Below are 51803 nucleotides of genomic sequence, written 5' to 3'. Positions count from 1 at the left end.
CGGCGGTCATGATGTCCAGGTTGCCCGCATAGGGGGGCAGGTAATCGCCGGCGCCCTCGACCTCGACGAACGTGGTGACCACCGCCTGACCGCCGGAGTTGAGCGACGGCTCGTCGAACTGCGGCTCGTTGAGCAGCCGGTATCCGGGCACATAGGTCTGCACCTCGGCCACCACGTCGTGAATGGACTGGGCGATGGCGTCGCGGTCGGCGTCCTCGGGGATGGCGCAGAAGATGGTGTCGCGCATGATCATCGGCGGATCGGCCGGATTCAGGATGATGATCGCCTTACCGCGCGTGGCGCCACCGATCGTCTCCACACCGCGGCTGGTGGTCTTGGTGAACTCATCGATGTTCGCCCGCGTCCCAGGCCCCGCCGACACCGAGGACACCGACGCCACGATCTCGGCATACGGCACCTCCACCACCCGGCTGACGGCGTAGACGATGGGGATGGTGGCCTGCCCCCCGCAGGTGATCATGTTGACGTTCGGCGCGTCCAAATGCTGGCGCAAATTCGCCGGCGGGATCACCGCCGGGCCCACTGCCGCCGGGGTCAAATCGATCGCCCGAATACCGGCGGCCGCATACTTCGGTGCGGCGCCGCGGTGCACATAGGCGCTGGTTGCCTCGAACACCAGATCGGGCTTCTCCGACTGGGCCAACAACCAGTCCACCCCCTCGTGGGTGGTCTCCAAGCCCAGCTTGCGAGCCCGGGCCAGCCCCTCGCTTTCGGGGTCGATACCCACCATCCACCGCGGCTCCAGCCAGTCCGATCGCAGCAGCTTGTACAGCAGGTCAGTACTGATGTTCCCCGACCCGACAATGGCCACACTCGCCTTAGCCGGCATGACGCTCCCCTTCGCGAAGCTCTCGATATTTAAGTCCGACGATTTAATTCGAGACTATTCGAACGACAAATGAACAGAGCCAAGGCCGGTGAACTCGGCGACGAACTCGTCTCCGGCGTGCGCGTCGATGGCCCGCGTGCAGGACCCGGGCAGCACCAGGTCGCCCTTGCGCAACCGCACGCCGAAGGCCTCCACCTTGCGGGCCAGCCAGGCCACCGCGGTGACCGGGTTACCCAACACCGCGTCGGTGCGGCCCTTGGCGACCACCTCACCGTTGCAGCGCAGCACCGCATCGATGCCCTTGACGTCGATGTCGCGCGGCGCAACGCGACCCTTGCCCAGCACGAAGCCGGCCGACGACGCGTTGTCGGCGATGGTGTCGCACAACTCGATCTTCCAATCGGTGATCCGGGTATCGATCAACTCGATCGAGGGCACCAACGCCTCGGTGCCGGCCAGCACATCCTCCTCGGTGCACTCGGCTCCCGGCAGGTCGGCGTTCAGCAGGAAACCCACCTCCACCTCCACCCGCGGCCACAGATACCGGTTCGCCTTCACCGGGATGTCCTCGAACAACTGCATCTCGTCCAGCAAATGCCCATAATCCGGCTCGTCGACCCCCATCATCTGCTGGATCGCCTTGGACGACAGCCCCACCTTGTGCCCCAGCACCCGCGCCCCCTCGGCCACCCGCTGACGGATGTTGATCAGCTGAATCTCATACGCGTCGACCACGTCGATGTCCGGGTGGACGGCGGTCAGCGGGGCGATCGGCTCGCGGCTTCGCTCGGCCTGCGCCAGTTCGGCAGCAAGCTCGTCGCGCGTTGCAACACTGAGCATCTGCGGAAGTCTCCTCGTTCGTGTGACCGGCCCAGTAGCGCCCGGCCCGGGCAATTCTATAACGTGTTCTACATGACAGCACAGGAGCTCGACGTCGTCGTGGTCGGGAGCGGCGGAGCCGGCATGGTAGCTGCCCTTACCGCCGCTCACCGGGGCCTTTCCACAGTGGTCATCGAGAAGGCTGCGCATTTCGGTGGCTCGACCGCGCGATCGGGTGGAGGTGTCTGGATCCCCAACAACGAGATCCTCAAGCGTGACGGCGTCCGGGACAGCCGCGAGGCGGCCCGGACCTATCTGCACGGCATCGTCGGCAACGTCGTCGAGCCGGAACGCATCGACACCTACCTCAACCGCGGGCCCGAGATGCTGTCCTTCGTGCTGGAGCACACCCCGCTGAAAATGTGCTGGGTTCCGCGCTACTCGGACTATTACCCCGAGGCCCCGGGCGGCCGCGCCGAGGGCCGCTCGATCGAGCCGAAGCCGTTCGACGCCCGCAAGCTGGGCGCCGATATGCCCGGATTGGAGCCCGCGTACGGCAAGGTTCCGCTCAATGTCGTTGTGATGCAGCAGGACTATGTGCGGCTGAACCAGCTGAAGCGCCACCCGCGGGGCGTGCTGCGAAGCCTGAAGGTCGGCGCCCGAACCATGTGGGCGAAGGCGACCGGCAAGAACCTGGTGGGCATGGGCCGGGCGTTGATCGGTCCGCTGCGCATCGGGCTGCAGCGGGCCGGCGTTCCGGTATTGCTGAACACCGCGCTCACCGACCTCTACGTCGAGGACGGTGTGGTGCGCGGCGTCTACGTTCGGGACACGGGCGCATCGGAGTCCGCGGAGCCGCGGCTGATCCGGGCCCGCCGCGGTGTGATCCTCGCCTCCGGCGGGTTCGAGCACAACGAGCAGATGCGGGTGAAGTACCAGCGCGCGCCGATCACGACGGAGTGGACCGTGGGCGCCAAGGCCAACACCGGCGACGGCATCGTCGCCGCCGAAAAGCTTGGCGCCGCACTGGAACTGATGGAAGACGCCTGGTGGGGCCCGACCGTGCCGCTGGTGGGCGCGCCGTGGTTCGCGTTGTCGGAACGCAATTCGCCGGGATCGATCATCGTCAACATGTCGGGCAAGCGGTTCATGAACGAGTCCATGCCCTATGTCGAGGCCTGCCACCACATGTACGGCGGGGAATACGGCCAGGGTCCGGGCCCGGGCGAGAACATCCCGGCGTGGCTGGTGTTCGACCAGCAGTACCGCGACCGCTACATCTTTGCGGGATTGCAACCGGGGCAACGCATTCCACGCAAATGGCTGGAGTCCGGGGTCATCATCCAGGCCGACACTCTCGATGAGCTGGCCCAGAAGGCGGGCCTTCCGGTCGCCGAGTTCACCGCGACGGTGGCGCGCTTCAACGGCTTCGCCAGGTCGGGCGTCGACGAGGACTACCACCGCGGTGAGAGCGCCTACGACCGCTACTACGGTGACCCGACCAACAAGCCGAACCCCAACCTCGGCGAGCTCACGCACGCGCCGTACTACGCCGCCAAGATGGTGCCGGGCGACCTGGGCACCAAAGGCGGTATCCGCACCGACGTCCATGGCCGCGCGCTGCGCGACGACGGCTCCATCATCGAGGGCCTTTACGCCGCAGGCAATGTCAGTGCCCCGGTGATGGGACACACCTACCCCGGTCCGGGCGGCACGATTGGCCCGGCCATGACCTTCGGCTACCTGGCCGCACTGCACATAGCGGGGGAAAGCTGACATGCCCATTGATGTAGGCGTCGCACTGGCGGCCGAGCTGGACCCCATCGACTTCGCTTGGACGAGCAGCGATGTGCAGCTCTACCACTTGGCTCTGGGTGCCGGCAGGGATCCGATGGACCCGCGCGAACTGCGCTACCTCGTCGACGACACACCGCAGGTCCTGCCGACGTTCGGCAACGTCGCGGCCTCCTTCCACATGACCAAGCCGCCTACCGTGCAGTTCCCCGGTATCGACATCGAGCTGGGCAGGGTGCTGCACGCCAGCGAGCGAGTGGAGGTGCCCGGGCCGCTGCCGCCCTCGGGATCCGCCCGCGCCGTCACCCGCTTCACCGACATCTGGGACAAGGGCAAGGCCGCGGTGATCTGGAGCGAGACGACGGTCAGCGCGCCCGACGGCACGCTGCTGTGGACGCAGCGGCGGTCCATCTTCGCCCGCGGCGAGGGCGGATTCGGCGGCGAACGCGGGCCGTCCTCATCGGACGCCGCGCCCGACCGCGCCCCCGACGTGGAGGTCGCGGTGCCGATCCTGCCGCAGCAGGCGCTGCTGTACCGGCTCTGCGGCGATCGCAACCCGCTGCATTCCGACCCGGAATTCGCTGCGGCGAACGGCTTTCCGCGGCCCATCCTGCACGGCCTGTGCACGTACGGCATGGCGTGCAAGGCCATCGTGGACACGATGCTGGACGGCGACGCCGGGGCGGTGGCCGCCTACGGCGCGCGCTTCGCCGGTGTGGCGTTCCCCGGTGAGACCCTCAACGTCGGGATCTGGAAGGAAGACGGGCGACTGCTGGCCACCGTCGTCGCGCCCTCGCGCGACAACGCGGTGGTGCTCTCCGGCGTCGAGTTGGTGCCCGCCTAGGGCTAGCTTTTCACCCCCTCCACGCCGAGCGTGAAGTTAGTCTCACGTTCGGCGTCGAGCGTGAAACTAATTTCACGCTCGACGGGCACGAGCCGCGCGGACTCGGCGGATGATGTCGGCCGGCCGATCACCCGCGACCACCCGGATGACGATCCACCCGAGGCGCTCGAGCGTCTCCAGCCTCCGGACGTCCCAGGTATATTGCCGGCGATCGCTGCGGTGCTGCTCGCCGTCATACTCAACCGCGACTTTCAACTCGTCCCAGCCCATGTCCAAATATGCGACTGCGCTTCCGAATTCATTGAGTACTGGAATTTGGGTTTGCGGCCTCGGTAATCCTGCCTGGATCAGGACGACGCGCAGCCAAGACTCCTTCGGAGACTGTGCTCCGCCGTCGAAGAGAGCTATCGCCTCCCTTGCCTGCACGATGCCCCGGCGGCCCGAGTACCTTTCCGCGAGCAGCTCGACATCCGCCGCCTTGATTCGCGTTGCACGTGCCAACGCATCGATGCCGGCCACTGCGGAGGTGGTCGGGTACCAGCAGCCGAGGTCGAGAGCCGTCCGGGCTGCCGACGTCACCGAGATCCCGGCTATGACAACAATCTCGTCATCATCGATGCGATCTGCATGAGCCCTGATCCCGGCCTGACGGTGGCGGTTGTCGTGAATGAGGTCCACCACCGTCGCGCCATCCACCCACTTGCTCCCGTGTAGCGCCGCCGCAGAGAAGCCGGCGACCACACCCTGGCGCCCGCTCCACAACCAACCGGCCCTCGCTCGCAGCTCGGCAGTGACTTCTGAATCCCGGCCGACATACACATCTCGGAAAAGTCGGATACAGGCGGTGCTCAGCTGACTTCGGCTCAATACGCCTCGAGCGACGGCCTCACTGCCAAGGAACGGCTCCCCCACGACGGCAGCGTCGCACGAGCCGCTCTCAGCGTCACTTCACTCGTCGAGTGTGAAGTTAGTTTCACGCTCGACCGCGACCGTGAAACTAACTTCACACTCGCGGATGCCGGGCCCCGGGCGCTCGGCCGCGCAGGCCTAGCCCAGGATCAAGCCCGACGTGGGGACACCGGTGCCCGCCGTCACCAGAACGTGCTCGACGTCGGGCACCGGGTTCACCGAGGTGCCACGCAGCTGCCGTACACCCTCGGCGATCCCGTTCATCCCGTGGATGTAGGCCTCGCCGAGTTGGCCGCCGTGCGTGTTGATGGGAAGCCGCCCACCGATCTCGATCGCACCGTCGGCGATGAAGTCCTTCGCCTCCCCCTTGCCGCAGAATCCCAACTCCTCCAACTGAATCAGCGTGAAGGGAGTGAAGTGGTCGTAGAGGATGGCGGTCTGAATGTCGGATGGCTTCAGGCCGGACTGTTGCCACAGCTGCTGTCCCACCACGCCCATCTCGGGCAGACCCAGTTCCGGTCGGTAGTAGCTGACCATCGTGTACTGGTCGGGGCTCGAGCCCTGCGACGCCGCCTCGATGACGGCCGACCGCTGCTTGAGGTCCCGCGCGCGCTCGACGGATGTCACCACGATCGCGACCGCGCCGTCGGTCTCCTGGCAGCAGTCCAGCAGCCGCAGCGGCTCGGCGATCCATCGCGAATTCTGATGATCATCAATGGTTATCGGCTTCTCGTAGAAGTAAGCCTTGGGGTTCTTGGCGGCGTGTTTGCGGTCGGCCACCGAGATCACACCGAAGTCGCGGCTGGTGGCACCGGACAGGTGCATGTAGCGCCGCGCGATCATGGCGACCTGCGCGGCCGGCGTCGAGAGCCCGTGCGGGTAGGAGAAGGAGTTGTCCGCAGCGGTCGAATCCGCCTGTGCGCGAGCGTCGCCCGCCAGCCGGGTCTGCACCTGACCGAACCGCATGCCCGACCGCTCGTTGAACGCCCGGTACGCCACCACGACGTCGGCCACCCCGGTGGCGACGGCGATCGCGGCCTGCTGAACGGTCGCGCACGCGGCGCCGCCACCGTAGCCGATCTGCGAGAAGAACTTCAGGTCACCGATGCCGACCGCCCGCGCCACCGCCGTCTCGTTGTTGGTGTCCATCGTGAAGGTGGTCAGCCCGTCGACGTCCGCCGGGGTCAGCCCGGCGTCGTCCAACGCGTCCAAAACCGCCTCGGCCGCGAGCCGCAACTCGCTGCGGCCGGAGTCCTTCGAGAAGTCGGTGGCACCGATGCCGACGATCGCGGCTTTACCCGACAACATCAGGAGTCCCCCATCGTCAGCGTCACCGTCGCGATCACGTGGTCACCAAGGCTGTTGCGCCCGAACACCTTCACCGTGATCAGGCCGTCGTCCACGGCGGTCACCTCGCCGGAGAAGGTGACCGTGTCGTAGGCGTACCACGGCACCCCGAGCCGCAGCCCGATCGACTTGATCAGCGCAGACGGGCCCGCCCAGTCGGTGACGTAGCGCTGCACCAGCCCGGTGTCGGTCAAGATGTTGACGAAGATGTCCTTCGACCCTTTGGCCTGCGCCAGATCCCGGTCGTGGTGCACGTCCTGGAAGTCGCGGGTGGCCAGGGCCGTCGAGATGATGAAGGTCGGATCGCCGTGCAGCTTGAGCTCGGGCAGCGTCGTGCCGACTTCGATGGCCGGTGCGCTCATGCCTCGGGCTCCCAGGCATACAGTGTCCACTCGGGGCCGGTGTCGCCCGCCGGAAAGTCGATATAGGTTGCGCGCACCGGCATTCCAATCTCCACGTCGGCGGGGTCCACCCCGCGCAGCTCGCCCAGCATTCGCACGCCCTCGTCGAGCTCGACCAACGCGATCACGAACGGCAGCGTGCGGCCCGGCACCTTCGGCGCATGATGCACGACGAAACTGAACACCGTGCCCTTGCCGGAGGCCACCACGTAGTCGATCGGGGCGGCTTTGTCCTGCCATACCGCCGGCACCGGCGGGTGCTGCAGGCTCCCGTCGGGCCGGCGCTGGATCCTTAGCTCGTGCGCCTTTACGCCCTCCCAGAAGAAGGCCGTATCGCGCGACGACGCGGGGCGCATCATCGCTTCGGGATCCAGGTCCGCGGGCACCGAGGACGGCGTGGCATCCGACTCGCGGGGCTTGAATTTGAGTATGCGCCAATTCATCTCGGCGACGTCCTCGTCGCCCACCCGCCAGATGATGTGCTGGTTGATGAAGTAGCCCTCACCCAGGCCGGTCTGCTTGGGGCCCACCACGTCGCCCATCTCGGAGGTGATGCTGACGTGCTCGCCGGGCTGCAGGTAGCGGTGGTAGGTCTGTTCGCAGTTGGTGGCGACGACGCCGATGTAGCCCGCGTCGTCGAACAGCTGCATGATCGGGCCCATCGGGTCGTCCTTCGGACGTTCCCCGCCCAGGCCGAACATGGTCCACACCTGAATCATGGCCGGCGGGGCCACGATTCCCGGGTGCCCGACGGCGCGGGCCGCGGCCTCGTCGACGTAGATGGGGTTCTTGTCGCCGATGGCCTCCACCCAGTTGTTGATCATCGGCTGGTTGACCGGGTCGCGGCCGGCGCGCGGCTTCGGGCCGCCGGCCGCCTTGATCTCCGCGACGGCGTCCTGGATGTCGGTCACCGGGGAACCCTCGGCACTTTGAGACCGGCGGCCGCGATCATCTCTCGCATGACTTCGTTCACGCCTCCACCGAAGGTGATCACCAGGTTCCGCTTGGTTTGCGAGTCCAACCATTTGAGCAGCTCGGCGGTGTCCGCCTCGGCGGGGTTGCCATACTTGCCGACGATTTCCTCGGCGAGCCGGCCGATGCGCTGGATGCGCTCGGTGCCAAAGACTTTGGTCGACGCGGCGTCGGCCACGTTGATGTCCTCACCCGCGGCGGCCACCTGCCAGTTCAGCAGCTCGTTGATCCGCCACGTCGCGTGGATCTCGCCGAGCGCGCACTTGACGTCGGCGTGGTCGATCGGCGTGACCCCGTCCGCACCCGGCTTCGACGCCCAGGCATGCACTCGGTCGTAGATGCCGGCGATGCGACCGGCGGGGCCCAGCATGACCCGTTCGTTGTTGAGCTGGGTGGTGATGAGTTTCCACCCGCCGTTCTCCTCGCCGACCAGCATGTCGGCGGGCACGCGCACGTCGTTGTAATAAGTGGCGTTGGTGTGGTGGGCGCCGTCGGACAGGATGACGGGCGTCCACGAGTAGCCCGGATCCTTGGTGTCGACGATCAGTATCGAGATGCCCTTGTGTTTCACCGCTTCCGGGTCCGTGCGGCAGGCCAGCCAGATGTAGTCCGCGTCGTGTCCGCCGGTGGTCCACATCTTCTGGCCGTTGACGATGTACTCATCACCGTGGCGCACGGCGGTGGTGCGCAGCGAAGCCAGGTCGGTCCCCGCCTCGGGCTCGCTGTAACCGATCGCGAAGTGAACCTCACCCGCCAGGATCGCCGGCAGGAACTTCTTCTTCTGCATCTCGCTGCCGAACTGCTGCAGAGTCGGGCCGACGGTCTGCAACGTCACGGCGGGCAGGGGCACGTCGGCCCGATGCGCCTCGTTGACGAAGATCGACTGCTCGATCGGTCCGAAGCCCAAGCCGCCGAACTCCTTTGGCCACCCAACCCCGAGCTTGCCGTCCTTGCCCATCCGCCGGATCACGGCGCGGTAGGCCTCGTTGTGACGGTCCTGCTCCATCGCCTTCATCTCGTCGGACGAGATGAGGTTCGAGAAGTATTCGCGTAGTTCCGCCTGCAGCTGGCGCTGCTCTGGAGTCAGGTCTATGAACATTGCGCTCCCACCAGGTCGAGACGATGAGAAGGCCCACCCAGCAGCCGGGTCAGGTCTTTGATCGTGGAATAGTACCGGTGCATCGGATAGGTGATGTCCATTCCCATGCCGCCGTGCAGGTGGTGGCAGAGCTGCATCACCGGCGCAGCCTGCGAGGCGATCCAGTACCCGAGGACATCCAGATCATCGTCGGCGTCCCGGCCCTCCGACAGCCGCCACGCGACCGACTTCGCCGCCAAATCGATGGTGCGCGAGGCGATGTACACCTCGGCGAGCTGGGCCGCGACGGTCTGAAACGTCGACAGTGGTTTGCCGAACTGCTTGCGGTTGGCCACGTAGTCCGCGGTGAGGCGCAGTGCCCCGGCCACCAGCCCGTCGGCGTAGGCGCCGACGGCCACCAGCGCCAGCTGGTTGACTCGAGACGCCGTCGCGCCCGCCAGGACGTCGGAGTCGCCGACGGCCACGTCGGCGAACGTCACCGTGTATTCCTCGGCGCCGCTCGACGTCGGGGTCTGGACCAACTGCACACCGTCGGCCTTGGGCGACACGACGACGACCGCGCTGTCCGCGGTGACGATCATCCAATCCGCTTGTGCGGCATAGCCGACGCCGACCTTGGTACCCGACAGCCGCCCGCCGGCGAAGGTGGTCGACGGTCGGTCGGGCAGCGCGGTGCCGGGCTCGTTCAGGGCGGCCGTCAGCACGCCGCCCTTGGTGACGCCGGCCAGGAAACGGTCCTGCTGCTCCTCGGATGCGAGGTCGAGCAGTGGCACCACGCCGAAGCCGAGCGTGGCCAGCGCGGGCGTGATGGCGCCGTGGCGGCCCGCCTCGGTCAGCACCGTGGCGACCTCGGGCAGCCCCACGCCGTCGCCGCCGAGCCGCTCGGGCACCGGCAGCGCGGTCACGCCCCCACTGACCAACGCGTCCCAGCTCAGGTCCCGGCCCAGCACCGAGGTCACCACGTCGGCGACGGCCTGTTGCGTCGCGGTCAGATTGAAGTCCATCAGGACGTCACCGCGCGGTTCCGGCGTAGTCGACCTGCCAGTGCTTGATGCCGTTGAGCCAGCCCGACCGCAGCCGCTCGGGCTCGCCGATCGGCTTGAGGTCCGGCATGTGGTCGGCGACCGCGTTGAAGATCAGGTTGATGGTCATGCGGGCCAGGTTCGCGCCGATGCAGTAGTGCGCGCCCGTACCGCCGAAACCGACGTGGGGATTCGGGTCGCGCAGGATGTTGAAGGTGTGCGGGTCCTCGAAGACCTCTTCGTCGAAGTTGGCCGACCGGTAGGACATCACCACCCGCTGACCCTTCTTGATCTGCACGCCGGCCAGCTCGGTGTCCTCGCTGGCGGTGCGCTGGAAGGCCGATACCGGGGTGGCCCACCGGATGATCTCGTCGGCGGTGGTCGACGGGCGCTCCTTCTTGAACAGCTCCCATTGATCGGGGTTGTTCGCCATGGCGATCATGCCGTGGGTGATCGAGTTCCGCGTGGTCTCGTTGCCCGCCACGGCGAGCATGACGACGAAGAAACCGAACTCGTCATCGGAGAGCTTTTCACCCTCGATGTCGGCCTGGACGAGGGTGGTGACGATGTCGTCGGTGGGGTTCTTGCCCCGCTCCTCGGCCATGGCCATCGCGTACGTGATCAGCTCCATGGACGACTGGGCGGGATCGACGTGGGCGTACTCGGGGTCGGTGCCACCGGTCATCTCGTTGGACCAGCGGAACAGCTTGTCGCGGTCCTCCTGCGGGACGCCGAGCAGGCCGGCGATGGCCTGCAACGGCAGCTCGCATGAGACCTGCTCGACGAAGTCGCCGCTGCCCTCGGCCGCGGCGGTCTTGGCGATGTTCTGGGCGCGCTGGGCCAGTTCGGCTTCCAGCCGCCCGATGGCCCGCGGCGTGAATCCGCGGGAGATGATCTTGCGCAGCCGGGTGTGGTGCGGCGCGTCCATGTTGAGCATGACGCTGCGCTGCAGCTCGACCTGCTCGCGCTTCATCTCCGGCGGCCAGGTCGGGATGGCGCCGTTCATCCAGCTGGAGAAGATGTCGCTGCGTTTCGACACCTCCTTGACGTCGGCGTGCTTGGTGACGATCCAATAGCCGTGGTCCTCGAACCCGCCCGCGCCGTTGGGGATGTCGACCCAGTGGATCGGCTCCGCCTTGCGGAGCAAGGCGAGTTCCTCCACGGGCAACCCCGCGAGGTTGACGTCGGGGTCCAGGAAGTCGAAATCGGCGGGAATGTTGGGGGGTGCCATGATGTGTGCGCTCCTCAATTGCAACGTGTTCTAGTGCCAGTAAAACACGGCTCCTAGGCAGATAAAAGGCAGGTCATCATCCTCGCTTGTCAGAGTAATGAAACGTGTTCTAGCCTGACGGAATGGGTAACCCGGTAATCGTCGAAGCCACCCGCAGCCCGATCGGCAAGCGGAACGGCTGGCTGTCAGGACTGCACGCCACCGAGCTCCTCGGTGCGGTGCAGAAGGCACTGGTGGAGAAGGCCGGCATCGATCCGGCCGATGTCGAACAGGTGATCGGCGGCTGCGTGACGCAGTTCGGCGAGCAGTCCAACAACATCACCAGGGTCAGCTGGCTGGTCGCCGGGCTGCCGGAGCACGTCGGCGCCACGACCGTGGACTGCCAGTGCGGCAGCAGCCAGCAGGCCAACGGCCTGATCGCCGGCCTGATCGCGGCGGGTGCCATCGACGTCGGCATCGCGTGCGGCATCGAGGCCATGAGCCGCGTCGGCCTCGGCGCCAACGCCGGTCCCGACCGCAGCATCCTGCGGCCCGCGTCGTGGGACATCGACCTGCCCGACCAGTTCACCGCGGCCGAGCGGATCGCCAAGCGGCGTGGCATCACCCGCGACGACCTCGACGAGTTCGGGTACCAGTCCCAGGCCAAGGCCAAGCTGGCGTGGGAGGAAGGCCGTTTCGACCGCGAGATCTCCCCGATCGAGGCGCCGGCGCTGGACGAGAACAAGCAACCGACCTCGGAGCGGGTGACCATCTCCCGCGACCAGGGCCTGCGCGAAACCACGCTGTCCGGGCTTTCCGCGCTGAAGCCGGTCATCGACGGTGGCTTTCACACCGCGGGAACGTCCTCGCAGATTTCCGACGGGGCCGCGGCCGTGCTGTGGATGGACGAGGACAAGGCCAAGGCTCTCGGGCTGCGTCCGCGGGCGCGCATCGTCAGCCAGGCGCTGGTCGGCGCCGAGCCCTACTACCACCTGGACGGCCCGGTGCAGTCGACGGCCAAGGTGTTGGAGAAGGCCGGCATGAAGATGGGTGACATCGACATCACCGAAATCAACGAGGCGTTCGCCTCCGTCGTGCTGTCCTGGGCCCGGGTGCACAATCCGGACATGGACAAGGTGAACGTCAACGGCGGCGCCATCGCGCTGGGCCACCCGGTGGGCAGCACCGGCAGCCGGCTGATCACCACCGCGCTGCACGAGCTGGAGCGCACCGACCAGAGCACCGCGCTGATCACCATGTGCGCGGGCGGCGCCCTGTCCACCGGCACCATCATCGAGCGCATCTAGCCCGTCTTGATCGTCTCCGAAGCGGGCCGCATCGCCGCGGCGCAGTCCTACATCGACGCGCTCGTCAGCCATGACGGTGACTCCGTTCCATTCGCCGCCCGGTGCACCCGCGTCGAGCAGGGGTTCAAGAACGGGTTCTCCGGAAACCACTTGCGCCGCAGTCTCAATCGCGGGGCGCAGTACCGATTGCTCGCCGACACCACGCCGCCCGACTACCGGATCGAGGGCGACGCGGTGCACGCGGCCTACACCGTGCTGACCAAGGCGGCGTTCGGCGGACGGCGGCTGGCCGCGCGGGTCGACGAGATGTTCGTGATTCCCGCCGAAAGCCCAAGCGGGAAAGCCGAAATCCACCACATCAAGGTTCGCTTCCAACCGTTTATTCAGCGCTGAGGACTCTCATGCCCAAACCGAAGCCACGCTCTTTGAATGCGCCTTGGGTCAGTTTCATCATCAAGTGGATGGCCAAGAGCAACGCGTGGATCTACAAGCGCAGCAACGGAAGATTCGGCGCCACCTTCCAGAACGCTCCGGTCGCGCTGCTCACCACGACGGGCCGCAAATCGGGTGAACCCCGGGTGAGCCCGCTGCTCTACCTGCGCGAAGGGGACCGCGTGGTATTGGTCGCATCGAAGGGCGGCAGCGACAAGCACCCGCTGTGGTACCTCAATCTCAAGGCCAATCCCAAAGTCTCCGTGCAGATCAAGGACGAGGTGCTGCAACTGCAGGCCCGCGACGCCACCGAGGCCGAACGCGCGGAGTACTGGCCGAAGCTGGATGCCATGTACCCGTCGTTCGGCGACTACCGGTCCTGGACCGATCGGGTGATCCCGGTGGTGATCTGCGACCCCGTGGGCTAGACGGGCCCGGCCGCCGCGCCGAGCGTGCACTCAGCGCGAAAAAACGACCAACATCCCGCGCTGAATGCACGTTCGGCGCAAGGGGTCAGGCGCCGTACACGGGGACCGGCGGGCGCGCCTTGGCGAGCAGATCAGCGACGACGGGCCCCAATTCCGCCGGGTCCCACTTCGCGCCCTTGTCGATCTGCGGCCCGTGCGCCCAGCCCTCGGCGACCCGGATCTTGCCGCCCTCGACCTCGAACACCTTCCCCGTGACGTCGCGGGATTCGGCGCTGCCCAGCCACACCACCAGCGGCGAGACGTTCTCGGGCGCCATGGCATCGAAATCCTGGTCCTGCGTTGCCATCATCTCGGCGAAGACTGTCTCGGTCATGCGGGTGCGGGCGGACGGCGCGATGGCGTTGACGGTGACGCCGTAGCGACCCATTTCGGCGGCACCGACCAGCGTCATCGCGGCGATGCCCGCCTTGGCGGCGCTGTAGTTGCCCTGTCCGACGCTGCCCTGCAGGCCGGCGCCCGAACTGGTGTTGACGATCCGCGCGTCGACGGCCTTGCCCTCTTTGGACAGCCCGCGCCAGTACGACGCGGCGTGCCGCATGGTGGCGAAGTGCCCCTTGAGATGCACGGCGATGACGGCGTCGAACTCCTCCTCGCTGGTGTTGGCCATCATCCGGTCGCGCACGATGCCCGCGTTGTTGACCAGAACGTCGAGCCCGCCAAAGGTGTCGATGGCCGTCCGGATCAGGCCGGCCGCCTGGTTCCAGTCGGCGACGTTGGAGCCGTCGGCGACGGCTTCGCCACCGGCCGCGGTGATTTCGTCGACCACGCCCTGGGCGGCGCTGCCGCCGCCGGCCGGTGAACCGTCGAGGCCCACGCCGATGTCGTTGACCACCACGCGCGCGCCCTCGGCCGCGAAGGCCAGCGCATGCGCACGACCGATACCGCCGCCCGCTCCGGTGACGATGACGACGCGGCCGTCAACCACTCCCATTGTTCGTGTCTCCTCTACTTGATCGCGCTGGCGTTCGTGGTGGCCAGATAGTGCGGCGGCTCGCCGCCGCCGTGCACCTCCAGCGAGGCACCGCTGATGTAGGACGCGGCGTCTGATGCCAAAAATGCCGCGGCCCAACCGATATCGTCGGGCTTGGCCAACCGGCCCAGGGGCACGTTCTTCGAGATCGCGGCGATGGACTCGGCGTCACCGTAGAACAGTTCGGACTGCTCGGTCTCCACCATGCCGACCACGCAGGCGTTCACCCGGACCTTCGGCCCCCATTCCACCGCCAGCGTCTGGGTCAGGCTCTCCAGGCCGGCCTTGGCCGCCCCGTACGCACCGGTGCCGGGCGACGGCCGGCGGCCACTGAGACTGCAGATGTTGACGATCGACCCGCCACGGTCCTGCTGTTGCATCTTGTCGTTGGCGTGTTGCGAAACCGACAGCGCGCCAATCAGATTGAGCTCGATAATCTTGCGGTTGAACTTCGCGCTGGATTCCGCGGTCAGCACGTACGGCGAACCGCCGGCGTTGTTGACCACCACGTCGAGCCGGCCGTGCTTGTCGACGACGGCGTCGATCAGCGCCTTGACGGCATCGTCGTCGCGGACGTCGCAGGAATGGAACTCGTAGGGCAATCCCTCGACGGCCCGCCGCGCACAGGTGACGACGGTCGCGCCCTGCCCGGCGAAGACCGAGCTGATGCCGGCGCCCACCCCGCGGACCCCGCCGGTGACCAGGACCACCCGGCCGGCGAGCCCCAAGTCGATGGCGTCGGGTACTTCGGCGCGAGTCACTGTGCTAGCGTACCAAGCAAGTGCTTGCTTAGGTAGTTACCCCACAAGGAAGTGGCACCTTGCCCATCACATCCAAAACCACCGAGCCGGGCATCGTCGCGGTCACCGTCGACTTCCCCCCGGTCAACGCCATCCCGTCGCGCGGTTGGTTCGAACTGGCCGACGTCATCACGGCCGCCGGCGACGATCCCGAGACCCACGTCGTCATCCTGCGGGCCGAGGGCCGCGGCTTCAACGCCGGGGTCGACATCAAGGAGATGCAGCGCACCGAGGGATTCACCGCGCTGATCGACGCCAACCGCGGCTGTTTCGCCGCCTTCCGCGCGGTCTATGAGTGCGCGGTGCCCGTCGTCGCCGCGGTCAACGGGTTCTGCGTCGGCGGCGGCATCGGCCTGGTCGGCAACTCCGACGTCATCGTGGCCTCCGAGGACGCCACCTTCGGGCTGCCCGAGGTGGAGCGCGGCGCCCTGGGCGCGGCCACCCACCTGTCCCGGCTGGTGCCCCAGCACATGATGCGGCGGCTGTTCTTCACCGCCGCCACCGTCGACGCCGCCACCCTGCACCACTTCGGTTCGGTGCACGAGGTGGTGCCGCGCGACCAGCTGGACGAGGCCGCGTTGCGGGTCGCCCGGGACATCGCCGCCAAGGACACCCGCGTCATCCGCGCGGCCAAAGAGGCGCTCAACCTCATCGACGTGCAGCGGGTCAACTCGAGTTACCGCATGGAGCAAGGCTTTACGTTCGAGCTCAACCTGGCCGGCGTCGCCGACGAGCACCGCGACGCCTTCGCCGGTACGGCGAAGGGCAAAAAAGAATGACCGACAAGAGAACCACGTTGGACGAGGCCGTCGCCCAACTGCGCAGCGGCATGACGATCGGCATCGGCGGCTGGGGCTCGCGGCGCAAGCCGATGGCATTCGTGCGGGCCATGCTGCGCACCGACATCAAAGACCTGACCATAGTCACCTACGGTGGCCCGGATTTGGGCCTGCTGTGCTCGGCCGGCAAGGTGAAGCGCGCCTACTACGGCTTCGTCTCGCTCGACTCCCCGCCCTTCTACGACCCCTGGTTCGCCAAGGCCCGCACCAGCGGCGCGATCGAGGCCCGGGAGATGGACGAGGGCATGCTGCGGTGCGGCCTGCAGGCGGCCGCGCAGCGCCTGCCGTTCCTGCCGATCCGGGCCGGCCTGGGCAGCTCGGTGCCCGACTTCTGGGAGGGCGAGCTGCGGACCGTGACCAGCCCGTACGCCGCGCCGGAGGGCGGCCACGAGACGCTGATCGCGATGCCGGCGCTGCGCCTGGACGCGGCGTTCGTCCACCTCAATCTCGGCGACTGCCGGGGCAACGCGGCCTACACCGGGATCGATCCCTACTTCGACGACCTGTTCCTGATGGCCGCCGACAAGCGCTTCCTGTCGGTGGAGCGCGTCGTCTCCACCGAGGAGCTGGTCAAGGCCGTTCCCCCGCAGGCCCTGCTGGTGAACCGGATGATGGTCGACTCCGTGGTGGAGGCGCCGGGCGGCGCCCACTTCACCACCGCCGCACCGGATTACGGCCGCGATGAGAAATTCCAGCGTCATTACGCCGAAGCCGCCTCGACCGAGGAGGGCTGGCAGAAGTTCGTCCAGACCTACCTGTCCGGTGGCGAGGACGACTACCAGGCGGCGGTTCGCGCATTCGCAGAGGAGGCCGCCAAGTGAGCAGCACCCGCGCCGAAGTCTGCGCAGCGGCCTGCGCCGATTTGTTCGCCGGAGCAGGCGAGATCATGGTCAGCCCGATGACCAACATGGCGTCCGTCGGGGCCCGGCTGGCGCGGTTGACCTTTTCACCGGACATCCTGCTGACCGACGGCGAGGCGCAGTTGCTCGCGGATACCCCGGCCCTGGGCAAGACCGGACCCGTCGAGGGCTGGATGCCGTTCGGCCGGGTCTTCGAAACGCTGGCCTGGGGTCGCCGGCACGTGGTCATGGGCGCCAATCAGGTTGACCGCTTTGGCAACCAGAACATTTCCGCGTTCGGTCCACTGCAACACCCGACCCGGCAGATGTTCGGCCTGCGGGGCGCGCCGGGGAACGCGATCAACCACGCCACCAGCTATTGGGTGGGCAATCACTCCAAGCGGGTGTTCTGTGAGGCCGTCGACGTGGTCTGCGGCATCGGCTGGGACAAGGTGGACCCGGACAATCCGGCGTTCCGCTTCGCCAACACCTACCGGGTGGTGTCCAACCTCGGGGTGTTCGACTTCGGCGGCCCGGACCACACCATGCGGGCGCTGACGCTGCACCCGGGGGTGTCGCCCGACGACGTTCGTGAGGCCACGTCGTTCGAGGTGCACGGCGTGGACGAGGCGGGCGAGACCAGGCTGCCGACGGACGAAGAGCTCCGCCTGATCCGCGAGGTGATCGATCCGAAATCCCTGCGCGACAGGGAGATCCGTTGATGAGGTTACGCACGCCGCTGACCGAACTGGTCGGCGTCGAGCACCCGGTGGTGCAAACCGGGATGGGCTGGGTGGCCGGTGCCCGGCTGGTGTCCGCGACGGCCAACGCGGGCGGGCTGGGCATCCTGGCATCGGCCACCATGACGCTGGACGAGTTGGCGACGGCGATCGGCAAGGTCAAGGCCGCCACCGACAAGCCGTTCGGCGTGAACATCCGCGCCGACGCCGCCGACGCCGGCGACCGCGTCGACCTGATGATCCGCGAGGGCGTCAAGGTGGCGTCGTTCGCGCTGGCACCCAAGCAGGAGCTCATCGCCCGGCTGAAAGAGGCCGGTGCCGTGGTGATTCCATCGATCGGTGCGGCCAAGCACGCAAAGAAGGTGGCGGCCTGGGGTGCCGACGCGATGATCGTGCAGGGCGGCGAGGGGGGCGGCCACACCGGACCAGTCGCCACCACGCTGTTGCTGCCGTCGGTGCTGGATGCCGTGCAGGGCAGCGGAATCCCGGTGATCGCGGCGGGGGGATTCTTCGACGGGCGCGGGCTGGCGGCCGCGCTGAGCTACGGCGCCGCCGGCGTGGCAATGGGCACCCGCTTCCTGCTGACCTCCGATTCGACGGTGCCCGACACGGTCAAGCGGCGCTACCTGGATGCGGCCTTGGACGGCACGGTGGTCACCACCCGCGTGGACGGAATGCCGCACCGCGTCCTGCGCACCGGACTGGTCGAGAGGCTGGAAAGCGGTTCGCCGGTAAGGGGCCTCACCGCGGCCGTCCGCAATGCGGCGAAGTTCAAGCACATGTCGCAGATGACGTGGCGATCGATGATCCGCGATGGCCTGGCCATGCGCCATGGCAAGGAACTGACCTGGTCACAGGTGGTGATGGCGGCCAACACGCCGATGCTGCTCAAGGCCGGCCTGGTCGAGGGCAATACCGAGGCCGGCGTGCTGGCCTCGGGCCAAGTGGCAGGCATCCTCGAGGACCTGCCGTCGTGCTCCGAACTGATCGACTCGATCGTGCGGGACGCGATCAGGCATCTACAGGCGGCGTCGGCGCTCGTCGAAGAACGATAAGCCGGCGACCAAAGACCCTGGCATCGGGTCGGTGCGCCGCGTCACCCTGGACGAATGATCACACTGGAACCGGCAACCTGGCCCACTCCGTTTTTGAACGCGATTCGCACTTCCAACAAATACCTGCTCAACCCGCTGATGCTGCGGCTGGCCGGCCGCAAGAACTGGTATGCGGCCGCGGTCGAGCACGCCGGACGGCGGTCGGGCAAGGTGTACTCCACACCGGTCGTCGCCGAGCGGATCGACGACGGCTTCGTCATACCGCTGCCCTACGGCACCGACGTCGACTGGTTGCAGAACATTCGTGCCGCGGGGCGAGCGACCATCTCCTCACACGGCGAGAAGTACGAGGTAGTGCACCCCGAGATCATCGACGCGGCCGAGGCCCTGCCTCTGCTGTCGGCTTCCCGCCGACGCACCTTTGAACGGGTCGGCATAGAGGCTTACGTCAGGGTCAAGGACCAGCCGACGAGCTGAACAGTGTCTCGATCTCGTCCGCATTAAGCTCTGTACTAAATAGTGGACGAATGAAGCTATAATCTTCATATGATCGGGATGAAGGCTGCGCCTTCAATTCGAGCGACGCTGATCGGCGATGTCGTGGGATCGCGGCGCGCCCGCGACCGCGCCGCCCTCCATCGACGCGTCGCCGCAGCGCTGGGCCGGGTGGCGGCCGACGCGATCGACCCGCCGTCGTTCACCGTGGGGGACGAGTTTCAGGGGAGCTTCCCCACTCTCGGCGGTGCCATCGATGCGGCGTTGACCGTGCGCCTGCTACTCGCGCCCGACATCGACGTCCGATTCGGGCTGGGATGGGGCGCGGTGACCGTCCTCGATGCCGACGCGGGAATCCAGGACGGGCCCGGGTGGTGGACCGCCCGGGAGGCGATCCAGCAGACCGCGGCGGCCCAGCGGCAGCCCGGCTTCACTCTGGTGCGCACGACATTTCGGGCGGATGGCGAGACACGCACCGACGTCGCGGCGGTCAACGCGGCGCTGATTTGTCGGGACCATCTGCTTGGATCGCTCGATGAGAGATCGTTGCGGATCGTGAGGGGGCTGATGACCGGACGGACCAAGAAGGAGCTCGCCGACGCCGAGGGCATCAGCCCGTCGGCGGTGTCGCAGCGCGCGAGCCGCGACGGTTTGGATCTGATTGTCGTTGCCAGCCAATATCTTCGGAGCCTGCCGTGAGCGCCATCGCCGTCTGGCTTACGGCGCTCGGCATCGCCGACCTGTGCCGCCGGGCGGTCCGTGCGGTATGGGTGCCGCTGGTCGTCGGACCGGTCGTGGTGGCGGCGGTTTCGGCGCTGGGCGCCCTATGGCGTGCCGGTGACATCCCGCTGCTCGTCCTGGCGGCCGCCTCGGTCATGGCATGGGCATGGCTGTGCGCGCGCAGTGAACGCAGCGGCGGCCACCAAGCCGCGCCGCTGGCGGTGTTCGCCGCGACGCTGGCGCTGCTGACGTTGATGTCCGGATGGTCGTCTGCGGTCGACGGTGCGATCGCGCGGTGGGCGGGCTGGGTGCACTTGCCACTCGGCCATGTCACACCCAACCGGCTGCTCATGACCGTCGGCGTGGTGGTGGTGCAGTTCGCGACCGCGAACCAGCTGGTCCGCCTGGTGCTCGGCTCGGTCGGAGCGGTGCGCCCGGCGGGTGAGCCGCAACCGTCGGACCGGCTCAAGGGCGGCCGGCTGCTGGGACCGCTGGAACGCCTGCTGATCCTGAGCCTGGGCGTCGGCGGGCAGGTGGCCGCGGCCAGCGCCGTCGTCGCCGCCAAGGGCATCATCCGCTTCCCGGAGTTGACTGCCCAGAAGGGCCGCGACGGCCAGGTCGGCATCGACGAGGTGACCGAGTACTTTCTGGTCGGCAGCTTCACCAGCTGGCTGTTGGCCCTCGGCGGGATCGGCCTGGTGCTGGCCGCCCGGTAATCCCCCTGCGCGAGCGTGCATTTCGTGACGCGACACGCCGCTTGGGCGTCATGGGTTGCACGCTCGGCGGAAGAAGGGAGGGGGTTACAGCCGTTCGATGATGGTGACGTTCGCGGTGCCGCCACCCTCGCACATCGTCTGCAAGCCGTAGCGGCCGCCGATGCGTTCGAGTTCGTTGAGCATCGTGGTGAAGAGCTTGGCGCCGGTAGCGCCCAGCGGATGACCGAGGGCGATCGCACCTCCGTTGGGGTTGACCTTCTCGGGATCGGCCTTGGTCTCCTTGAGCCACGCCATGACCACCGGTGCGAACGCCTCGTTGATCTCGACGGTGTCGATGTCGTCGATCGACAGACCCGTCTTGTCGAAGGCGTGCCGGGTGGCGGGGATCGGCCCGGTCAACATGAACACCGGGTCGGCGGCGCGGGCGCTGATGTGGTGAATGCGCGCCCGCGGGGTCAGGTTGTGGTCCTTGACGGCCTGCTCGGAAGCCAGCAACACCGCGCTGGCGCCGTCGGAGATCTGGCTGGCCATCGCCGCCGTCAGCCGACCGCCTTCGACGAGTGTCTTGAGGCCGGCCATCTTCTCCAGCGACGACTCGCGGGGCCCCTCGTCGACCCGGAACGGCCCGGATTCCGTTTCCACGGTGATGATTTCGTTGTCGAAGTGACCGGCGCGAATCGCGGCGAACGCGCGCTCGTGGCTGGTCAGCGAAAACTGCTCCATCTCTTCACGGGACAGGTTCCACTTCTCGGCGATCATCTCCGCGCCGCGGAACTGGGAGATCTCCTGATCGCCGTACCGGTGCAGCCACTGCTTGGATTCGTTGGTCGGCGAGGTGAACCCGAACTGCTCGCCCACGGTCATCGCCGACGAGATCGGGATCTGGCTCATATTCTGCACGCCACCGGCCACGATGAGGTCGGCCGTTCCGGACATGATCGCCTGGGCGCCAAAGGAAATCGCCTGCTGGCTGGAACCGCACTGCCGGTCCACGGTGACGCCGGGGACCTCTTCGGGGTAACCCGCGGCCAGCCACGACAGCCGCGCGATGTTGCCCGCCTGTGCGCCGATGGCGTCGACGCAGCCGGCGATCACGTCGTCGACGGCGGCGGGGTCGACGTCAACCCGGTCGAGCAGTCCGCGCCAACCCAGGGCACCGAGGTCCAGGGGATGTACACCGGCTAACGATCCATTGCGCTTGCCAACCGCGGTACGCACAGCGTCGATGACGTACGCCTCAGCCATTTTCAAACTCCTTCTTTGGTAATCCCACCGAGAACGATGGCGAGGTATTGCTGACCCACCTGTTGGGCTGTGAGGGGGCCGCCGGGCTGATACCAGCGCACCGACACCCAGGTGGTGTCACGAATGAAACGGTAGACGAGGTCGACGTTGAGGTCGGGCTGGAAGTAGCCCTCGTCGATGCCCTGGTTGATCACCTCGAGCCACATCTTGCGTTGCTGGCGGTTCATGTCCTCGATGTAGGAGAACCGGGGCTGCGACAACAACCGCTGGGCTTCGTCCTGGTAGATGACCACCTGCGCGTGCCGGTGCTCGATCGCCTCGAACGACGCCATGAACAGTCCCTTGAGCCGCTCCAGCGGGTTGGCCTCGCTGTCCACGATTTCGCGATAGCGGGCGAACAACCAGTCCAGGAAACTACGCAGCAACTCGTCGACCATCTCCTCCTTGGAGGAGAAGTGGTGGTAGAGGCTGCCGGACAGGATGCCCGCGCTGTCGGCGATGTCGCGCACGGTCGTTGCGCGCAGGCCGCGCTCGGCGAACATGGTCGCGGCGAGTTCCAACAACTCGTCGCGGCGGCTGTTCGCCTGACCGGGCACTCGTTCCACCCGGTCAGGATATCAACCAAGCGCTTGCTTGGCCAGCTATCGGCTCACGGATGCTGGCTGGACACCGAGATGACCTCGCCGGTCAGATAGCTGGAGTAGTCGCTGGCCAGGAACGCGATGGTGGCGGCCACCTCCCAGGGCTCGGCGGCCCGCCCGAACGCTTCACCGGCCGACAACCGGTCGAGCAGGTCCGCCGACGTCGTCTTGTCCAGGAACTTGTGGCGGGCGATGCTCGGGGACACCGCGTTGATCCGAACCCCGTACTCGACGGCTTCGATTGCGCTGCAACGGGTTAACGCCATCACCCCGGCTTTGGCGGCCGCATAGTGCGACTGCGAGTGCTGCGCCCGCCAGCCCAGCACGCTGGCGTTGTTGACGATCACGCCGCCATGGTCGGCGTCGCGGAAATAGGCCAACGCCGCCCTGGTGGCCCGGAACACCGACGACAGGGTCACGTCCAGGACGCGGTCCCACTCGTCGTCGGTCATGTCGACCACCGGCGTCTGCCCGCCAAGACCGGCGTTGTTGACCAACACGTCGAGCCGACCCATCCGGGCGGTGGTCGACGCGATCAGCGCGTCCACCTGCGCGCTGGACGTCACATCGCACAGCACGCTCTCGACCCGGCCCAGTCCCAGCCCGGACAGTTCGGCGGCGGTCTCCCCCAGCCGTCGTTCGTGGTGGTCGGACACCACGACGTCGGCGCCCTCGACCAGGGCCCGTCGCGCCGTCGCCGAGCCGATCCCGGTGCCGGCGGCCGCGGTCACGACGACCACCTTGCCCTGCAGAAGCCCGTGCCCGGCAACCTCTTTCGGAGCTTCGGACAGGCTCATCCCTTTACCTCCCGGGGCAGGCCGAGCACCCGCTCGGCGATGATGTTGCGCTGGATCTCGTTCGAGCCGCCGTAGATGGTGTCGGCGCGGGTGAACAGGAAAAGCCGCTGCCACTCGTCGAATTCGCCGTCCGACAAGGTCAGCCCCGGCTTGCCGATCACGTCCATCGCCAGCTCGCCCAGATCGCGATGCCAGTTGGCCCACAACAACTTCGACACGTTGTCCTGGCCGGGCTGCTCCACGTCCATCGTGGCCAGCGCATACGAACGCATGGCCCGCAGCCCGGTCCACGCCCGCGTCAGCCGCGCCCGGATGAACGGGTCGTCGGCGGCGCCGTTGCGCCGCGCGACGTCGGCCAGGTTGGAAAGCTCACGGGCGTAGCGGATCTGCTGCCCGAGCGTCGAGACACCGCGCTCGAAGGTCAGCGTGCCCATCGCGACCCGCCAGCCGTCGCCGGGCTGGCCGACCACCAGGCCGGCGTCGGTGCGGGCGTCGTCGAAGAAGACCTCGTTGAATTCCGAGTCGCCGGTCAGCTGGATGATCGGACGGACCTGAACCCCGGGCTGGTCCAGCGGCACCAGCAGGTAGGACAGTCCGGCGTGCCGCTTGGAGCCCTTCTCGGTCCGCGCGACCACGAAGCACCACTGCGCCCAGTGCGCCAGCGACGTCCAGACCTTCTGACCGTTGATCACCCACTGGTCGCCGTCGAGTTCGGCGGTGGTGGACACGTTGGCCAGGTCGCTGCCGGCGCCGGGCTCGGAATAACCCTGACACCACAGCTCGGTCACGTCGAGGATCTTCGGCAGGAAGCGCTGCTGCTGCTCGGGCGTCCCGAAGGCGATCAGCGTCGGCCCGAGCAGCTCCTCGCCGAAGTGGTTCACCTTGTCCGGGGCGTCGGCGCGGGCGTACTCCTCGTAGAACGCGACGCGGTGCGCGGCGGACAGCCCACGGCCGCCGTGTTCCACCGGCCAGCCCAGGCAGGTCAGGCCGGCCTTGGCCAGATGCTGATTCCACGCCCGGCGCTCTTCGAACGCCTCGTGCTCGCGCCCCGGTCCGCCAAGACCCTTGAGAGCTGCGAATTCGCCGACCAGATTGTCGGCGAGCCACTGGCGGACCTCCGCCCGGAACTCCTCGACGTCCTGCATGCCCTGTAGGCTAACCTACCAAGCACTTGCTTTGTTAGAGGAGCATTCAATGGGGAGCGATCCGCGCACCGTACCGGCGGCGCTCGATCGTTTGGCGCAGCAACTCCCCGGTCACGACGCGTTGATCACCGACGAGCGGTCGTTCACCGCGTCCGCACTGCGCGACGAGGTGCACCGGGCGGCGGCCGCACTGATCAACCTCGGCGTGGCAGCGGGGGACCGCGTGGCCATCTGGTCGCCGAACACCTGGCACTGGGTGGTGGCCTGCCTGGCGATCCACCACGCCGGTGCGGCCATGGTGCCCCTGAACACCCGCTATACCGCCGAGGAGGCGGGCGACATCCTCGCCCGCACCGGTGCGCCCGTGCTGTTCGGGATGGGGCGATTCCTCGGCCACGATCGCATCGCCGACCTGGACCGCCTGGGCCCTAAAGCCCTGCCCGCGCTGCGGCACGTCGTACGAATCCCAATCGAGGCTGACGACGGGACGTGGGACGACTTCATCTCCCGCGGCTCCGACACGAAAGCGGTCCAAGCCCGCGCGGCGGCCGTCGCGCCCGACGACGTCAGCGACATCCTGTTCACCTCGGGTACCACCGGCCGCAGCAAAGGCGTCCTTTGCGCGCACCGGCAGTCGCTGTCCGCCTCGGCGTCGTGGGCCGCCAACGGCAAGATCACCAGCGACGACCGCTACCTATGCATCAACCCGTTCTTCCACAACTTCGGCTACAAGGCCGGCATCCTGGCCTGCCTGCAGACCGGCGCCACGCTGATCCCGCACCTGACCTTCGACCCGCTGCGCGCGCTGCAGGCGATCGAGCGGCACCGCATCACCGTGTTGCCCGGCCCGCCCACCATCTATCAGACGCTGCTGGACCATCCGCAGCGCAAGGACTACGACCTGAGCTCGCTGCGGTTCGCGGTGACCGGGGCTGCCACCGTGCCGGTGGTGTTGGTCGAGCGCATGCAATCCGAACTCGACATCGACATCGTGCTGACCGCCTACGGGCTGACCGAGGCGAACGGCATGGGCACCATGTGCCGCGCCGACGATGACGCGGTCACCGTCGCGACCACCTGCGGACGACCGTTCGCCGATTTCGAATTGCGCATCGACGCAAGCACTCCCGGCGAGGCGGGCGAGGTGTTGCTGCGCGGGCCGAACGTGATGCTGGGTTACCTCGACGACCCGGAGGCGACGGCGGTGGCCATCGACGCGGACGGCTGGCTGCACACCGGGGACATCGGCGCGGTCGACGCGGCCGGCAACCTGCGCATCACCGACCGGCTCAAGGACATGTACATCTGCGGCGGGTTCAACGTCTACCCCGCCGAGGTCGAGCAGGTGTTGACCCGGATGGAGGGGGTGGCCGACGCCGCGGTGATCGGCGTTCCCGACGAGCGGCTCGGCGAGGTCGGCCGGGCGTTCGTGGTGGCCCGGCCCGGCGCCGACCTCGACGAACGATCCGTGATCGCTTACACCCGTGAACATCTGGCGAACTTCAAGGCCCCGCGGTCGGTGCGGTTCGTCGACGCGTTGCCGCGCAATCCGGGCGGCAAGGTGGTCAAACCACAACTGCGAGAGTGGACCTGACGTGGATCTGGAACTGGACGGAGAAACCCTGGCTTTGCAGGCCGAGGTGCGGGACTTCTTGTCGGCGAACGCCGAGGCGATCCCGACCGAGTCCTACGACAACGCCGAAGGCTTTGCCCAGCACCGGCATTGGGACAGAGTGCTGTTCGACGCCGGGCTGTCGGTCATCACTTGGCCCGAGAAGTACGGCGGCCGTGACGCGCCGCTGCTGCACTGGGTGGTGTTCGAGGAGGAATACTTCCGCGCGGGCGCCCCTGGCCGGGCCAGCGCGAACGGCACCTCGATGCTCGCGCCGACGCTCTTCGCGCACGGCACCGAAGAGCAGCTGGACCGCATCTTGCCGAAAATGGCCAGCGGGGAACAGATCTGGGCGCAAGCGTGGTCGGAGCCCGAATCCGGCAGCGACCTGGCCTCGCTGCGGTCGACCGCGACCAAGACCGACGGCGGCTGGCTGCTCAACGGGCAGAAGATCTGGAGCTCCCGCGCACCGTTCGCCGAAATGGGTTTCGGATTGTTCCGGTCGGACCCCGACGCCCAGCGGCACCACGGCCTGACCTACTTCATGTTCGACTTGAAGGCCGAGGGCGTCACCGTGCGACCCATCGTTCAGCTCGGTGGCGACACCGGCTTCGGCGAGATCTTCCTCGACGACGTCTTCGTCCCCGACCACGACGTGATCGGCACGCCGAACGAGGGCTGGCGGGCGGCCATGAGCACGTCGAGCAACGAGCGCGGCATGTCGCTGCGCAGCCCGGCCCGCTTCCTCGCGGCCGCCGAACGATTGGTGCAACTGTGGAAGGACCGCGGCTCCCCCGCGGCGTTCGCCGACCGGGTGGCCGACGCGTGGATCAAGGCCCAGGCCTACCGCCTGCAGACATTCGAGACCGTGACCAGGCTGGCGGCCGGCGGTGAACTCGGCGCCGAATCGTCGGTGACCAAGGTGTTCTGGTCGGACCTCGACGTGGCGATACATCAGACCGCGCTGGACATCCTGGGCGCCGACGGCGAGCTGGCCGGCCAGTGGACCGACGGGCTGCTTTTCGCGCTGGGCGGCCCGATCTATGCCGGCACCAACGAGATCCAGCGCAACATCATCTCCGAACGGCTGTTGGGCCTGCCCCGAGAGAAGAAGTGACCGTGCAATTCCAACTGGACGAACAGCAGCGCGATTTCGCGGCGAGCATCGACGCAGCCCTGGGCGCGGCCGACCTGCCCGGCGCGATCCGCGCGTGGTCGGCTGGCGATACCGCGCCCGGCCGCAAGGTGTGGGGCCAGCTGGCCGACCTCGGCGTCACCGCGCTGGCGGTCCCCGAGAAGTTCGACGGCATCGGGGCGCATCCGGTCGACCTGGTGGTGGCGCTCGAACGCCTCGGACGCTGGTGCGTGCCCGGGCCGGTGGCCGAATCCATCGCCGTGGCACCGGTTCTGCTCGGCTCCGACGATCAGGCCGAGCGCTGTGCCGCGCTGGCGTCGGGCGAGCTGATCGCCACCGTCGCGTTGCCGCCCCACGCGCCGCGCGCCGTGGACGCCGATACGGCCGGGCTGGTGCTGTTGGCCACCGAGGACGGCGTAAGCGAGGCCGACCCCGGTGACCGGCGCGAGTCCGTCGACCCCAGCCGGCCGCTCTACGACGTGACCGCGACCGGGCCGAGTTGGCAGGCGGATGTTCGGCGCGCCTGCGAGTTCGGGGCCCTGGCCACCGCCGCGCAGCTGATCGGCGCGTCCGAGGCGCTGCTGCGCGACACCGTCGACTACGCCAAGCAGCGGGCGCAGTTCGGCCGGGTGATCGGCTCCTATCAGGCGATCAAGCACAAGCTCGCCGATGTGCACATCGCCATCGAGCTGGCCCGGCCGCTGCTGTACGGCGCGGCCCTGGCTCTGGCCGACCACCCGGACCAGAGCGCCCGGGATGTCAGCGCGGCCAAGGCCGCCGCGTCCGAGGCGGGCCTGCTGGCGGCCCGCTCGGCGCTGCAGACCCACGGCGCGATCGGGTTCACCCAGGAACATGACCTGTCCCTGTGGTTGCTGCGGGTGCAGGCGTTGCGTTCGGCCTGGGGTACCCCGGAGGCGCATCGGCGACGAGTGCTGGAGGCCCTGTCGTGACTGAAGAACGGGAGATGCTGCGGGAGACCGTCGCGGCCCTGGTGGCCAAGCACGCCAACCCGGCGGCGGTCCGTGCGGCGATGGAGTCCGAGCGCGGTTACGACGAGTCGCTGTGGCAGCTGCTGTGCGAGCAGGTCGGCGCCGCCGCGCTGGTGATCCCCGAGGAGCTGGGCGGCGCGGGCGGCGAACTGGCCGACGCCGCAACGGTTTTGCAGGAGCTGGGCCGGGCACTGGTGCCCTCCCCGCTGCTGGGCACCACGCTGGCCGAGCTGGCCCTGCTGGCCGCGCCCGAGCCCGACGCCGAGACGCTGGGCGGCCTCGCCGAGGGCACCTCGATCGGGGCGCTGGTGCTCGACGCCGACTACGTGGTCAACGGCGACATCGCCGACGTCGTGGTCGCCGCCGACGACGGCCGGTTGAGCAGGTGGACACGATTCAGCGCGGAGCCCGCCGCCACGATGGACCCGACGCGGCGGCTCGCGCGGATGCGGCCGGAGCAGGCCGAGGCGATCGGCGCCGACCCCGGCATCGCCGACACCGCGGCCATCCTGCTGGCCGCCGAGCAGATCGGTGCGGCCGAACGCTGCCTCGAACTCACCGTCGAATACGCCAAGAACCGGGTGCAATTCGGGCGTCCGATCGGCAGCTTTCAGGCGCTCAAGCACCGGATGGCCGATCTTTACGTCACGATCGCCGCGGCGAAGGCCGTCGTTGCCGACGCGTGCAACGACCCGACGCCGACCAACGCGGCCACCGCGCGCCTGGCCGCGACCGAGGCGCTGTGCACGACGGCCGCCGAAGGCATCCAACTGCACGGCGGGATCGCGATCACCTGGGAGCACGACATGCAGCTGTACTTCAAACGCGCCCACGGCGGCGCGCACCTGCTCGACACCCCACAGGAAGTGCTCGCACGACTGGAAGCCGAGGTGCTCGAAACGTCGTGAACGATCACGTCGCACAGCGCGCCGCCATCCCGCCGTTCTATGTGATGGACGTGTGGCTGGCGGCCGCCGAGCGCCAGCGCAGCCACGGCGATCTGGTGAACCTGTCCGCCGGCCAGCCCAGTGTGGGAGCGCCGGAGCCGGTGCGCGCGGCCGCGGCCTCCGCCCTGCACCTCAACGAGCTGGGCTACTCCGTGACACTCGGCATCCCCGAGCTGCGCGCGGCGATAGCGGCGGATTACCAACGCCAGCACGGGCTGGTCGTCGAGCCCGACGACGTGGTGGTCACCACGGGTTCCTCCGGCGGATTCCTGCTCGCCTTTCTGGCCTGCTTCGACGCGGGCGACCGGGTCGCGCTGGCCAGCCCCGGCTACCCGTGCTATCGAAACATCCTGTCCGCGTTGGGATGTGAGGTGGTCGAGATCCCGTGCGGACCCCGGACTCGCTTCCAGCCCACCGTGGCGATGCTCGCCGAAGTCGACCCGCCCGTGCAGGGCGTGATCGTCGCCAGCCCCGCCAACCCCACCGGAACGGTCATCGCGCCGTCCGAACTGGCCGCCATCGCGTCGTGGTGCGAGACGTCCGGGGTGCGGCTGATCAGCGACGAGGTCTACCACGGTCTGGTCTACGAGGGCGCGCCGCCGACCAGCTGCGCCTGGCAGACGTCGCGGGACGCCGTGGTGGTCAACAGCTTTTCGAAGTATTACGCGATGACGGGCTGGCGGCTGGGCTGGATGCTGGTGCCGCCGCCGCTACTGCGCGCGGTGGACCGCCTGACCGGCAACTTCACCATCTGCCCGCCGGTGCTGTCGCAGATCGCCGGGGTGGCGGCCTTCACCCCGGAGGCGACCGCCGAGGCCGACGGCAACCTGCACCACTACGCGACCAACCGCGCGCTGTTACTGGACGGGCTGCGCCGCATCGGCATCGACCGGCTGGCCCCCACCGACGGCGCGTTCTACGTCTACGCCGACGTGTCCGACCACACCGACGACTCGATGGCGTTCTGCTCGAAACTGTTGAAGGACACCGGCGTTGCGATCGCACCGGGCATCGATTTCGATATCACGCACGGCAATTCCTTCGTCCGGTTCTCGTTCGCCGGTCCGACGGGCGACATCGAAGAGGCGCTGCGGCGAATCGGCGCCTGGCTCTAAGCGTCCAGGAGCTTGTCCAGGCATGCCTCGAGCGCACCGCGGCCGGCGGCGTCGGACACATTGATGCCGAACCGGTCCCTGAGGGTATCGACCACCGCCGCCGCGTCGTCGAGGCGGATCTTCTCGGTGCCGTCGGCGCGGTGGATGGCCAGGTTCCGGCCGGCCAGGTTCAGTCGCGCGTCGTCGGTGACGCGCGCGGCCGTCAGTCCGGTCACGAAGTGCGAGGAGGGGTGCGTCGAGACGAACCAGCTGCCCACTTGCAGGTCGATGTCGGGCGCCGTCCGGGTGCTGAACTCGTACAGCGGCTGCCACTCCCCGCGGACCTGGGCCTGCAAGACCAGGCCGTCGCCGCGATCCTCCAGCCGGTAGGGCTCGTGCGTCGTCCGCTGCACGCTGCCGGTCTCGATGCGCAGCGGCGAAGGTGGTGTCATCCCGCCGAAGCCCACGTCGACGAGGTAAGCACCGTGGGAGCCGGGGAACGTCACCGCCAGCACGGTGTGGGTCTGCGGCGGTGACGGCGAGTCGGGCGGCCGCATCCAGACCACCCGGCCGGCCAGGCGCCGCACCCGGAAGCCGAGCTCGGTCAGCACGTAGCCCATCAAGCCGTTCTGCTCGTAGCAATAGCCGCCGCGGCCCCGCTGAACCAGCTTGCCGGCCAGCGCGCCCGGGCTCAGGTCGTCGACCGGAACCCCCAGCACCGGATCGAGATTCTCGAAGGGAATCGCTTTGGTGTGCGCGCCGACCAAAGCCTGCAGGACCTCGAGCGTGGGCGCCGCGACGCCGCCATAGCCGATGCGATCGAAGTACTCGCCCAGGTTCAGCGTCATAAAGCCATTCTGCTGGCAACCCATCAGCGGGCGTGCGACGGCCGGTAGCGGGTATGCCACCCTCAGCCCAACCCTTGACGCGAAGGAGGAACCCGTGGCCGACGTCGACCTCTACCTCGATCCCGTCTGTCCGTTCTCCTGGGTGACGGCGCGCTGGCTGCGCGACGCCGCCCAGTCAACGCAGCAGCCGGTCGTCCTGCGGCAGATGAGCCTGGCGGTGCTCAACGAAGGCCAGGACGCCGACGACACCAAACAGCAACGCATGATGGAGCGCTCCACGCGGCTGGGACGCCTGTTCGCCGCGGCCGTGAACCAACGCGGGCCCGACGCGTTCGAGGGCCTCTACGACTCGATAGGCCGGCGCATCCACGTGCGCGGGGACCAACTCGACGCGGACGCGATCCGCGAAGCACTCACCGAGAACGGGCTCGAGGAACGCCTCGCCGAAGCGCTCGACGACAGTGGCCTCGACGAAGCGGTGCGACGGGCGCACCAGGCCAGCCAGGATGCCCTGGGCGACGAGGCCGGCGGCCCGATCATCGCGGTCGGCGGCCGCGCCTTCTCCGGGCCGGTACTGACCCAGGCGCCGAACGCGCACGACGGTGTTCGGCTGCTCGAGGCGGTGCTCGCCATGGCCGGCGTTCCCGAATTCGCCGCGCTGCAACGGCCGCACCAGGGTCCGCCGACCATCGACGGCTGAGCCAGGCAGCCCGCCCGCCGGCTAACTGTTCTGGGCCCCGGTCACGGCCCGGTCGACCAAGGTTGCCGAAAGACGCACCGGCCAGGTGGTGAGCGCTTAATCTTGAGCTCGCCCATCACATAGTTCGCGGAGGGTTGAGCCCCAGCAAATGCCTGAAGCGCCCCGTTCCGACAATGTCGCACCGGTACCGAGCGGCATCGCCGCGGAGCTGGCGGCCGCGGGGTTCGAGGACGCGCGCCAGGTAGCCCGGGGTGGGGCGGGGGTCATCTACTGCTGCTACGAGACCGCGCTCGGGCGAAGCGTTGCGGTGAAGGTGCTGCCGTCGCACATCGACGACGACAGCAGGGAACGGTTCCTGCGCGAGGGCTACGCGATGGGCGGGCTCTCCGGGCATCCGAACATCGTCAACATCCTGCGGGTCGGCGTCACCGGGAGCGGCAAACCCTACATCGTGATGCCGTACCACTCGGCGGATTCGCTGGCGGTGCGGCTGCGCCGCGAGGGGCCGGTGCCCTGGCCCGAGGCGTTGCACATCGGTGTAAAGCTCTGTGGCGCACTGGAAACCGCGCACCGGGCCGGGACGTTGCACCGCGACATCAAGCCGGCCAACATCCTGGTCAACGATTACGGCGAGCCGCAACTCAGCGATTTCGGGATCGCCCACATCGAAGGCGGGTACGAGACGGCGACCGGGTTCTTCTCCGGCACCATCGATTTCACCGCCCCGGAGGTGATGACGGGCAACCCGGCGACGGTCGCTTCCGACATGTATTCCCTCGGCGCCACGCTCTACGCGCTCATCGCGGGCAACGCCGCGCACGAGCGCAAGAAGGGCGAGGACCTGATTGCGCAGTATCTGCGGATCAGCACCACCGGAATCCCGGACATGCGTCCCGACGGCATTCCCGACGCGGTGTGCTCGGCGATCGAGCGGGCGATGTCGATCGACCCCGCCGAGCGGCCCGCCTCGGCCGAGGAGTTCGGCCGCGAGCTGCAGGCCGCGCAGCGCCGCAACGGTCTGAAGCCCGACGCGATGGCCATCACCGGACGCCCCTCGGCCGTGGCGGATCTCCCGCACGCCGCGCCGGTGCCACCGGGCATTCAAGGCGAGGCGGCGCGGCCGCCCGCCCCGAACACGTCGAGCATGGCCGCGCCCCCGCGGGGGCCCGCGGGGCACGACGACCCGACCTCCGCGATCAGCGCCCCGGTCGACCACGCGCTGGAGACCGCACCTTTCCCGCAGTCCGGCCCCGCCGAGCTGTCCGAGGCGGCCAGCCTGCTGCGCGGCGGGCACGGGTCGGCGACGCAACCGAAGCTGCAGCCACCCAAGGCCGCGCCGTCGGGTCGAAGCGGCGGCGTCCAGGGGCCACCGCGCAGCCCTGGGGTCCGCCTGGCCGGGTGGTTCGCGGAACCGGGCAAGAAGCGAAACCGCATCGCGTTGGCGGCCGGCGCTCTCGCCGCCGTCGTGCTGTTGGTGGCCGCCGGCGTCTATTTCGCGCTTCCGAACGACAACAACGCCGGGCCGAAGGGCCGTTCCGGACAGCCGACCGCACAGCCGCCCATGCAGTGGAAGCCGATCACCAACGCTCGCATTTCGCGGGACGCGGCAGCCACCACCCAGGCCGACGGCACGATCTGGATCTTCGGCGGGATCCGCAGCGACGGCGGGCTCACCGGGCTGCAGGAAGGGTACGACCCCGTCATCGACAGCTGGAAGGTCGGCGACGACCTGCCGGTGCCCGTCTCACACGCGATGGCGGTCACCTGGCAGGGCAACCCCGTCGTGCTCGGCGGCTGGAAGTCCGAAGTCGGCAAGAACGTGGCGAGCGACCAGGTCTGGCGGGTCATCAACAGCCGCTGGGTCGAGCTTCCGCACCTGCTGCAACCCCGGGCCGCCGCGGCGGCGGCCGTCGTCGGCGACCGCCTGGTGGTCACCGGCGGTGTCGACGCGAGCGGCGCGCTCCTGAACACCACCGAGGTGTTCGACGGCAACACCTGGACCCTGGGCGCGCCCATCCCGACGCCGCGTCAACTGCTGGCGGGGGCCTCGGACGGGAAGCTGATGTACACCGTGGGCGGCACCAACGGCACCGCGGACCTGGCGACGGTCGAGGCATACGACCCGGCCGCCAAGACCTGGACCGCGTTGCCCGCGCTGAGCCAGGCGCGCAGCGACTTCGGCGTGGCGATCGTCGACGGGCGTCTGGTCGCGGCGGGCGGCGTGTCGGCGGGGCAGCTCCTCAAGAGCGTGGCCGCATTCGACCTGATGACGAAGACGTGGTCGAGTCTCCCCGACATGACCACCGCCCGGCACGGCATGGCCGTCGACGCCGTGGAGAAATCCGTGTACGCGATCGGCGGGTCGACCGCCGTCGGCGACGGCCAGCTCACCTCGTCGGCGGAAGCACTGAAACTCCCGGCCCGCAGGATCCAGCCGGCGTCGCAGTGGCGTTCGCTGCCCGACGCACCGACCCCCCGGCTGATGATGGCCTGGGCCGTCCAGGGCGACAAGATCTGGATTCTGGGCGGCCTGCGCAACGGCGCGGTGCTGCAGACCGTCGAGAGCTACGACCCGCGCACCGGGGCCTGGCAGACCGGGCCACCGTTGCCCATCCCGCTGCATCACGCGACGGCGGCGACCTATCGCGGCGAAGTCGTGGTGCTCGGCGGCGCGAGCGATCAGCTCGCCGAAGCGTCCAACAAGGTGTTCGCGCTACGCGGCGGCAATTGGGTCGAACTGCCGCATCTCACCCACGCGCGCGCCGCCCCTGCCGCGGCAGTGGTGGGTGACAAGCTCGTCGCGGTCGGTGGCCAGAACGCCAAGCAACTCGTTCCGCAGACCGAGGTCTTCGACGGCAGTTCGTGGAAGGACGCCGCCGACATGCCCACGCCGCGCGAACACCTGGCGGCGGTGTCGGACGGCACCTACCTGTACGCGATCGGCGGGCGGTTCCTCTCCTCCGACAAGAACTCCGCGGCCAATGAGCGGTTCGACCCGCAGTCGGGCACCTGGACCAAGCTGGTCGGCATGCCGACCCCGCGCGGCAGCTACGGCGCGACCTACATCGACGGCCGCATCGTGGTGGCCGGCGGCGAGGAACCGACGATGGTGCTCAACGTGGTGGAGATGTACGACATCGCCGACGGGAAGTGGAGCACCCTGCCCCCGATGCCCACCGCGCGCCATGCCGAGGTGGTTGCGACGGTCGGGAACACCGTCTACTGCATCGGCGGCGCGAACCGGCCAACCCACGAGGGCCCGATCGCGACGGTCGAGGCGCTCGACTTCATGTAGCGACGACGGCCGTGAGCGCTCGACGGTGAAGGGGCGACGGGTCGTCGACTGGTGGTACGGCGCCAAGCGATGGATGTATCGCGGTGGGCGGCCGGGCTTTTCGGCCAGAGTGATGAATCGGCTGTCCGCGCTGCAGTATTCGGCCGGTGTCCTGTCCCCGGCGCGGGCGATGACCCTCGAGGTGCTTGGGCGGCGGTCCGGACGAGTGATCCCTGTCGCCGTGGTCGTCGTCGATTATGACGGCGGACGCTACCTGGTTTCGATGCTCGGCAACGAGGTGAACTGGGTGCGCAATGTCCGCGCCGCCGACGGGCGGGCCGTCCTGCGGCGCGGGCACCCCGAACCGGTGCGCTTGCTCGAGGTCGCCACCGGGGACCGCGCGCCCGTCTTGCGCCGCTACGTCGCCGTTGCGCCGGGCGCGCGCCCCCACATTCCCCTGGGCCGCGACGCACCCTTGGCGGAGTTCGAGGGGATTGCCGGCCGTTACCCGGTATTCCGGATCACCCCGGACAATCCGTCTCGCCCGCAAGGGCACGGGCACGCCGGCAGGCGCTGAGGTCACCTGGTCGGGGCCGTCGATCCCAGCCCGTTTGTTTTACTCGCGCCAGATACGGGGATCCCACAACGAGCCGGCGCCCAGCGCCCGGCGAAAACCAATCTGATGGGAGCCCGGAATGAACAGCAGCGCTATCTGGATCGTGGTCGCCGCCGCGGCGGTCCTGTTGATTCTCGTGGCCCTCGTCGCGCTCAGCAGCGTGCGACGCCGCCGGCGCCAGCGGCAGGCCGAGGAGATTCGCGAACAAGCGAGGCTGGCGCAGGCCCAGGTCGAGCGGCGTGAAGCGCTTGCGCAGGAGACGGCCGCCAAGGCTCGCGCCGCGCAGGCCGAGGCGGAGGTCAAGGCGGCCGAAGCCGCCCGGCTGCAGGAGCGGGCGGCCGAGCACCAAAGCGAGGTCGCGGCGTCGCGCGAGCAGCTGCAGGAGCAGTTCAACCGCGCCGATGAACTGCACCCGGAGGCCGCCGCGAAGCCGGCGAGTGAGCGCGACGATCCCAACGCGGTGCGGTCCCCGGCGTCGCACGAGCCGACGACCGAGGCCGAGGCCGTGCGGCACGAGACCTACCGCCGCTGACCGGGCTAGAGCCAGGTGTCCTGGGTGGTGGCGGTGAGGAACGCCTCCAGGTCGTCGCGCCACTGCGCGGGCGTGGTCTTGTCCGGTTCGATCCCGGTGTATTCGCCGCGATAGAACAGCAGCGGCCGCGGCTTGATCTTGGGTGCCTCCGACAGCGACTGCACCGCGCCGAACACCACGAAGTGATCGCCGCCGTCGTGCACGGACGCCACCGTGCAGTCGATGTGGGCCAGCGACCCGTCGATGATCGGCGAGCCGAGTTCGGAGGGGTGCCAGTCGATCCCGGCGAACTTGTCGGGTTCCTTCGATCCGAACCTGGCCGACACGTCCTTCTGCTTCTCCCTCAGCACGTTGACGCAGAACCGGCCGGTGGCCTCGATGGCCTGCCAGGACCGCGACACCTTGGTGGGGCAGAACAGCACCAACGGCGGGTCCAGCGACAGCGCCGCGAACGACTGGCAGGCGAAGCCGACCGGGACGTCGTCGTGCACGGTGGTGATAATCGTGATACCGGTGCAGAACTGGCCCAGCACCTGCCGGAAGGCCCGCGGATCGATCGGCGCAGACATGACTATCCGCGGGCGCCGACCGTGAAGTCGTGGCCCCACAAACTCACGGCGGTGCTTTCCCGGGCGACCCAGTCGTCGTCCTCGACTTGCCTTCCCTCGCAGCCGAATTCGACGTCGAACCCACCGGGCGTCTTCATGTAGAACGACAGCATCAGGTCGTTGACGTGCCGGCCCAGCGTGGCCGACATGGGCACCTTGCGGCGCAATGCGCGGTCCAGGCACAGGCCCACGTCGTCGGCGTTCTCGACCTCCATCATCAGGTGCACGATCCCGCTCGGCGTCGGAAGCGGCAGGAAGGCCAGGCTGTGGTGGCGCGGGTTGCAGCCGAAGAACCGCAGCCACGCGGGCGCCCCGTCCGCGGGCCGGCCCACCACCTGCGGCGGCAATCGCATCGAGTCGCGCAGCTTGAAGCCGAGCACATCCCGGTAGAAGTGCAACGCCTCGTCGTCGTCGCGGGTGGACAGCACCACGTGGCCCAATCCCTGCTCGCCGGTGACGAACCTGTGCCCGTACGGGCTCACCACGCGGCGGTGCTCCAGCGCGACCCCGTGGAACACCTCCAGGCAGTTGCCCGACGGGTCGGAGAACCGGATCATCTCGGCGACCCGGCGATCCGCCAGCTCGGCCGCGGTGGCCTCCTTGTACGGCACGCCCTCGACGTCGAGCCGGTTCCGGATCTCTTGCAGGCCTTCGGCATTGGCGCACTCCCAGCCGGCCTCCAGCAGGTGGTCGCGCTCTCCCGGCACGATCACCAGCCGGGCCGGGAAGTCGTCCATGCGCAAGTACAGCGCACCCTCGGTGTCGCCCTTGCCCTCGACCATGCCGAGCACCTTCAGGCCGAATTCGCGCCAGGCCGCCATGTCGGTGGTCCCGATGCGGAGATAACCCAGCGAACGGATGCTCATCACGCGCCTCCAAGGAAATCAACGGTCAACTTGTTGAACTCGTCGAACTTCTCCACCTGCGCCCAATGCCCACACTGCCCGAAAACGTGGAGCTGCGCACGCGGAATGGTCTTCAGCGCGACCAGCGCGCCGTCGAGCGGGTTGACCCGGTCCTCCCGACCCCAGATCAACAGCACGGGCTGGCGCAGCCGGTGCACCTCGCGCCACATCATGCCGAGCTCGAAATCGGCCCCCGCGAACGACATTCCCATCGCCCGGGTCGCGGTCAACGATTCCGGCGTGCTGGCCAGCGCGAACCGCTCGTCGATCAGCTCCGGCGTGATCAGCTTCTGGTCGTAGACCATGACCCGCAGGAAGGCCTCGAGGTTTTCCCTCGTCGGTTCGGCGGAGAACTTCCCCAGCCGCTTGACGCCCTCGGTCGGATCGGGAGCGAACAGGTTGATGCTCAAACCGCCGGGCCCCATCAACACGAGCCGGCCGGCCCGGTCCGGGTAGTCGAGGGCGAACCGGACCGCGGTGCCCCCACCCAGCGAATTGCCCACCAGCGGAACGCGTCCCAGCTCGAGCTGGTCGAAAAGCCCCTTGAGCGCCCGCGCCGCGTAATGGTTGAACTGGCCGTGCTCGGCGCGCTTGTCGGAAAGCCCGTAGCCGGGTTGATCGACGGCCAGCACATGGAACCGCTGGGCCAGCACCGGGATGTTGCGCGAGAAGTTCGTCCAGCTCGCCGCGCCCGGACCGCCGCCGTGCAACAGCACCACCGTCTGGTCGTTGCCGACCCCGGCCTCGTGGTAGTGCAGCCTGAGCGGTCCGTCGACATCGACTTCGGCGAAGCGCGAGGTCGACTCGAACGTCAACTCCCCCGTTGTTGCCGTCATGCCTAGACCATGGTGTCGCCGGGCGGCAACCCGAACTCGTTGTTCCCGAAGATCTGGTAGGCCCGCTCGGGGTCGTTGGCCGCGTGCACCCGGCCGGCGTGCGCGTCGCGCCAGAACCGTTGCACCGGTTGGTCGTTGCCGAGGGCGGTGGCGCCGGAGGCCTCGAACAGCCGGTCGATCGACGCGATCGCGCGCCCGGTCGCCCGCACCTGGTCGCGGCGGGCGCGGGCGCGCAGCTCGAACGGGATCTCCTTGCCGGCCGACAGCAGCGCGTACTCGTCGGCGACGTTGCCACTCAGCTGCCGCCACGCCGCGTCGATGTCGCTGGCCGCCTCGGCGATGCGCACCTTGGCGAACGGGTCGTCCTTGGCCTTCTCGCCGGCGAACGCCGCGCGCACCCGCTTGCCCTGGTGCTCCACGTGCGCGTCGTAGGCCCCATAGGCCATGCCGACGATCGGCGCGGAAATGGTGGTGGGATGCATTGTGCCCCAAGGCATCTTGTAGACGGGTGCGGTGTTGGTCTGGTACCCGCCGGCAGTGCCGTCGTTCATCGCCTTGTAGGACAGGAACCGGTGGCGGGGCACGAAGACGTCCTTGACGACGACGGTGTTGCTGCCGGTGCCGCGCAAGCCGACGACGTGCCACACGTCGTCGATGCGGTACTCGGAGCGCGGGATCAGGAAGCTGCCGAAGTCGACCGGGCGGCCGTCCTTGATCACCGGACCGCCGAGGAAGGCCCACGTGGCGTGGTCGCAGCCGGACGACCAGTTCCAGGAACCGTTGACCAGGTATCCGCCGTCGGTGACCACGCCGGCGCCCATCGGCGCGTAGGAGGACGAGACCCGCACGTTCGGATCCTCGCCCCAGACTTCCTCCTGCGCCTGCTGGTCGAACAACGCCAGATGCCAGTTGTGCACGCCGATGATGGAGCTGACCCAGCCGGTGGAACCGCACGCGCTGGCCAGCCGCCGCACCGCCTCGTAGAACAGGGTCGGATCGCATTGCAGTCCGCCCCACTGTTCGGGCTGCAGCAGGGTGAAGAAGCCGATGTCCTGGAGATCCTGAACGGTCTCGTCGGGCAGCCGCCGCAAATCCTCCGTCGCCTGAGCGCGCTCCCTGATCCGCGGCAGCAGATCATCGATGCCAGCCAAAACCGACTGCGCGTCACGCTGTTGAATGGACGTCACTTAAGTTTGCCTCCTGAGAGTGCGGACTTACACCAGAGACTAGAACACGTTCCGATTTGTGTCGAGCAGGGTATTCCTGCGGCTGGTAGCGATATGAATCGGGTTTTCTGTAACATGTTCTAGTTGTGACGAGAGGGAGGATGGGTCGTGGCCGAGGCCAATCTCGACGAGCCACTCGGTGACCACGTCCTTGAGCTGCAGATCGCGGAGGTCGTCGCCGAGACCGACGACGCGCGGTCGCTGGTGTTCGCGGTGCCCGACGAGCCGGGTGACCCCGACATCCCGCCCGAGCGGCTGCGCTACGCGCCGGGCCAGTTCTTGACGCTGCGCGTTCCCAGCGAGCGCACCGGCTCGGTGGCCCGCTGCTATTCGCTGTGCAGTTCGCCGTTCACCGACGACGCGCTGACGGTCACGGTCAAGCGGACCGCGGACGGATACGCGTCGAACTGGCTGTGCGAGCACGCGCGGGCGGGCATGCGGATCCACGTGCTCGCACCGTCGGGCACCTTCGTGCCGAAAACCCTCGACGACGATTTCCTGCTGATGGCCGCGGGCAGCGGGATCACCCCGATCATGTCGATCTGCAAGTCGGCGCTCGCCGAGGGGGGCGGCCAGGTGACCCTGCTGTACGCCAATCGCGACGAGAAGTCGGTGATCTTCGGCGACGCGCTGCGCGAGCTGTCCGCCAAGTACCCGGACCGGCTCACGGTGGTGCACTGGCTGGAATCGCTGCAGGGAATGCCGAGCGTCGCCGCGCTGGCCAAGCTCGCCGCCCCCTATACCGCTCGGCCGGTGTACATCTGCGGGCCCGGACCCTTCATGGACGCCGCCCGGGAGGCGCTGGATTCACTGAAAGTGCCTGCGGCGCAGGTGCACATCGAGGTGTTCAAGTCGCTGGACTCCGACCCGTTCGCGGCGGTGAAGATCGACGACACCGCACCGGGCGACCAGCCGCCGGCCACCGCCGTGGTGCAGCTGGACGGTGAAACCCACACCGTGTCGTGGCCGCGCAACGCCAAACTGCTCGACGTCCTGCTGGCGAAGGGCCTCGACGCGCCGTTCTCCTGCCGCGAGGGCCACTGCGGCGCGTGCGCGTGCACCTTGCGCAGCGGCAAGGTGAGCATGGAGGTCAACGACGTGCTCGAACAGCAGGACCTCGACGACGGCCTCATTTTGGCCTGTCAATCTCACCCCGAATCTGATTCGGTAGAAGTCACCTACGACGAGTAGTCGCGGGATTAGGTTCACCGTTAGGGTTGGCGAACCGAAAGGGGAGCAGCATGAAGCGGCTGATCACGGGGTTTGCGGTCGTCGGATCGGCGTTGGCGTTGCTGCCCTGTCCCGTCGCCGGCGCGGCCAGCAACACCGCCACCACCTTGTTCCCGCTGGACGGGCCGAACCAGCTCGAGACGCGCGCGGTCCTCAATTGCTTCAAGTCCGACGGCCACTGCGACTTCACCGCCGGAGCGGACATGCTGACGCCCGACGGGGTGACCGGCTTCCCGTCCGGCCTGTGGGCCCGCCAGACCACCGAGATCCGTTCGTCGAACCGGCTGGCCTATCTGGACGCGCACGCCAACGGCGAACACGAGCGGGTGATGAAGTCGATGGGTTCCGACGAGATCACCACCGTCTACTTCGGCGAGGGCCCGCCGGACAAGTACCAGACCACCGGCCGCATCGACTCCACGGATTGGCAGACGGGCCAGCCCAAGACGGACAACAACGTCATCATGTGCACCCACATTCAGGTGGTCTATCCCGGCGTCAACACCACCTCGCCCAGCACCTGCGCCCAGACCACGTTCTCCTGAGCCGTCCGCCGCATACCTGGTTCAGGCCGCATTCGAAGATGGCTGATCATGGGTGAGTGCGTGACACTCACGGGGACGCAGCAGACCGCGCTGGTCACCCTCTACGGCAAGGCGCTGGAGAGCCGCCGGCCCGATTCCATCCTCGGCGACCGCGAAGCCGACAGGGCCGTGCGACGACTCGACTACGACTTCAGCAGCCTGCGCATGCGCGATCGCGATCAACAATCCTCCGCGGTGCGCTCCAAGGCCTACGACCGGCGGGTAAAGGGATACCTCGACGGTCACCCCGCCTGTGTCGTCTTGCATCTGGGCTGCGGGCTGGACACGCGGGCCTACCGCGTCGACCCGCCGGCCACCGTCGACTGGTACGACATCGACCTACCTGATGTCATCGCGTTGCGCCGCAAGCTTTTTGAACAGCGCCCTGGTCTGCACGTTGTCGGCGCCTCGGTCACCGACCCAGAACTGCTCGACGGGATCACCGGGGACCGTGAGGTTCTGGTGGTCGCCGAGGGGCTGACACCGTATCTACGGCGCGCCGACGGCGTGGCGATGCTGCGGCGCATTGTCGGGCATTTCAAAGGCGGAGAGATGCTCCTGGACGGCTACAGCCGGGCCGGGGTGTGGCTCCTGCAGCGCTACCCTCCAGTCAAAGCGTCAGGCGCGCAGCTGGATTGGAGCATCACCGACCCGCGCGAGCTGGAACGGGCCGTGCCGGGTCTGGTGTTCGACTGCGAGTGGTGGTTCGCCGACGCCGAAGACATCCGCCGGTACTACTCGCCATGGTATTGGTGGCTGATGCAGGTGCTCTTCCGGATCACCCCGGTCAGGCGCCTGGGCCGAGGCATCCGTTACCACTTCGGGTCGGGCGTCGACACCTAGTCAGCGCGGCAAGCCGAGCAGCCGCTCGGCGGCCACGGTGAGCAGGATCTGCTCGGTGCCGCCGGCGATGGTCAGGCAGCGGGTGTTCAAGAAGTCGTACACCGCGTGGTTGCGGACCAGCCCGCCGCCCTCGGAGACGTCCATCATGTACTCGGCGAGCGCCTGCCGGTAGCGCACCCCGATGAGCTTGCGGACGCTGGACTGCGCGCCGGGGTCCTGCCCGCCGACGGCGAGCTGGGCGATCCGCTGGTCCAGCAGCGCGCCGGTCTGGGCGATGACGATCAACCGGCCGAGCCGATCCTGCTGCGCGGCGTCGAGGTCGAGCTTCGCCAGCACCTTGAGCAGCTCCTCCATCGGGTTGCCCAGCGCGGTGCCGGTGGCCATGGCGACGCGCTCGTTGGCCAGGGTGGTCCGGGCCAGGCGCCAGCCGTCGTTCACCTCGCCGACCACCATCTCGTCGGGGACGAACACGTTGTCCAGGAAGACCTCGTTGAACAGGGAGTCGCCGGTGATCTCGCGCAACGGGCGGATCTCGATGCCCGGTGAGCGCATGTCGACCAGGAAGTAGGTGATGCCCTTGTGCTTCGGCGCGTCGGGATCGGTGCGCGCCAGGCACACGCCCCAGCGCGCCTTGTGGGCCGCCGACGTCCAGACCTTCTGTCCGGTGAGCAGCCAGCCGCCGTCACCCCGCACCGCCTTGGTGCGCAGCGACGCCAGGTCCGAGCCGGCGCCCGGCTCGGAAAACAGCTGACACCACAGGAATTCACCGCGCAAGGTGCCCGGCACGAAGCGCTCGATCTGCTCCGGCGTTCCGTGCTCGAGGATGGTCGGCGCGGCCCACCAGCCGATCACCAGGTCCGGACGGACCACGCCGGCCGCCGCCATCTCCTGGTCGATCAGCAGCTGTTCGGCCGGCGACGCGCCACGCCCGTGCGGAGACGGCCAGTGGGGCGCCTGCAGCCCGGCCTCGGCGAGCGCCGCCTGCCGCTTCTCCTCGGGCAGCGCGACGACCTCGGCGACGGCCGCGGCGATCTCCGCACGCTGGCCCTCGACGCCGGTGAGGTCGATGCCCAGGCGCCGCCGCACGCCGCCCTGGGTCAGTTCGGTGACGCGGCGCAGCCAGCGCTCGGCGCCGCCCAGGAAGCGACCGATGGCATGCGCCCGGCGCAGGTACAGGTGCGCGTCGTGCTCCCAGGTGCAGCCGATGCCGCCGAGCACCTGGATGCAGTCCTTGACATTGGCCTTGGCGGCGGCGATGCCGATGCTCGCGGCCAACGCGGCTGCGATCGAGAACTGGTCGGGGTCGGACTCCGCGGCGGCGCGGGCGGCGTCGGCGGCGGCGACCTCGGCCTGCTCGGCGCGGCACAGCATCTCGGCGCACAGGTGCTTGACGGCCTGGAAGCTGCCGATCGGCTTGCCGAACTGCTCGCGGACCTTGGCGTAGTCGACGGCGGTGTCCAGCGACCACCGGGTCACGCCGGCGGCCTCGGCCGCCAGTACCGTCGCCGTCAGTTCCTCGACGCGCCCTGACGCCGTCGCGATCGCGGAGGCCGGTGCCGACGTCAGCACCACCCGGGCCAACGGCCGGGAGAAGTCAGTGGCCTCCAGCGGCTCGATCTGCACGCCGTCGCTGTCGGTGTCGACCAGCAGCCACTTCCCGTCGGCGGGCAGCAACAGGACGCCGCCGTCGGCGGCGCCCAACACCCACGGCAGGACACCCGACACCCGCGAGGTCTGCCCGTCGAACTGGGCGTCACCCTCCAGCGCAAGCCCGGCGAAGCGTTCGCCGGCGGCCAGTTGCCCCAGCAGGTCGGGGTCGGTCACGACGAGCGTCGCGAGCGCGGTGGTCGCCACCGGACCGGGCACCAGCGCCTTGGCCGCTTCCTCGACCATCGCGCACAAGTCCTCGACGCTGCCGCCCGCCCCGCCGTGCTCCTCGGGGATCGCGACACCGAAAATGCCCAGCTCGGCCAGGCGGGCGAACACCGGACGCCACGCGTCCGTGTCGCCGCGCTCGACCTGGCGAATCGCCGTCGTCCCACCGGGCCCCGACGTCGCGTTGCGGGCCCAGTCGCGCACCAGGGCGCGCGCGGCGAACTGTTCGTCTGTGACGGTCGCTACCACCCTCGGGACCTCCGCGTCCTTCGACTCGACGTGACGTGGGGCCTACGACCCCTAGCTCTCGATTGTCCGGTCTGCCTCGGGCCGCTGCGCAACCCGCCCTCGTCGCAGACTAGAACGTGTTCTAATAGTGCCAGCGATCGACCGTCAAGTCGAACGCCATCGCAGCAGCACACGCGGCTGCCCCGGCGGTACGGAGGTGGGAAATTCACACTCAGCATGCGTATCGTTTGCAAGCGAGCCGCCAGGAACAGGAGCAACCCTTCAGATGCCAGCCAGTGCCAACTCGAAGGCCAACTCGAGCCGCGCTTCTGACTCGCAGCCGCGCGAGGTGATGAACGTGGCGGTATTGGCCGAGTCCGAACTCGGCTCGGAGGCCCAGCGGGAACGGCGCAAACGCATCCTGGACGCCACCATGGCGATCGCGTCCAAGGGCGGCTACGAGGCGGTTCAGATGCGTGCCGTCGCGGACCGCGCCGACGTCGCGGTGGGCACCCTGTACCGGTACTTCCCGTCGAAGGTGCACCTGCTGGTTTCGGCGCTGGGCCGCGAATTCAGCCGCATCGACGCCAAGACCGACCGCTCATCGGTCGCCGGGGGGACGCCGTTCCAACGGCTGAACTTCATGGTCGGCAAGCTCAACCGGGCGATGCAACGCAATCCCCTGCTCACCGAGGCCATGACGCGTGCCTACGTCTTCGCCGACGCCTCCGCGGCCAGCGAGGTCGACCAGGTCGAGAAGCTCATCGACTCCATGTTCGCCCGGGCGATGGCCGACGGCGAACCGACCGAGGACCAGTACCACATCGCCCGGGTGATCTCGGACGTCTGGCTGTCCAACCTGCTGGCCTGGCTCACCCGGCGCGCTTCGGCGACCGACGTCAGCAAGCGACTGGACCTGGCTGTGCGGCTGCTGATCGGGGACCAGAACGGCGGCTAGCCTCGCCGCCAGACGGCTAGGCGGCGATCGCAAGCGCGGCGTAGCCGGGCGAAGCGGGTCGCCGCCAGACAGCTAGGCGGGTGGACCGGCGGTGCGTCCGCGGATCAGCTCGGTGCCCAAGACCTCGACGACCGGCAGACCCGACCGCGGTGGGCTCAACAACAGCTCACCCGCCCGGCGGCCCTTCTGCAGGCTCGGCTGGGACACCGTGGTCAACCCCCGGCCGACCGCGTCGGGCACGCCGTCGAAACCGGTGACGGTCATCTGCCCGGGAACGTAAATCCCATGCGCGCGAAGGTAATCCATGGCGGACAGGGCCAATATGTCCGCCGTGCACATCAGCGCGGTGATCCGCGGGTTGGCCTCCAGCGCCGCCTTGGCGGCGGCCCCACCCGAGTCCGGTAGGTGCTCGTAGCTCTCCACCACGGTCAGCGCGTCGGGGTCGACGCCGGCCGCCGTCATCGCGTCCCAGACGCCGATGATCCGTTCGCGCTGCACGTCGAAAGCCGGCGACCGCAACCGGTCGGCGTCAACCAGCCCTTGCCTGCGGTCCCGGCCCAGCCGCATGGTCAGCAGCCCGATCTCGCGATGCCCCAGCCCGAGCACGTAGTCCGCCAGTTCTCGCATCGCCGCCCGGTCGTCGATGCCCACCCGGGACACACCGGCGAGCTCCTTCGGCTGGTCGACGACGACGACCGGCAACCGGCGCTGCAGGACCACCTGCAGATAGGGGTCGTCTTCGCAGACCGAATACACCACGAAGCCGTCCACACCGGCGCCCAGCACCGCGCTCATCCCGTCCTGGATGCTGCGGCCGGGCCCGACGGCCACCAGCAGCAGCCCCTGCCCCAGCTCCTCGCAGGACTGGGCGACCCCGGCGACGAAATCCCGCGCCGCCGGGTCGCTGAAGAAGTAGGTCAGCGGTTCGGCCATCACCAGCCCGACCGCGCCCGCCTTGCGGGTGCGCAGGGATCGCGCCACCGGGTCGGGACCCGGATACCCGAGCCGCTTGGCCGTAGCCAGCACGCGCTCGCGCAGGTCGGCCGACAGCTGATCCGGCCGGTTGAAGGCATTCGAGATCGTCGTGCGCGAAACCTTCAGTTCGTCGGCCAGCGATGCCAAAGTCGCACGCCGGCGCGATGCGGGACTCACGTTCGGTGACGCTACAGCGCATCGTCGGTCGCGCCTACGCGGCGACTGTTCGACGGTTTTGTAATGGAAACGATTTTCATTAGTATTATGGGTCGGCCGGTCGGCCCAGCGAGAGGAATTCGGACGTGCGCATGGCGCTCAGGCGGGGACGACGCGCGCTCGGCGGTGCGCTGCGTTGGCTGCCCGCCGCGCTGGTCCTGCTGGCCGCCTTCGCACTCACCGGCTGCGGCGGCCCCGCGCACCCGCGGGCGGCGACCGTCGTCGCCTCCACCGGGGTATGGGGCAGCGTGGCGCTCGCCATCACCGGCCGTCACGTCCCGGTCAACGCCATCCTGACCGAAAGCGACACCGACCCGCACTCCTATGCGGCCAGCCCATCGGACGCCGCCGCCATCACCGACGCCGCCCTGGTCGTGTACAACGGCGGCGGTTACGACCCCTGGGTGGAGCAGGTGCTGGCGGGGCATGCCGGCGTGCAGTCGATCGGCGCCTATTCGTTCCTCAAGCAAGCCACCGCGGGAGGGCAGCCGGCCAACGAGCACGTCTTCTACAACCTCGACGTCGCCAAGTCGGTCGCCTTCGCCATCGCCGACCGCGTGGCCGCCATCGACCCGGCCCACGCTGCCGACTACCGCGCCAACGCCGCCGAGTTCTGCCGCGGCGCCGACGCGATCGCCATCTCCGAACACGCCATCGCCAGCGCCTACCCCGGCACCGCGGTGATCGCGACCGAACCGGTCGGCCACTACCTGCTGGCGGCGTCCGGGCTGGTCAACCGCACGCCGCCCGCCTTCACCGCCGCCAACGAGAACGAGACGGATCCCTCGCCGGCCGACATGGCGTTCGTCCTCGACCTGATCAACCACCGCCAGGTGGCGGCGGTGCTGATCAATCCGCAGACGTCCACCGCGGCGATCAACGGGCTGCGGGACGCCGCGCGCCGCTCGGGCGTGCCGGTGACCGAGGTGAGCGAAACCCTGCCCGCCGGAACCGATTACCTGACCTGGCAGCGCAACACGGTCAACCAGCTGCTGACCGCGCTGCAATCGGGCCGGTCCGTACAGCCGTGAGCCTCGACGCGGCCCCGGCCGTCGACCGCCACCCGGCCACCGTCTCGCTGCGCGGGGCCAAGCTGGCGTTCGGCGACCGCGTGCTGTGGGACCACCTCGACCTTTCGGTGTCGCGCGGCGAGTTCATCGCGGTCCTCGGCCCCAACGGCAGCGGCAAGACGTCACTGCTCAAGGTGCTATTGGGCCAGCTGTCGCTGTCCGCCGGTATCGCGCTGGTCGACGGAAAGCCGATGAACGCGGGCAGCGGACGGGTCGGCTACGTGCCGCAACACCGGCCGATGGACCACGACGTCATGCTGCGGGGGCGCGACCTAATTCGGCTGGGCTTCGACGGGCACCACTGGGGCGGCCTGCCACGCAGAGCCGCCGACCGGGCACGGCGCCGCGCGGCGGTGGCCGACGCGCTGCGACAGGTCAACGCCGAGCACCTGGCGGACGTCCGCGTCGGCGTGATGTCGGGCGGCGAGCTGCAGCGGATCCGCGTCGCTCAGGCGCTGGTGAGCGATCCGATGCTGCTGCTGTGCGACGAGCCGCTGCTGGCCCTGGACCCGGCGAACGCCAAGCTGGTGTCCGCGCTGATCGACCGCCGCCGCCGGGATGCGGCGACCACCGTCATCGTCGTCACCCACGATGTCAACGCGATCCTGCCATACGTGGACCGGCTGGTTTATCTGGTCGACGGCCGATTCCGCATCGGCACCGTCGACGAGGTGATGACCACGGAGACGCTGTCCCTGCTGTACCGGGCCGACATCGAAGTGGTGAAGGTCAAGGACCGCTACGTGGTGGTGGGCGACACCAACGACGGTGCGCACCCGTGAACCACCGGCTCACCGACGTCCTGGCGCACCTGCTCGACTTCGACGTGACCGCGCACCTGCTCGGCCACGACTTCGTCCGGCAGGCGCTGCTCGCCGCCGCGCTGCTGGGACTGGTGGCCGGGCTGATCGGGCCGTTCATCGTGATGCGTCAGATGTCGTTCGCCGTGCACGGCTCCAGCGAATTGTCCTTGACCGGAGCGGCTTTCGCGCTGCTGGTCGGGGTCTCGGTGGGGCTGGGAGCGCTGGTCGGCAGCGCCCTGGCGGCCGCGCTGTTCGGCGTCCTGGGGCGGCGGGCGCGCGAACGCGATTCGGTGATCGGCGTGGTGCTCGCCTTCGGGCTTGGCCTGGCGGTGCTGTTCATCTACCTCTACCCGGGCCGGACCGCGACCAGTTTCGCGTTGCTCACGGGGCAGATCGTCGGCGTCGGCTACACCGGCCTGACCATGCTGGCGCTAGTGTGCCTGCTCGTCATCGCGGTGCTAGGCACCTGCTACCGCCCACTGTTGTTCGCCACCGTCGACCCCGACGTCGCCGCGGCCCGCGGCGTGCCCGTGCGCGCGCTGGGCATCGTGTTCGCCGCGCTGGTCGGTGTGGTGGCCGCTCAGGCCGTGCAGATCGTCGGGGCGCTGCTGGTGATGTCGTTGCTGATCACCCCGGCGGCCGCGGCCGCCCGCGTGGTGGCCTCCCCGGCGGCGGCGATGGTGGCCTCGGTCGTCTTCGCCGAGGTTTCCGCCGTCGGCGGCATTGTGCTGTCGTTGGCGCCCGGCGTTCCGGTGTCGGTCTTCGTCGCGGGAATTTCGTTCCTGATCTACCTGGTCTGCTGGCTGCTCGAGCGCCGGCGGGAGGTCGGCGCCTAAGCTTGTCGGCACAGACGGGCCCCGCGTCCGAAAGGCTCTGGTGCGTAGGCAGTTCCCGATCCTCCTGCAGGCGGCGGTATGCGCCCTCACGGCCGGCTGCACCACCGTCGTGGGCGGTAGCGCCGCGCCCGCGGACACCCGCGGTCCGCTGACGCAGGCCCCGGTGGCCGTCACCGCCCTCGACGGGCTGCTGCTCGACGACAGGAAGATCAACGACATCCTGGGTGCGGGAATGCGGATCCGGTATCGCACGCAGGAGATGTGGGACTCCAGCCAGACGTTCAGCGACCAGAGTTGCTTGGCGATGGCCGGGCCGGCCCAGCAGGCGGTCTATGCGGACACCGGCTGGATCGCGGTGCGTGGCGAGCGACTGGACGACAGCTTCGACGACCCCAAGGTGCGCAACGACTCCGTCAACCAGGCCGTGATCGCCTACCCGGCGGCCCGCCAGGCCAACGCGTTCTACGGGGCCTCGGTCCGGCGGTGGTCCGCCTGCGCCAACCGCCGGTTCATCGACCATCCCCCCGGCCAGGCCGAGATCGCCTGGGCGGTGGCCGATTCCCACCAGGTCGGCGGGACGCTCAGCACGTCCGAAGAGCAGGAAGGCAGCCAGGACGGCTGGCGCTGCCAGCGCGCGCTGACCGTGCGCAACAACGTCGTCATCGACGTGGCCGCGTGCGGCTCCTTCCTCCCCGGCTCGTCCGCGGTCGACCTCGCCCAACAGATCGCTGCCGCGGTCGTCAACCGCTAACGGCCGGGGAAGACGACCGCCTTTCCGGACGGCGCCGGCGCCGCCCCATAAGCTGGACGGGTGGCCCGCATCGACCTCAACGCCGACCTGGGCGAGGGCTTCGGCGTCTGGCGCCTCGGTGATGACGACGCCATGCTGCGGATCGTCAGCAGCGCCAACGTGGCGTGCGGATTCCATGCCGGGGATCCCGCCGGGTTGTTGCGGGTCTGCCGGTCGGCCGCCGAGCGCGGTGTACGGATCGGGGCGCAGGTGAGCTATCGCGACCTGGCCGGGTTCGGCAGGCGCTTCGTCGACGTCGCCGCCGATGACCTGGCCGCCGATGTGGTGTACCAGATCGGCGCGCTACAGGCGATCGCGCGCGCGTCGGGTTCCGCGGTGTCCTACGTCAAACCGCATGGCGCGCTGTACAACACGATCGTGACCCACCGCGAACAGGCGGCCGCGGTCGCCGACGCGGTGCGGATGGCGGACCCGGCGCTGCCGGTGCTGGGCCTGGCGGGCTCGGCGTTTTTCGACGAGGCCGCGCGCCGCGGCCTGCGCACGGTGGCCGAGGGCTTCGCCGATCGCGCCTACCGGGCGGACGGCCAGTTGGTGTCCCGCCGCGAACCCGGCGCGGTGCTGGGAGACCCGGCGGCGATCGCCGAGCGCGTGGTGGGCATGGTGACCTCCGGCCGGGTCACCGCCGCCGACGGCACGCCCATCGCGGTCGACGTGGAATCGGTTTGCGTGCATGGCGATTCGCCCGGCGCGGTGCAGATCGCCATCGCCGTGCGCGATGGGCTTACGGCCGCGGGTGTCGAGATCGGGGCGTTCGGCTGATGCGGCTCAAATTCGGCCGGCCCGACATCGGGCGGTACGCGGATCGGTTCGACGCGCCCGCCGCCGAACCGGGGTCCCTGTCGGTGACGTGGATGGGCGTGGCGACGCTGCTCATCGACGACGGCTCGTCGGCGCTGCTGACCGACGGCTACTTCTCCCGGCCCGGCCTGGCGCGCGTGGCGGCCGGCAAGGTGGCGCCGTCGCCGGCCCGCGTGGACGGCTGCCTGGCGCGGGCCAAGGTGTCACGGCTGGAGGCCGTGATCCCGGTGCACACCCATATCGACCACGCGCTGGATTCCGCGCTGGTGGCCGAGCGCACCGGCGCACGGCTGGTCGGCGGCCGCTCGGCGGCCAACGTCGGGCGCGGACACGGGCTGCCCGAGGACCGACTCGTCATCGCCCGCAGCGGTGAGCCGATCACGTTGGGCGCCTACGACGTGACGCTGGTGGAGTCCCATCACTGCCCACCCGACCGGTTCCCCGGCACGATCGATGCGCCGCTGACCCCGCCGGTCAAGGCCGCCGCCTACCGCTGCGGTGAGTCCTGGTCGGCGCTGGTGCACCACCGGCCGTCGGGCCGGCGGCTGCTGATCCAGGGCAGCGCCGGTTTCGTCGAGGGCGCGCTGGCCGGCCACCGCGCGCACGGTCTCGGTCCAGTAGTCGATCAGGTAGGAGCGTGGCCGCAACCCCAGCTGACCGACGGACAGGTAGACCGCGTCGGCGCGGTGGCCGGCCAGCGCGCCCTCGACGAAACCGGCGCTGCCCTGGATCAGCAGCCGCCGGCCCGACGGCCGGTG

At 68.7% G+C, this 51803-nt stretch carries 53 protein-coding genes; 31 read left to right on the top strand and 22 right to left on the bottom strand.

Annotation, left to right across the window (positions count from 1 at the left end; genetic code table 11):
- Both A5692_RS00635 and A5692_RS00630 read right to left on the bottom strand, forming a co-directional pair.
- Positions 1-850: acetaldehyde dehydrogenase (acetylating) (locus A5692_RS00635; RefSeq protein WP_068051068.1), on the bottom strand; the 850-nt coding region annotated here is incomplete at its 3' end.
- A gap of 54 nt (positions 851-904) precedes the next feature.
- Positions 905-1690 carry a 2-keto-4-pentenoate hydratase gene (locus A5692_RS00630; protein WP_068051066.1) on the bottom strand — a complete coding sequence of 262 codons (786 nt, stop codon included), beginning with the start codon at positions 1688-1690 and terminating at the stop codon, positions 905-907.
- A gap of 72 nt (positions 1691-1762) precedes the next feature.
- Between A5692_RS00630 and kstD the strand changes: the two genes are divergently transcribed.
- Together kstD and A5692_RS00620 are read left to right on the top strand one after the other, a co-directional pair.
- The gene (gene kstD, locus A5692_RS00625) at positions 1763-3445 is read left to right on the top strand and encodes a 3-oxosteroid 1-dehydrogenase (RefSeq protein ID WP_068051075.1); all 1683 of its coding nucleotides are present in this window, start codon (positions 1763-1765) and stop codon (positions 3443-3445) included.
- Position 3446: 1 nt separating this feature from the next.
- Positions 3447-4307: a MaoC/PaaZ C-terminal domain-containing protein gene (locus A5692_RS00620; protein ID WP_068051064.1), complete on the top strand. Its 861-nt coding sequence runs from the start codon at positions 3447-3449 to the stop codon at positions 4305-4307.
- A 72-nt stretch (positions 4308-4379) separates the two neighbouring features.
- On the opposite strand, the gene A5692_RS00615 is transcribed toward A5692_RS00620, so the two are convergent.
- The 7 genes from A5692_RS00615 to A5692_RS00585 all read right to left on the bottom strand — a co-directional run bounded on the left by A5692_RS00615 (position 4380) and on the right by A5692_RS00585 (position 11288).
- Positions 4380-5219, bottom strand: coding sequence for a DUF559 domain-containing protein (locus A5692_RS00615; protein WP_068051062.1), 840 nt, complete (start codon positions 5217-5219; stop codon positions 4380-4382).
- Positions 5220-5354: 135 nt separating this feature from the next.
- Positions 5355-6524 carry a lipid-transfer protein gene (locus A5692_RS00610; RefSeq protein WP_068051060.1) on the bottom strand — a complete coding sequence of 390 codons (1170 nt, stop codon included), beginning with the start codon at positions 6522-6524 and terminating at the stop codon, positions 5355-5357.
- A complete protein-coding gene (locus A5692_RS00605) occupies positions 6524-6925 on the bottom strand; it encodes a MaoC family dehydratase (RefSeq protein ID WP_068051058.1) in 402 nt (133 codons plus the stop codon). Before A5692_RS00605 ends, A5692_RS00610 begins: the two co-directional genes overlap by 1 nt.
- Positions 6922-7875, bottom strand: coding sequence for a bifunctional MaoC family dehydratase N-terminal/OB-fold nucleic acid binding domain-containing protein (locus tag A5692_RS00600; protein WP_068051056.1), 954 nt, complete (start codon positions 7873-7875; stop codon positions 6922-6924). The genes A5692_RS00605 and A5692_RS00600 overlap by 4 nt, the downstream gene beginning before the upstream one ends.
- Entirely contained in the window at positions 7872-9035 is a 1164-nt protein-coding gene (gene fadE29, locus A5692_RS00595; protein WP_068051054.1) for an acyl-CoA dehydrogenase FadE29, read from the bottom strand. Before fadE29 ends, A5692_RS00600 begins: the two co-directional genes overlap by 4 nt.
- The gene (locus tag A5692_RS00590; protein ID WP_068051052.1) at positions 9026-10039 is read right to left on the bottom strand and encodes an acyl-CoA dehydrogenase family protein; all 1014 of its coding nucleotides are present in this window, start codon (positions 10037-10039) and stop codon (positions 9026-9028) included. The genes fadE29 and A5692_RS00590 overlap by 10 nt, the downstream gene beginning before the upstream one ends.
- A gap of 7 nt (positions 10040-10046) precedes the next feature.
- Positions 10047-11288 (bottom strand): cytochrome P450, encoded by a 1242-nt coding sequence (locus tag A5692_RS00585; RefSeq protein ID WP_068051050.1) that lies wholly within the window; start codon positions 11286-11288, stop codon positions 10047-10049.
- A gap of 122 nt (positions 11289-11410) precedes the next feature.
- On the opposite strand from A5692_RS00585, the gene A5692_RS00580 reads away from it, so the two are divergent.
- Genes A5692_RS00580 through A5692_RS00570 form a run of 3 tightly spaced genes read left to right on the top strand, consistent with a single transcriptional unit; the run spans position 11411 to position 13434 of the window.
- A complete protein-coding gene (locus tag A5692_RS00580; RefSeq protein WP_068051049.1) occupies positions 11411-12574 on the top strand; it encodes a steroid 3-ketoacyl-CoA thiolase in 1164 nt (387 codons plus the stop codon).
- A gap of 6 nt (positions 12575-12580) precedes the next feature.
- Complete coding sequence (locus A5692_RS00575; protein WP_068051048.1) at positions 12581-12967, top strand: hypothetical protein; 387 nt, start codon at positions 12581-12583, stop codon at positions 12965-12967.
- 8 nt (positions 12968-12975) lie between these two features.
- The gene (locus tag A5692_RS00570) at positions 12976-13434 is read left to right on the top strand and encodes a nitroreductase family deazaflavin-dependent oxidoreductase (protein ID WP_068051047.1); all 459 of its coding nucleotides are present in this window, start codon (positions 12976-12978) and stop codon (positions 13432-13434) included.
- Between the two features lie 85 nt (positions 13435-13519).
- Here A5692_RS00570 and A5692_RS00565 read toward each other — a convergent pair whose 3' ends face one another.
- Together A5692_RS00565 and A5692_RS00560 are read right to left on the bottom strand one after the other, a co-directional pair.
- On the bottom strand, positions 13520-14425 hold the full coding sequence (locus A5692_RS00565; protein ID WP_068051045.1) for an SDR family oxidoreductase: 906 nt from the start codon (positions 14423-14425) through the stop codon (positions 13520-13522).
- Positions 14426-14439: 14 nt separating this feature from the next.
- Positions 14440-15225: an SDR family oxidoreductase gene (locus A5692_RS00560; protein WP_197514300.1), complete on the bottom strand. Its 786-nt coding sequence runs from the start codon at positions 15223-15225 to the stop codon at positions 14440-14442.
- Between the two features lie 59 nt (positions 15226-15284).
- Between A5692_RS00560 and echA20 the strand changes: the two genes are divergently transcribed.
- The 7 genes from echA20 (at position 15285) to A5692_RS00525 (ending at position 20668) form a co-directional block, all read left to right on the top strand.
- Positions 15285-16043: a (7aS)-7a-methyl-1,5-dioxo-2,3,5,6,7,7a-hexahydro-1H-indene-carboxyl-CoA hydrolase gene (gene echA20, locus A5692_RS00555; protein ID WP_068051043.1), complete on the top strand. Its 759-nt coding sequence runs from the start codon at positions 15285-15287 to the stop codon at positions 16041-16043.
- The gene (gene ipdA, locus A5692_RS00550) at positions 16040-16924 is read left to right on the top strand and encodes a cholesterol ring-cleaving hydrolase subunit IpdA (protein ID WP_068051041.1); all 885 of its coding nucleotides are present in this window, start codon (positions 16040-16042) and stop codon (positions 16922-16924) included. Before echA20 ends, ipdA begins: the two co-directional genes overlap by 4 nt.
- A complete protein-coding gene (gene ipdB / locus A5692_RS00545) occupies positions 16921-17664 on the top strand; it encodes a cholesterol ring-cleaving hydrolase subunit IpdB (protein WP_068051039.1) in 744 nt (247 codons plus the stop codon). The genes ipdA and ipdB overlap by 4 nt, the downstream gene beginning before the upstream one ends.
- Positions 17664-18737: a (3aS,4S,5R,7aS)-5-hydroxy-7a-methyl-1-oxo-octahydro-1H-indene-4-carboxyl-CoA dehydrogenase gene (ipdC, locus tag A5692_RS00540; RefSeq protein WP_068051037.1), complete on the top strand. Its 1074-nt coding sequence runs from the start codon at positions 17664-17666 to the stop codon at positions 18735-18737. The genes ipdB and ipdC overlap by 1 nt, the downstream gene beginning before the upstream one ends.
- Before the next feature lie 54 nt (positions 18738-18791).
- A complete protein-coding gene (locus A5692_RS00535) occupies positions 18792-19214 on the top strand; it encodes a nitroreductase family deazaflavin-dependent oxidoreductase (RefSeq protein WP_068051035.1) in 423 nt (140 codons plus the stop codon).
- 69 nt (positions 19215-19283) lie between these two features.
- Complete coding sequence (locus A5692_RS00530) at positions 19284-19931, top strand: SatD family protein (RefSeq protein ID WP_082962297.1); 648 nt, start codon at positions 19284-19286, stop codon at positions 19929-19931.
- The gene (locus tag A5692_RS00525; RefSeq protein ID WP_068051033.1) at positions 19928-20668 is read left to right on the top strand and encodes a hypothetical protein; all 741 of its coding nucleotides are present in this window, start codon (positions 19928-19930) and stop codon (positions 20666-20668) included. The genes A5692_RS00530 and A5692_RS00525 overlap by 4 nt, the downstream gene beginning before the upstream one ends.
- An 84-nt stretch (positions 20669-20752) precedes the next feature.
- Here A5692_RS00525 and fadA6 read toward each other — a convergent pair whose 3' ends face one another.
- The 4 genes from fadA6 to ipdE1 are packed head-to-tail and all read right to left on the bottom strand — an operon-like array spanning position 20753 to position 24496.
- Positions 20753-21913, bottom strand: a complete 1161-nt coding sequence (gene fadA6 / locus A5692_RS00520) for a steroid 3-ketoacyl-CoA thiolase FadA6 (protein ID WP_068051031.1) — start codon at positions 21911-21913, stop codon at positions 20753-20755.
- Positions 21914-21915: 2 nt separating this feature from the next.
- Complete coding sequence (gene kstR2 / locus A5692_RS00515) at positions 21916-22518, bottom strand: TetR family transcriptional regulator KstR2 (RefSeq protein ID WP_156764394.1); 603 nt, start codon at positions 22516-22518, stop codon at positions 21916-21918.
- Positions 22519-22562: 44 nt separating this feature from the next.
- Entirely contained in the window at positions 22563-23351 is a 789-nt protein-coding gene (gene ipdF / locus A5692_RS00510) for a (5R,7aS)-5-hydroxy-7a-methyl-1-oxo-2,3,5,6,7,7a-hexahydro-1H-indene-carboxyl-CoA reductase (RefSeq protein WP_068051028.1), read from the bottom strand.
- Positions 23348-24496 (bottom strand): acyl-CoA dehydrogenase IpdE1, encoded by a 1149-nt coding sequence (gene ipdE1, locus A5692_RS00505; protein WP_068051026.1) that lies wholly within the window; start codon positions 24494-24496, stop codon positions 23348-23350. The genes ipdF and ipdE1 overlap by 4 nt, the downstream gene beginning before the upstream one ends.
- A 49-nt stretch (positions 24497-24545) precedes the next feature.
- Here ipdE1 and fadD3 point away from each other — a divergent pair, with 49 nt between their 5' ends.
- From fadD3 to A5692_RS00480, 5 genes are read left to right on the top strand one after another with little or no spacing between them, the layout of a single operon-like run.
- Positions 24546-26090 carry a 3-((3aS,4S,7aS)-7a-methyl-1,5-dioxo-octahydro-1H-inden-4-yl)propanoate--CoA ligase FadD3 gene (fadD3, locus tag A5692_RS00500; protein ID WP_068051024.1) on the top strand — a complete coding sequence of 515 codons (1545 nt, stop codon included), beginning with the start codon at positions 24546-24548 and terminating at the stop codon, positions 26088-26090.
- Between the two features lies 1 nt (position 26091).
- Positions 26092-27225 (top strand): acyl-CoA dehydrogenase family protein, encoded by a 1134-nt coding sequence (locus A5692_RS00495; RefSeq protein WP_068051021.1) that lies wholly within the window; start codon positions 26092-26094, stop codon positions 27223-27225.
- Complete coding sequence (locus tag A5692_RS00490) at positions 27222-28193, top strand: acyl-CoA dehydrogenase family protein (protein ID WP_197514299.1); 972 nt, start codon at positions 27222-27224, stop codon at positions 28191-28193. Before A5692_RS00495 ends, A5692_RS00490 begins: the two co-directional genes overlap by 4 nt.
- Positions 28190-29140 carry an acyl-CoA dehydrogenase family protein gene (locus A5692_RS00485; RefSeq protein WP_068051019.1) on the top strand — a complete coding sequence of 317 codons (951 nt, stop codon included), beginning with the start codon at positions 28190-28192 and terminating at the stop codon, positions 29138-29140. The genes A5692_RS00490 and A5692_RS00485 overlap by 4 nt, the downstream gene beginning before the upstream one ends.
- Positions 29137-30294, top strand: a complete 1158-nt coding sequence (locus tag A5692_RS00480; RefSeq protein ID WP_068051016.1) for a pyridoxal phosphate-dependent aminotransferase — start codon at positions 29137-29139, stop codon at positions 30292-30294. Before A5692_RS00485 ends, A5692_RS00480 begins: the two co-directional genes overlap by 4 nt.
- On the opposite strand, the gene A5692_RS00475 is transcribed toward A5692_RS00480, so the two are convergent.
- Positions 30291-31121, bottom strand: a complete 831-nt coding sequence (locus A5692_RS00475; RefSeq protein WP_068051014.1) for an arylamine N-acetyltransferase — start codon at positions 31119-31121, stop codon at positions 30291-30293. The two genes, A5692_RS00480 and A5692_RS00475, sit on opposite strands and share 4 nt — an antisense overlap.
- Before the next feature lie 94 nt (positions 31122-31215).
- Here A5692_RS00475 and A5692_RS00470 point away from each other — a divergent pair, with 94 nt between their 5' ends.
- The 4 genes from A5692_RS00470 to A5692_RS00455 all read left to right on the top strand — a co-directional run bounded on the left by A5692_RS00470 (position 31216) and on the right by A5692_RS00455 (position 36243).
- Positions 31216-31821 (top strand): DsbA family protein, encoded by a 606-nt coding sequence (locus A5692_RS00470; RefSeq protein ID WP_068051012.1) that lies wholly within the window; start codon positions 31216-31218, stop codon positions 31819-31821.
- Positions 31822-31969: 148 nt separating this feature from the next.
- Positions 31970-35116, top strand: coding sequence for a serine/threonine-protein kinase (locus tag A5692_RS00465; RefSeq protein ID WP_068051010.1), 3147 nt, complete (start codon positions 31970-31972; stop codon positions 35114-35116).
- A 25-nt stretch (positions 35117-35141) separates the two neighbouring features.
- Positions 35142-35672, top strand: a complete 531-nt coding sequence (locus A5692_RS00460; RefSeq protein WP_231984132.1) for a nitroreductase family deazaflavin-dependent oxidoreductase — start codon at positions 35142-35144, stop codon at positions 35670-35672.
- Positions 35673-35790: 118 nt separating this feature from the next.
- Entirely contained in the window at positions 35791-36243 is a 453-nt protein-coding gene (locus A5692_RS00455) for a hypothetical protein (protein ID WP_068051006.1), read from the top strand.
- A gap of 5 nt (positions 36244-36248) precedes the next feature.
- Here the strand turns inward: A5692_RS00455 and hsaB are convergent, their stop codons facing one another.
- Genes hsaB through hsaA form a run of 4 tightly spaced genes read right to left on the bottom strand, consistent with a single transcriptional unit; the run spans position 36249 to position 39779 of the window.
- Positions 36249-36812, bottom strand: a complete 564-nt coding sequence (gene hsaB, locus A5692_RS00450; RefSeq protein ID WP_067925559.1) for a 3-hydroxy-9,10-secoandrosta-1,3,5(10)-triene-9,17-dione monooxygenase reductase subunit — start codon at positions 36810-36812, stop codon at positions 36249-36251.
- Between the two features lie 2 nt (positions 36813-36814).
- Positions 36815-37717: an iron-dependent extradiol dioxygenase HsaC gene (gene hsaC / locus A5692_RS00445; RefSeq protein ID WP_068051004.1), complete on the bottom strand. Its 903-nt coding sequence runs from the start codon at positions 37715-37717 to the stop codon at positions 36815-36817.
- On the bottom strand, positions 37717-38592 hold the full coding sequence (gene hsaD, locus A5692_RS00440) for a 4,5:9,10-diseco-3-hydroxy-5,9,17-trioxoandrosta-1(10),2-diene-4-oate hydrolase (protein WP_068051002.1): 876 nt from the start codon (positions 38590-38592) through the stop codon (positions 37717-37719). Before hsaD ends, hsaC begins: the two co-directional genes overlap by 1 nt.
- Before the next feature lie 2 nt (positions 38593-38594).
- Positions 38595-39779, bottom strand: a complete 1185-nt coding sequence (gene hsaA, locus A5692_RS00435; protein WP_068050999.1) for a 3-hydroxy-9,10-secoandrosta-1,3,5(10)-triene-9,17-dione monooxygenase oxygenase subunit — start codon at positions 39777-39779, stop codon at positions 38595-38597.
- 147 nt (positions 39780-39926) lie between these two features.
- On the opposite strand from hsaA, the gene A5692_RS00430 reads away from it, so the two are divergent.
- The 3 genes from A5692_RS00430 to A5692_RS00420 are packed head-to-tail and all read left to right on the top strand — an operon-like array spanning position 39927 to position 42475.
- The gene (locus A5692_RS00430; RefSeq protein ID WP_068050997.1) at positions 39927-41009 is read left to right on the top strand and encodes a ferredoxin--NADP reductase; all 1083 of its coding nucleotides are present in this window, start codon (positions 39927-39929) and stop codon (positions 41007-41009) included.
- A 50-nt stretch (positions 41010-41059) separates the two neighbouring features.
- Positions 41060-41593: a hypothetical protein gene (locus tag A5692_RS00425; RefSeq protein WP_068050995.1), complete on the top strand. Its 534-nt coding sequence runs from the start codon at positions 41060-41062 to the stop codon at positions 41591-41593.
- Positions 41594-41653: 60 nt separating this feature from the next.
- The gene (locus tag A5692_RS00420) at positions 41654-42475 is read left to right on the top strand and encodes a class I SAM-dependent methyltransferase (protein ID WP_197514298.1); all 822 of its coding nucleotides are present in this window, start codon (positions 41654-41656) and stop codon (positions 42473-42475) included.
- Here the strand turns inward: A5692_RS00420 and A5692_RS00415 are convergent, their stop codons facing one another.
- Positions 42476-44599 carry an acyl-CoA dehydrogenase gene (locus A5692_RS00415; protein WP_068050991.1) on the bottom strand — a complete coding sequence of 708 codons (2124 nt, stop codon included), beginning with the start codon at positions 44597-44599 and terminating at the stop codon, positions 42476-42478.
- A gap of 337 nt (positions 44600-44936) precedes the next feature.
- On the opposite strand from A5692_RS00415, the gene kstR reads away from it, so the two are divergent.
- Positions 44937-45536 (top strand): cholesterol catabolism transcriptional regulator KstR, encoded by a 600-nt coding sequence (kstR, locus tag A5692_RS00410; protein WP_040621610.1) that lies wholly within the window; start codon positions 44937-44939, stop codon positions 45534-45536.
- A gap of 72 nt (positions 45537-45608) precedes the next feature.
- On the opposite strand, the gene A5692_RS00405 is transcribed toward kstR, so the two are convergent.
- On the bottom strand, positions 45609-46688 hold the full coding sequence (locus A5692_RS00405) for a LacI family DNA-binding transcriptional regulator (protein ID WP_068050989.1): 1080 nt from the start codon (positions 46686-46688) through the stop codon (positions 45609-45611).
- A 131-nt stretch (positions 46689-46819) separates the two neighbouring features.
- Here A5692_RS00405 and A5692_RS00400 point away from each other — a divergent pair, with 131 nt between their 5' ends.
- From A5692_RS00400 to A5692_RS00375, 6 genes are all read left to right on the top strand, one after another.
- The gene (locus A5692_RS00400; protein WP_068050987.1) at positions 46820-47758 is read left to right on the top strand and encodes a metal ABC transporter solute-binding protein, Zn/Mn family; all 939 of its coding nucleotides are present in this window, start codon (positions 46820-46822) and stop codon (positions 47756-47758) included.
- Positions 47755-48579: a metal ABC transporter ATP-binding protein gene (locus tag A5692_RS00395; protein ID WP_068050985.1), complete on the top strand. Its 825-nt coding sequence runs from the start codon at positions 47755-47757 to the stop codon at positions 48577-48579. The genes A5692_RS00400 and A5692_RS00395 overlap by 4 nt, the downstream gene beginning before the upstream one ends.
- Positions 48576-49436, top strand: a complete 861-nt coding sequence (locus A5692_RS00390; RefSeq protein WP_068050982.1) for a metal ABC transporter permease — start codon at positions 48576-48578, stop codon at positions 49434-49436. The genes A5692_RS00395 and A5692_RS00390 overlap by 4 nt, the downstream gene beginning before the upstream one ends.
- Before the next feature lie 37 nt (positions 49437-49473).
- Positions 49474-50187, top strand: coding sequence for a sensor domain-containing protein (locus A5692_RS00385; protein ID WP_068050980.1), 714 nt, complete (start codon positions 49474-49476; stop codon positions 50185-50187).
- A gap of 60 nt (positions 50188-50247) precedes the next feature.
- Positions 50248-51006: a LamB/YcsF family protein gene (locus A5692_RS00380; protein WP_068050979.1), complete on the top strand. Its 759-nt coding sequence runs from the start codon at positions 50248-50250 to the stop codon at positions 51004-51006.
- A partial coding sequence (locus A5692_RS00375) for an MBL fold metallo-hydrolase (RefSeq protein WP_068050977.1) occupies positions 51006-51803 on the top strand: 798 nt, incomplete at its 3' end. The genes A5692_RS00380 and A5692_RS00375, both read left to right, overlap by 1 nt.

The organism is Mycobacterium sp. E342, assembly GCF_001667665.1.
GTDB lineage: Bacteria > Actinomycetota > Actinomycetes > Mycobacteriales > Mycobacteriaceae > Mycobacterium.
The sequence above is the reverse complement of the archived record's forward strand: the minus strand, read 5'-3'. Positions and strand labels throughout refer to the sequence as shown.

Bases quoted from the DNA above. Each gene is read 5' to 3' on its own strand.
- A5692_RS00630 (WP_068051066.1), bottom strand. From the start codon at position 1,690: ATGCTCAGTGTTGCAACGCGCGACGAGCTTGCTGCCGAACTGGCGCAG.
- kstD (WP_068051075.1), top strand. From the start codon at position 1,763: ATGACAGCACAGGAGCTCGACGTCGTCGTGGTCGGGAGCGGCGGAGCC.
- A5692_RS00620 (WP_068051064.1), top strand. From the start codon at position 3,447: ATGCCCATTGATGTAGGCGTCGCACTGGCGGCCGAGCTGGACCCCATC.
- A5692_RS00610 (WP_068051060.1), bottom strand. From the start codon at position 6,524: ATGTTGTCGGGTAAAGCCGCGATCGTCGGCATCGGTGCCACCGACTTC.
- A5692_RS00605 (WP_068051058.1), bottom strand. From the start codon at position 6,925: ATGAGCGCACCGGCCATCGAAGTCGGCACGACGCTGCCCGAGCTCAAG.
- fadE29 (WP_068051054.1), bottom strand. From the start codon at position 9,035: ATGTTCATAGACCTGACTCCAGAGCAGCGCCAGCTGCAGGCGGAACTA.
- A5692_RS00590 (WP_068051052.1), bottom strand. From the start codon at position 10,039: ATGGACTTCAATCTGACCGCGACGCAACAGGCCGTCGCCGACGTGGTG.
- A5692_RS00585 (WP_068051050.1), bottom strand. From the start codon at position 11,288: ATGGCACCCCCCAACATTCCCGCCGATTTCGACTTCCTGGACCCCGAC.
- A5692_RS00580 (WP_068051049.1), top strand. From the start codon at position 11,411: ATGGGTAACCCGGTAATCGTCGAAGCCACCCGCAGCCCGATCGGCAAG.
- A5692_RS00570 (WP_068051047.1), top strand. From the start codon at position 12,976: ATGCCCAAACCGAAGCCACGCTCTTTGAATGCGCCTTGGGTCAGTTTC.
- A5692_RS00565 (WP_068051045.1), bottom strand. From the start codon at position 14,425: ATGGGAGTGGTTGACGGCCGCGTCGTCATCGTCACCGGAGCGGGCGGC.
- ipdA (WP_068051041.1), top strand. From the start codon at position 16,040: ATGACCGACAAGAGAACCACGTTGGACGAGGCCGTCGCCCAACTGCGC.
- ipdC (WP_068051037.1), top strand. From the start codon at position 17,664: ATGAGGTTACGCACGCCGCTGACCGAACTGGTCGGCGTCGAGCACCCG.
- A5692_RS00535 (WP_068051035.1), top strand. From the start codon at position 18,792: ATGATCACACTGGAACCGGCAACCTGGCCCACTCCGTTTTTGAACGCG.
- A5692_RS00530 (WP_082962297.1), top strand. From the start codon at position 19,284: ATGATCGGGATGAAGGCTGCGCCTTCAATTCGAGCGACGCTGATCGGC.
- fadA6 (WP_068051031.1), bottom strand. From the start codon at position 21,913: ATGGCTGAGGCGTACGTCATCGACGCTGTGCGTACCGCGGTTGGCAAG.
- ipdF (WP_068051028.1), bottom strand. From the start codon at position 23,351: ATGAGCCTGTCCGAAGCTCCGAAAGAGGTTGCCGGGCACGGGCTTCTG.
- ipdE1 (WP_068051026.1), bottom strand. From the start codon at position 24,496: ATGCAGGACGTCGAGGAGTTCCGGGCGGAGGTCCGCCAGTGGCTCGCC.
- fadD3 (WP_068051024.1), top strand. From the start codon at position 24,546: ATGGGGAGCGATCCGCGCACCGTACCGGCGGCGCTCGATCGTTTGGCG.
- A5692_RS00475 (WP_068051014.1), bottom strand. From the start codon at position 31,121: ATGACGCTGAACCTGGGCGAGTACTTCGATCGCATCGGCTATGGCGGC.
- A5692_RS00465 (WP_068051010.1), top strand. From the start codon at position 31,970: ATGCCTGAAGCGCCCCGTTCCGACAATGTCGCACCGGTACCGAGCGGC.
- A5692_RS00455 (WP_068051006.1), top strand. From the start codon at position 35,791: ATGAACAGCAGCGCTATCTGGATCGTGGTCGCCGCCGCGGCGGTCCTG.
- hsaB (WP_067925559.1), bottom strand. From the start codon at position 36,812: ATGTCTGCGCCGATCGATCCGCGGGCCTTCCGGCAGGTGCTGGGCCAG.
- hsaC (WP_068051004.1), bottom strand. From the start codon at position 37,717: ATGAGCATCCGTTCGCTGGGTTATCTCCGCATCGGGACCACCGACATG.
- hsaD (WP_068051002.1), bottom strand. From the start codon at position 38,592: ATGACGGCAACAACGGGGGAGTTGACGTTCGAGTCGACCTCGCGCTTC.
- A5692_RS00425 (WP_068050995.1), top strand. From the start codon at position 41,060: ATGAAGCGGCTGATCACGGGGTTTGCGGTCGTCGGATCGGCGTTGGCG.
- A5692_RS00400 (WP_068050987.1), top strand. From the start codon at position 46,820: ATGGCGCTCAGGCGGGGACGACGCGCGCTCGGCGGTGCGCTGCGTTGG.